Origin of the sequence: Qipengyuania flava, from assembly GCF_011762005.1 — a bacterium.
In the GTDB taxonomy this organism is placed as follows: domain Bacteria; phylum Pseudomonadota; class Alphaproteobacteria; order Sphingomonadales; family Sphingomonadaceae; genus Qipengyuania; species Qipengyuania flava.
Window position 1 is genome coordinate 672987 of record NZ_JAASQU010000002.1, and the last position, 56973, is coordinate 729959.

Genomic DNA, 56973 nt, shown 5'->3' on the forward strand with positions numbered 1-56973 from the left:
TATTACGGGCTGGTGCGCAAGGTCGGGGCGGGGAAGGCGGCATACAGTTCGGTCATCGTGCCGGTCGTGGCGATGGTGCTCTCGACGCTATTCGAAGGCTTCGTCTGGGGACCGCTGCCGATTGCCGGCGCAGCCGTGACGTTGGTCGGGATGGTGGTAGCCATGCGCGGTCGGGCGACCGCGCCGCCACGCCGCGCTACGCCCGAACCCTGAGCGCGGCGAGCCCTTCGCGATAGGTCGGATAACGCGGCTCCCAGCCGAGCATGCGCTTGGCCTTGCCATTCGCGACACGGCGGTTCTCGGCGTAGAAGCCGCGCGCCATGCGCGAGAGACCGGCTTCGTCGATTGATTGCAGCGGCGGCGCGGGACGGCCAAGCAGGCGGCAAGCCTCCTCGATCACGCTGTTCTGGCTGCTGGGCAAATCGTCGGCGAGATTGTAGGCGCCCGGCGCAGCATCGCATTCGATCGCGGCCACCACGCCTACGGCGATATCGGAAACGTGCACGCGGCTGAACACCTGTCCGGAAAGATCGATGCGGTGCGCCTTGCCCTGCTCGATACGCTCGAACGCGCTGCGTCCCGGCCCGTAAATCCCCGGCAGGCGGAATACGCGTCCCCCGGCATCGAGCCAGCGCGAATCGCACGCGGCCCGTGCGCTCCGCCGCCCGCCGCCAGTGGGCGAAGCCTCGTCGACCCAGGCGCCTTGCGTATCTCCATAGACCCCCGTCGAGGAAAGATAACCAAGCCATTTGTCCTGCAGGGTCGCGCCATAGCGGTCGAGCACGGGATCGCTGTCCTCGGCCGGCGGAACACTGCTCAGCACATGCGTCGCGGCTTGCGCGGCCTTTGCAACCGCCGCATCGTCATCGAACGACAGATTGCCGGCGCTGCCTGTCGCATCGATCCGCCAACCTGCGGCACGCAGCGTGTCGGCAATGCGGTTCGCCGTGTAGCCAAGGCCGAAGATCAGCAGTCGGTTCATTCGCTTTCCAAATAACCTTCATCGGGCACGACCATCTGCGGATCGGCGAGATTGTCCGCCTTCCACTGCATCGCCATGCGCACGCGCGTCGCGCCGCTCGGATGGTCGAAGAACAACATCTCTTCAAGCGCGCCGGGTTCGATCTTGCGATACTCGGACAGGCGCATCGCCACCTTAGCGAAACCGTCGGGTTCGCGCGCGGCGTCGAGACCGAAGGCATCGGCTTCGCTTTCGGCCCAGCGGATCAGCGAATTCTGCGCGGGGGTCATTGCCAGCATCCACAGGCCCACACAGATCGCGAGCACCGGCAGCGAGGCCGGATCGCCCACCTCGCGCACCCCCCACCGTTCGCCGAACCGGCGGATAAAGACGGGAGCCACCCGGCTGGTCACGAACAGGCCGAGCGCGAACAGGCCCAACATGATGCCGACGATCCACCAGATGTGGTTGAGCTTGTAGTGCCCCATCTCGTGCCCCATCACCGCGAGGATTTCGTCTTCCCCGGTCCGTTCGAGCAGATTGTCATTGAGCGAGATGCGGATCGTCGGGCCGAGACCGGAGACATTGGCCGAAATGCGCTTGTTCTGCTTCGACTGGTCGAACACGTAAATGTGCTCGGCGGGTATGTCGTGCCTGGCGGCGACTGCCTCGATCCGATCGCGCAGCGGGCCGGCCTCGAGTTCGGTATATTCGTTGAACAGCGGTGCGATGAAGACCGGCCCCAGCACCATGCCGACCAGCATGAACAGGCCGATCACGCCCGTCCCCCACAGCCACCAGCTGCGCGGCGCGCGGCGAATGACAGCGTAGATCGCGGCTACGACGAGAGGCACGAGCACCAGCGCCATGGCGAGGCCGATCGCCTGTTCACCCGCCCAGGCGCCGAAATCCTGATCGAGCAAATCGTAGCGTTTCTCGCGCAGGTAACCGGTGTAGATCGTCCATGGCAGCGTCACGATCGATCCGATCAGCGTATAGGCGAAGGCAGTGATCGCGGTGACGATCCATGCGCGCTTGCCCATCCGCTCTGCGAACCCCCGGATGGCGCTCGCGATGCGGAAGCGCAGCAGCAGCCAGTCGACCAGAACGCCAACCAGCGTACCCCAGAGCAGCAGCCAGTACCCTCCCTCGAAATACGCATCCGACTTGGCGCGCGCAGGGCCCTGGAGCGTATCGAGATAGGCCCGCGTCGCCGTTTCGACATCGAAGGCCCCCGTGGCGGCAACCAGCAGTTCCAGCATATCTGTCCTCCCTGGCGGACTGGCTGCGCTACCGGCGTTGCACTGTCAATCGAGGCGCGGCTGCGGCCCGACGAGTGAACGCAAGCTCTCGACGGGCGTTGCAAGGGATGACACAGCAATCCCGAACCGTATTCGACAGGACCTTCATGGATATCGCGCGCACCCCCGCAACGCCCGACGGCAATCCCGAAATGGCCGATGCGGCCTACGAACCCAAAGCTCCGCCCGAGATCCGGCGCAGCGATTACGCCCCGTTTCCTTGGCTGGTCCCGACCATAAGGCTCGAATTCGAACTCGGTCTCGAACGCACGCGCGTTACTGCCCGGCTCGATGTCGAACGCAATCCCGTGGCGGCCGTTTCGCCCACCATCCGGCTCAATGGCGATGGCCTCGAACTTGTCTCACTGACGTGCGACGGCGGCGAACCGGAAGGCCGGATGATGGATGGCGACGACCTGCTCGTCACGCTCAGTGGGGACCGCCATGTTCTCGAGATCGTGACCGAGATCGACCCATCGGCCAATTCGCAGTTGATGGGCCTCTACGCGTCGGGCGGGATGCTGTGCACGCAATGCGAGGCAGAAGGTTTCCGCCGGATCACCTTCTTCCCCGATAGGCCCGACGTGCTGAGCACCTACAGCGTCCGCATGAGCGGTGCGAAAGCGCAGTTCCCCGTTCTGCTTTGCAATGGCAATCGCGTGGATAGCGGGGAAAGCGCCGATGGCGGGGACCATTGGGCCGAATGGCACGATCCCTGGCCCAAGCCATCCTATCTCTTTGCGCTGGTCGCAGGCGATCTCGTGGCGCGCAGCGACAGCTTCACCACCATGGGGGGGCGCGACGTCGAATTGAACGTCTATGTGCGCGATGGCGATCTCGACCGGACCGAACATGCAATGGAGAGCCTGAAGCGCTCGATGAAGTGGGACGAAGAGGTCTTCGGCCGTGAATACGATCTCGACCTGTTCAACATCGTTGCCGTCTCCGATTTCAACATGGGGGCGATGGAGAACAAGGGCCTCAACATCTTCAACACCAAATACGTGCTGGCCGACACCGAAACCGCGACCGACGGCGACTACGACGGCATCGAGGGGGTGATCGGCCACGAGTATTTCCATAACTGGTCGGGCAATCGGGTAACCTGCCGCGACTGGTTCCAGCTGAGCCTCAAGGAAGGCTTCACGGTGCTGCGCGACCAGCTGTTCAGCGCTGACATGGGTAGCGAGCCGGTCAAGCGGATCGAGGATGTTCGCATCCTGCGCGGCGTGCAGTTTCCCGAGGATTCGGGACCGTTGGCACATCCAATCCGCCCCGATTCCTACCGCGAAATCAGCAATTTCTACACTGCGACGGTCTACAACAAGGGCGCCGAGGTGATCCGCATGATGCGCACCATGACGGGCGAAGAGGCCTTCCGCCGCGGGACCGATCTTTATTTCAAGCGTCACGATGGCGAAGCCGCCACCTGCGAGGACTTTGTCCGCGCAATGGAAGACGGCACGGGGCTCGATCTGGAGCAGTTCCGTTTGTGGTACTCGCAGGCGGGCACCCCAAAGGTTGCGGCCACTCTTTCGCATGATGGAGATGTCGCGACGCTCAAGCTGACCCAGACGGTGCCGCCGACGCCGGGCCAGCCCGACAAGAAACCCATGCCGATACCGTTCCGCGTCGCCCTGTTCGACCGAAAGGCCGGGACGCATTCCGGCGAACAGCTATTGGTCCTCGATCGCGCCAGCGCCGAATTCACCTTCGAAGGTTTTGCGCACAAACCGGTGCTCTCGATCAACCGTGGCTTTTCCGCGCCGGTGTCTATCGATCGTGATGTTTCGCGGGAGGAACTCGTCTTCCTTGCGGCGCGCGACGACGATCCCTTCGCCCGTTACGAGGCCATGCAGGAACTGATGACCGGCTATCTGGTCGGCAGCGTTTCGGGGGATCTTGACGAAAGCGAGAGCGAAGCCGCGCGCGGCGATATTGCCGAAGCGTTGAAGGCGGTGGTCGAGGATGATCAGCTCGACGATCTGATGCGCGGCGAACTGCTGATGATGCCCAGCCAGTCCTACATCGGCGAACAAATGCTGGTTGCCGATCCGGGTGCGATCCATGCGGCGCGCGAAGCGCTGAAAGCCGATCTCGGCACACGCCTCGGCGTAGCGTTGCATCGCCTCTATGAGCGCGCTGCCCAGGTGCCGTTCTCGCTCGATGCGGAAGCGAAGGGTGCGCGCAAGATCAAGACGTTGGCGTTGTCCTACGCTGCCGCCAGCGACCCCGCCAAGGCCGCCGAACTGGCTGCTTCGCAATATGATCGGGCGGACAACATGACCGATCGCCAAGGGGCGTTGATGGTCCTCGCCGGGCTCGACAGCGCGGAGCGCACCGGCCGCTTGCTCGACTTTTACAACCGCTATCGGGGGAATGCGCTCGTCATCGACAAGTGGTTCGCCCTGCAGGCTAGTTCGCTGCATCCGCAGGTCGTGGCGCATGTCGAAGCGCTACGGAGCCATCCGGACTTCAACCTGCGCAACCCCAATCGCGTTCGCTCGCTCTACATGGCCTTCGCCGCCAACCCGGCTGGGTTTCACGCGGCGGACGGCGCGGGCTATCGCATGATCGCCGACCTGATTCTCGAACTCGACCCGATCAATGCGCAGACCGCGGCGCGCTTCGTGCCCTCGCTCGGACGCTGGCGGCGGATCGAAGAGAAGCGCGCGGCGATGATGCGGGATGCGCTTGAACGCATCGCGCGGGCGTCCAAGCTGTCGCGTGACACATTCGAACAAGTTACCCGCTCGCTGGGCTGATCGAGCATGCGCGATATCCTGCGGTCACGAGCGCTGGAAGACATCCCGCACGGTTTCTCGACCCGCGACGGCCTCGAGGCCGAAGATATTCTCGCAAACAGCGTTCTGGTGCGCGTGACTCAGGTCCATTCTGCGCATGCAGTCGTTGCGGAGGCGGCGTGGGACATTCCCCCCGAAGCCGACGCGATCGTCACCGCTACCGGAGGGCTGGCGCTCGCGATCGTAACGGCCGATTGCGCCCCTGTGCTGCTGTCCGATAACGCAGCGGGGGTGGTCGCAGCCGCGCACGCCGGATGGCGCGGGGCCGTCGAGGGCGTACTCGAGAATACCGTCGACGCAATGTGCCGGCTAGGGGCGCAACCGGCATCGATCAGTGCGGCCATCGGGCCGACGATTGCGCAATCCAGCTACGAGGTCGACAGCCAGTTCCGGACCCGACTTGCGGAGGCCGATCACCGGTTTTTCGCGTCCGGTCGTGCGGGGCATTGGCAGTTCGATCTGCCCGGCTATGTCGCCGAGCGCTTGCGCTCAGCCGGCGTCGGCCGGATCGACGACCTGTCCGAAGATACCTACACGCAAACCGACCGCTTCTATTCCTTTCGCCGAGCGACCCATCTTGGCGAGGATACGGGCGGCCGCCAGATCAGCATGATCGCCTTGCCGCGCTGAACCCGGTCCGTTGCGCCGGTGTTGCGAATGCACGCCATCGTGCGAGATTGCATGCGGCTGCACGAAGCTTGCCAAAATCGCGGTTGGCAACCTGTCGCGGACCGGCTAGAGGCGCCACCAAACCGGGCCAGCCGGGGGCATCCGCGCATGTGCAGTCCATATGTGTGCACCGTCTTTCCAGCACCGTCCGGTCCATGGATTCGCATCATGCGTTCTCGCCCTCGGGCAAGGCGCAGTTACAAGGCAGGCAAGGCTAAGCGCTGATGGCAGACACCGCTGCAACCGCAACTCCCGAAACGGCAGGCGAGACCGGAGACGGTATCCGTCGTCGCGACTTCCTCGACATCGCTGCAGTCAGTGCCGCCGGTATCGGTGGTCTCGCAGTGGTCTATCCGCTGGTCAGCCAGATGGCGCCTTCGAAGGATGTCCTTGCTGCAAGCACGACCGAAGTCGATGTTTCCGCGGTCGAACCCGGGCAGGCGATCAAGGCGGTCTTCCGCAAGCAACCGCTGTTCATCCGTCGGTTGACCCCCGCCGAAATCGCCGAAGCCAATGCCGTGAACGCGGGTACGCTCCGCGACCCGCAGACGCTGGCCGAGCGCACCAAGGAGGGCCACGAGGACATGCTCGTGACCATGGGTGTGTGCACCCACCTCGGCTGCGTTCCGCTCGGTGCCGCCGAAGGCGAAGTGAAGGGCGAATTCGGCGGCTATTTCTGCCCCTGCCACGGTTCGCACTACGATACCGCCGGCCGCATCCGCAAGGGTCCGGCGCCGACCAATCTCGAAGTGCCCGAATACGCATTCACTTCGGACACCGTCATTCAGGTCGGCTGAGCTTAGAGAGAAGAGACGATACGATGAGCTTTCCCTGGGCCAAGGAATACACCCCAAGCAATCCGGTGATGCAGTTTCTCGATGAGAAGCTGCCGCTGCCGCGCCTCGTCTACAATGCCGTGGGCGCGGGCTATCCGGTGCCGCGCAATCTGTCCTACTTCTGGAATTTCGGCGTGCTTGCCGGTTTCTTCCTCGTGGTACAGATCGTTACCGGCGTGGTTCTGGCGATGCACTATGCCGCCAACGCGCAGGTTGCCTTCGCCACGACCGAGCACATCATGCGCGACGTCAATTGGGGCTGGCTGATGCGCTATGCACACGCCAACGGCGCCAGCTTCTTCTTCATCGTCGTTTACCTGCATATTTTCCGCGGCCTGTTCTACAGTTCGTACAAGGCCCCGCGTGAGATGATCTGGCTGCTTGGCGTCGTCATCTTCCTGCTGATGATGGCCACGGCCTTCATGGGGTACGTGCTTCCCTGGGGCCAGATGAGCTTCTGGGGTGCCAAGGTGATCACCGGACTGTTCGGCGCGATCCCACTGGTCGGCGAGCCGATCCAGATCTGGCTGCTCGGCGGTTTCGCTCCCGACAATGCCGCGCTGAACCGCTTCTTCTCGCTGCACTTCCTCCTGCCCTTCGTGATCGCGGGGGTCGTCATCCTCCACATCTGGGCTCTGCACATTCCCGGTTCGTCCAACCCGACCGGTGTCGAAGTGAAGCAGGAAAGCGACACGCTTCCGTTCCACCCCTATTACACGGCGAAGGACGGCTTCGGGCTCGGCATCGCGCTGATCCTGTTCTTCTCGATGGTGTTCTTCCTGCCCAACGCACTGGGCCACCCGGACAACTACATCGAGGCCAACCCGCTCTCGACCCCGGCGCACATCGTGCCCGAGTGGTACTTCTGGCCGTTCTACGCGATTCTGCGTGCCTTCACCGTCGACTTCCTGTTCTTCCCGGCGAAGCTGCTCGGCGTGATCGCGATGTTCGGTTCGATCCTGGTGTGGTTCTTCCTGCCCTGGCTCGACAAGTCGCCGGTGCGCAGCGGTCACTACCGCCCGCTGTTCCGCAAGTTCTTCTGGTTCGGGCTGATCCCCGCCATGGTGATCCTGTTCATCTGTGGTGGCGCTCCGGCTGAAGAACCCTACGTGATGCTCAGCCAGCTCGCGACGGCGTACTACTTCCTCCACTTCCTCGTGATCCTCCCGATCGTGAGCCAGATCGAGAAGCCGGCCCCGCTGCCCTATTCGATCACCGAGGCCGTCCTCGGTTCGGACAAGAAGGCAGTGCTCGGCGAAAACGCCACGCCGGCCGTCTAAGCGAGAAACGAGACAAGACATGACCAAGCTTCTCAGCATCCGCCTCGTCGCCATTCTCGTCGGGCTCGGCTTCGCCTTCATCGCGCTCTATTCGTTCGTGCTCGGCGCCTATGCCGCGATGACCGAAGAGCCTGCCGGTCACCTGCCTTACGAAGAGCCGCGCGATATCGCGTTCTCCTTTGACGGCCCGTTCGGCAAGTGGGACATCCAGCAGCTCCAGCGCGGCTTCAAGGTCTACGACGAAGTCTGCGCGGCCTGTCACAGCCTGAAGTACGTGGCCTTCCGCGACCTCGAGCAGATCGGTTACGACGAGGGTCAGGTCAAAGCCTTCGCTGCTTCGAAGCAGGTTCCGGGGATCGACCCGAACACGGGCGAAGCGACCACTCGCCCGGGCCTGCCGACCGACTATTTTCCGTCGCCCTATCCCAACAATGTTGCTGCCGCCGCAGCGAACAACAATGCGATTCCTCCCGACCTTTCGCTGATGACGAAGGCGCGCGGCGACGGCACCAATTATGTTGCATCGCTTCTGGCCGGCTATGCCGAACCGACGGCAGAACTGCTTGAACATCATCCCGAAGCGGCGCCGGGACCGGGGCTCTATCACAACCCCTATTTCCCGAACCTCAACCTCGCGATGGCGCCCCCGCTGACGACTGCCGGTCAGGTGACCTATGACGATGGCACCGAAGCGACGGTCGAACAGATGTCGGAAGACGTTGCAGCTTTCCTTACCTGGACTGCCGAACCGCGGCTGGTGGAACGCAAGCAGACCGGCTGGCCGGTGCTGATCTTCCTGCTCTTCGCAACGGTGCTCGCCTATCTGTCCAAGAAGCAGATCTGGGCGGCAGTTAAGCCCAAGAAGCACTGATCGATCGCGGTTTCGAACCGAATTTTCGCGCCCCTCGCATCCTGCCGATGCGGGGGGCGCTTTGTTTCCCGGGAGAGTGCGCATGAGCCCCGATGACCTCAAGGATCTCGTCCGAACCATTCCCGACTTTCCGAAGGCCGGGATCCAGTTTCGCGATATCACCACGCTGCTGGGACATGGGGACGGTTTCGCGGCCAGTGTCGAATGGCTCGCGCAAGCGGTAGAAGGCGCCGAGGCGATCGCGGGCATGGAGGCCCGCGGGTTCATTTTCGGGGCCGCAGTGGCTGCGCGCTTGCGGTTGCCCTTCCTGCCGATCCGCAAGCCGGGCAAACTGCCCTGCGCCGTGATCGGGGTCGACTACGAACTCGAATATGGGCTCGACCGCCTCGAGATGGATCCGCTTGCGGTTGCAGAGGACCAGAAGGTGGCCATCGTCGACGACCTTCTCGCCACGGGTGGTACCGCGCTTGCGGCAACCGAACTGCTGCGCAAGGCGGGCGCAAGGGTGGAGGATGCAGCCTTCGTCATCGACCTCCCCGACCTTGGCGGCAGCGGCAAGCTCGCTCGTCAAGAGGTTGCGGTGCACACGCTCATGGGCTTCGAAGGCGAATAAGCAAATCACCCAAGGGTGGATAAATTCCCCCTGTCAGGCATTAAGGGTATTCGCGCTTGGCGCGCTGACCCGCGGTGAGCCGCGCAGCCAGAGAGGGGCATGGAACAGTCTTTAGTTATCGCGATGGTCGGGATGCTCGGCGTCGGCGCACAATGGGTGGCCTGGCGAACGGGCTGGCCGGCGATCGTGCTGATGCTGGCCGCGGGCTTTCTCGCAGGTCCGGTACTCGATCTTTTCGATCCCGAGCACGCCTTCGGCGAACTGCTCGACCCGATGATCGCGATCGGCGTTGCGCTGATCCTCTTCGAAGGTGGCCTTAGCCTAGACTTCCGTGAGCTACGCCATGCCGGTGAAGGGGTGTGGCGGCTCGTGCTGCTGGGCGGCCCGATCGCCTGGGTGCTCGGCGCCTTCGCCGCACACTCGATCGGCGGCCTCGAGTGGCCGGTTGCGATCCTGTTCGCCGGTATTCTCGTGGTGACGGGCCCGACCGTCGTAATGCCGCTGCTACGTCAATCATCGGTAAAAGCGCGCCCGGCCGCGATTCTCAAATGGGAAGCCATCGTCAACGATCCGATCGGCGCCCTGTTTGCCGTCGTGTCCTACGAATATTTTCGCGCGGTCGCCGAAGCGCCGGGATCGAGCCTGTTCGAGGTGGTCCCGCCACTGATCTTCGCCGCCATCATTGCCGGGCTGATCGGCTATGTCGCTGCCGCCGCGATCGCCTGGGCATTCCCGCGTGGGGCGATTCCCGAATATCTCAAGGTGCCGGTTCTCCTCACCTCGGTCATCGTCGTATTCGTCCTGTCGAATCAGATCGAGCACGAAGCGGGCCTCGTGGCGGTTACCGTCATGGGCATCGCGCTGGCGAATATGAATATCTCTTCGCTGCGCAGTATCCACCCCTTCAAGCAGAACATTGCGGTGATCCTGATAGCGGGCATCTTCATCCTGCTCTCGGCCAGCCTCGAATTCGAGCAATTGGCCTATCTCAACTGGAACTTCGGCCTGTTCCTCCTTGCGCTGCTCTTCCTCGTTCGGCCGGCGACGATCCTGCTCAGCCTTCTCGGCAGTTCGGTGCCGTGGAACGAGCGTCTGTTCCTAGCCTGGATCGCGCCGCGTGGGATCGTGCTGGTGGCGATCTCGGGCCTGTTCGCGTTGCGGCTCGAGGACATCGGCTACGATGGTACGGCGCTGATCGGGCTGAGCTTCGCCGTGGTGGTTGCTACCATCGTGGCGCATGGCTTCACCATCGACCTCGTCGCGCGCCTGCTCAATCTGAAGGGCAGCAACCGGCCGGGGATATTGATCGTCGGAAGTACGCCGTGGACGATCTCGCTCGCCCTGATGATGCAGGAATTGAAGACGCCGGTGATGGTGGTCGATGCGAGCTGGCAGCGTCTGGCGCTCGCGCGGCAAAAGGGCCTGCCCTTCTATCACGGCGAGATCCTCAACGAGGCGACCGAACACAATCTCGATCTCACGCCCTATGCGATGCTCGTCGCGGCGACCGAGAATGAGGCCTACAATGCGCTCGTCTGCAACGAATTTGCGCATGAAATCGGGCGCGATACCGTGTTCCAGCTTGGCGATGCGGTGGATGATGACGATCGTCACTCGCTGCCCAGCAGTATCCGCGGGCGCGCACTTTTCGAAACCGGCTTCGGGGTCGAGGACGTCAACGAGCGGCTCGCACGGGGCTGGGTCTTCCGCAAGACCAAGCTGTCGGAAGAGTTCGACTTCGAAGCCGCGCAGCAGCGTCTGCCCGATGCTGCGTCCATGCTGCTGCTGGTGCGCGACAACGGCACGATCCGGTTCTTCACCCATGCCGCGCGCCCCGAGCCACGCGCCGGTGATGTGATCGTCAGTTTCGCACCGCCACAAGAGCGCAGCGCGCAAGACGCCGCCGCAAAGCGTGATCGCAAGCGCAACAAGACCGCCGAACAGGGGGCCTGAGATATGAACCTTCGCCCATTCACCCTTGCTGCCGTCGTACCCAGCCTGCTGCTTGCCTCATGCGGCGAAGACGGGGGCTCGGAACCCGAAGCGGAAGCTTCGGGCGAGAAGCGCTCGATCTTTCGGCCCGAGTTTCAGGTTGAGCCGATCGAGAGCCTCGAACCGCAGGGATCGCTCCAAACGCTGGTCCAGTTTCCCGAAGGCGCCGAACTGACCGAAGAGGCCCGCGCCGAGCTCGCGACCATATTGGCCTCGCCGCAAGTGGAGCAGGGTGGCCCGATCATCCTGCGCGGCCATAGCGACAGTGGCGGCAGCGACGAGGGGAACATGCGGGCCTCGCGCGCGCGCGCCGAGGCGGTGCGCGATTGGCTCGTCGACAGCGGCGTGGACGAAGCGCGGATCAGCTTGATCGCATTCGGCGAACAGAATCCCGTCGCCCCGAATGCCCGTCCCGATGGATCGCCGGATCCCGTCGGCCGCGCGGCCAATCGCCGTGTCGAAATCGAGGTGCGCAGCGAAAACGCCGAACCCGAAGAGGAAACACCGACACTGGCGGAAACACTAGCCGGTTCGGTCGAGGAAGAGAGCGGCGAAAGCGCCGAATCACCCGAATAGCCAGTTGACGGCAGCGCGCTTTCGGTGGCAATGGCGGCGTCACCCGGGCGGGTATAGCATAGTGGTAATGCTCCAGCCTTCCAAGCTGGCTAGAGGGGTTCGATTCCCCTTACCCGCTCCACCTTTCAAGCCTCGCAAAAGCCTCCGAATTTCTGGCGAAAGCCGGATGCGACACATTCTGCGCCGCACCCGGCCCGTTGCGATCCGAAGGGCAAATGCCATCGTGGGCATGCGTCTCAACGGACAGCGCAGATAGGCCTGCCATCTGACTCCGCCAGTCCTCCAGACGGGGGACCGTGCTAATCCTCAGCCGACCGGCATATTGTCTATCAACCTCGTCCCCCCGATCCGGGCGGCTACGAAAAGGCGATTGTCGGGCCCGATCTCGCGGGTCGTCTGCAGATCGGCGCCCCGGCGCATATCGGCATAATCGACGCTGTCGAAACCCGCCTCGACCAATTCTTTCTGCAACTGGCGCAACGCATTCTCGACCGGATCACCGCCTGTCAATCGTGCTATCGTTTCGCGCATCAGGCGCGGCAATGCCGCCGCCCGGGCACGTTGCGCAGGCGAAAGATAGGCATTGCGGCTCGACATGGCGAGACCGTCCTCTTCGCGCACGATGGGAACGCCGATAATGCGATCCACATGGGGCAGCGTCAGGTCGAGATCGCGGGCCATGCGGCGAATGACTGCAAGCTGCTGCCAGTCCTTCTCGCCGAACAGTGCGCTGTCGGGACGCACCTGGTTGAACAGTTTGCAGACGACCGTTGCCACACCGTCGAAATGGCCCGGCCGGTCGCTGCCGCACAGGCCTTCGCTGATCCCGGCAACCGAGATATTGGTCGCATAGCCTGCGGGATAGACTTCTTCGGGTGGCGGGGCCCACAGCAGCGCGACACCTTCCTCTTCGAGCAGCGCCGTATCGCGCGCCATCTGTCTCGGGTAAGCATCCAGATCCTCGTTCTCGCCGAACTGGCGTGGGTTGACGAAGATCGACACCGCGACGTGTTCGGCGTGTTCGTGCGCTTCCCGTACCAAGGTGAGGTGCCCTTCGTGGAGGGCCCCCATGGTCGGGACCAGCGCCAGCGTGCCCTTGCCGCGGAGTGCGTCGGTGGCGCGGCGGAGATCATCGAGCCGGGTTACGGTATGCAGTGTTCCTACTCCAGAAACGCCGAGGGGGCGGAACGCGCTGTGCCGTTCCGCCCCCCCGCTGGCAAGACCGTACGTATCAGCGTGCTTCGGGCGCCGCCGCAGCAGCATCGTCGGGCAGGCCGCCGAGCTGGGTCACCAGGTCACTATACGCGTTGAGATAAGCCAGCACGATGATCTGGCCGATGGCGGTGTTCTCGTAGCTGCCGAAACCGCCGGCAGCGCCGCCGCCTCCGCCGAACAGTCCACCGCCGGCCGCCCAGCCGAGGTCTTTCTTGCGGAAATAACCTTCGACAAGTGCTTCCTCGACTGTCGTACGCGCATTGACGAGCGAGAGCACGACATTGGCTTCGCCCTTCTTGACGCGGATACCACCAGCGAGCGCGCCTGCTGTCCGGCCGAACAGCCCCCCGACCACGCCGCCGAGCACGCCGCCGCCGCCACCCGAATTGCTGTTGGCGGTCACGATATCGGGCTGGAGGAAATAATCCGCCGTGCGCACTTGTCCAAGGCCGACATTCTGGCCGTCCTGCAGTTCACCCTGTTCCTGCAGCGCGCGCTCCATCGCCCGGCTCTGCATTGCCCGACCGCGGCTCACCATGGTGAAGCAGCCCGAGCGTTGGACGAAGACGCGAATGATCTGCTCGGGACTGCCGAGATTGAATTCGCGCCACCATTTGTCGTCGGGCTCGACCACTGCGATCGTTCCGAGATTGCGCGTGCAGCGTGGAATTTCCATGCTGCCGCGTTCCTGCGCCTTGCGGCCTGAAGAGCGGCCTTGGGCAAACACGGGTTCGGCCACCATGCCGCTCATCGAAAGCACGGCGAGTGCGGTACAGATCAGTTTCTTCATGTCCTGGGGTTCCCCTCTGATAATCGTCCGCGGCGGCCGGCTGTAGCCGGTTCTCGCCGGTCGAATGCGACCCAGGCACTGCGAAGATTATCGATTCGCTGCCGCAACGCTAGTAAGCATCCGCCATTGTGGGGAATCGCGCACTGCCAACTGTGACCGCGTTGCCGCCGCGCAATCGGTTGGATAGGGACGCAAGCCTATGACACGCCCGATCGCTTCCCGATGACTGCCCAGCCTCACCGTATCGTTTTCGCCAATGAAAAGGGTGGTACCGGCAAATCCACGACTGCCGTGCATGTCGCGGTGGCGCTGGCCTATCGCGGAGCACGTGTTGCCGCCTTCGATCTCGATCATCGTCAGCGCACCATGTGCCGCTATTTCGAGAATCGCGCGGAAACGATGAAGCGGCGACGGATCGATCTCCCGACGGTGGAGTGTCATGTCGTCGAAGGTCTCGACGCCGAAGGCATGGAAGCGCTGATTGCCCGCCAATCGCAGCAGGCCGATTTCATCCTCGTCGACACGCCGGGGCGCGACGATCCACTCGCCCGGCATTCGGCCACGACATCGGACACGCTGGTGACTCCGATGAACGACAGTTTCGTCGACTTCGACCTGATCGGCCAGGTCGAGAGCGAGACGTTCAAGGTGCGCAAGCTGTCGTTCTATGCCGAACTGATCTGGGAAGCGCGGCTCAAGCGCAGCCGCACCACGATCGAACAGAACCGCGCACAGATGGATTGGGTGGTGGTGCGCAACCGCACCGGCTATACCGAAGCGCGCAACATGGCGCGTATCGAGAAAGCACTGACCGAGATGTCCAAGCGGGTCGGCTTCCGGGTCGCCAAGGGCTTGTCCGAACGCGTTATCTATCGCGAACTCTTTCCCTCTGGCCTGACCCTGCTCGACAAGGGGCATCTGGGCGATCTGGGTACCAGCCATCTGGTCGCGCGGCAGGAATTGCGCGGTCTCATCGCCAATTTGCGGCTGCCCGGTCCCGGTTCCGAAGATGCGGTGCCGGCCGCTCGATGATCCGGCTGCTCGCCCTGGCCCTGTTGCTCGCGGTCGTATGCCGCTGGATCTTCGGCAAATGGCCCTGGGAATATCTCGCAACCAAGAGCCCGAGTGAACGTGCGCTCGATCGCGCGCGGCACTTGCTCGACGTGCGTCCGGGAGCCTCGGCCGAGGATATCCGTTTGGCCCACCGTCGCATTGCTACAATAATCCACCCCGACAAAGGCGGTAGCGCCTCAGCGCTGCAGGAAGCCAATGCCGCGCGCGACCTGCTGCTGGACCAGATTTCCCGGACCCGAACGGAGCCCCCACGATGACCCACAATTTTCACCCCACCGTCCTGCGCGAGTACGACATCCGCGGCATCATCGGCGAAACCTTGGGGGCGGACGATGCCCGCGCCATCGGTCGCGGCTTCGGTACGATGCTGGCCGAAGCGGGCGGCAAGAAAGTGGCGGTAGGGTATGACGGGCGGGTCAGCTCGCCCATGCTCGAACATGCGCTGGTTGAGGGGCTCAATGCTTCGGGAATGGATGTCGTGCGTATCGGCATGGGGCCGACGCCCATGCTCTATTATGCCGAAGCTTCAGCCGCAGATGTGGATGGCGGAATCCAGATAACCGGCAGCCATAATCCCGCCAATTACAATGGCTTCAAGATGGTCTTCCAAGGGCGTCCGTTCTTCGGAGCCGATATCCAGGAGCTGGGCCGGCGAGGGGCGGCGGGAGAATGGGCCGACGGTTCGGGCACGAACGAGGATCGCGACGTGCTCGACGCCTATATCGATCGCATGCTTGCAGCACTCGATGGGATCGACACTGCGGCATTGTCCGGGCTCAAGGTCGGCTGGGACGCGGGCAATGGTGCCGCCGGGCCCGCGCTTGAAAAGCTCGCTGCGCGCCTGCCGGGCGAACACCATCTTCTCTATACGGAGGTCGACGGCGAATTTCCTAATCATCACCCTGATCCCACGGTCGAAGAAAATCTCGCCGACCTGCGCGAACTTGTCGCCGGGAAGTCGCTCGACTTCGGTGTGGCTTTCGATGGCGATGGCGACCGGATCGGCGCGATCGACGGGGAAGGCCGTGTGATCTGGGGTGACCAGCTCCTGATGGTCTATGCGGAAGACCTTCTCTCGCGTCGCCAGGGAGCGACGATCATTGCCGATGTGAAGGCCAGCCGTGCGCTGTTCGATCATGTCGCCGCGCATGGCGGTCAACCGCTGATGTGGAAGACCGGGCACTCGCTGATCAAGTCCAAGATGAAGGAAACGGGCTCGCCGCTAGCGGGCGAAATGAGCGGCCACGTGTTCTTCGCCGACGAATATTACGGCTATGACGATGCGCTCTACGCGGGTGTTCGCCTGATCGCCGCCGCTGCGCGACTGGGGAAATCGGTAACCGAGCTACGCTCTTCCATGCCGCCGATGATCAATACCCCCGAGATGCGCTTCCAGGTAGACGAAAGCCGCAAGTTCGCCGCCATTGGCGAGATCGCCGAACGCATCGCCGCCAGCGATGCGGTTGCCGACACGACCGACGGCGTGCGCGTAACAACTGATGACGGCTGGTGGCTGCTACGCGCCTCGAACACGCAGGACGTCCTTGTCGCGCGTGCCGAAAGCGAAAGCGAAGAGGGGCTTGCGCGGCTGGTCGCTCAGATCGACGAACAGCTGGCCGCATCGGGTCTCGAACGCGGCCCTCAGGCAGGTCATTGAACGCAGCGATTGCGGGGAGCAGGACAATGAAAAAGATCGTAAATGCGATGGCGGCGGCGGCACTGATCTGCGCTGTGCCGGCGGCTGCGCAGGAAGACCCGGAGCACAGCGAAAGTGCAATGTCTCCCGGGGATCTCGACGAATTTGCGGGCATTATGGCCGGTCTGTTTCAGACCGAACCACTGACCGAGGAGCAGAACGCCCGTCTGCCTGCTGCGCAGGCGGTGGTCGGTGAGATGATGCCCGACGGCTTCTACGGCGAAATGATGGCCGGCATGATGGACAAGATGCTTCGTCCCATGCTGACGATGTTCTCGCAGCCCGAGTTCGTTCTGGGGGCCCGCCTTACGGTCGACGCCGAGGCCATCGAAGCGCTCGAAGAAGCCGAGCAGGCGGAGCTGACCGCCATGCTCGATCCTGCCTATCAGGCACGTGGTGATGCCATGGTTGCAGTCCTTACTTCACGCATGGGCGGGATGTTCACGGCGATGGAGGGCCCGATGCGCGAAGGACTGTCGAAAGCCTACGCAGTCCGTTTCGACGATAGCCAGCTCACGGATATCGCGGCTTTCTTCGCCACCCCGACGGGCGGTGAATATGCACGCGAATCGATGGCGCTGTTCGCCGATCCGCAGGTGATGCAGGCCAGCATGCAGGCGCTGCCGGCCATGATGAGCGGTTTTGGCGACATCGAAAGCGCCATGCGCGAAGCGATGGAAGCGCTTCCGGCCGAACGCGGCTATGGCGATTTGACCGAGGCGCAGCGCGAGCGCATGGCCGAATTGCTCGATGTCGATCCGGCGCAACTGGCCGATCTCGTCAATCCTCCCAAGCCGATGGATGACGCGGCCGGGCAATAGGCCCGGACGGACGGGCGCGCGTCGTCGACCGCCGCCCGGAACCCGCAGGGCGTCTCCGGCGCTTCTAGGTTGATGCAGCCCGACGTTCCGCCCGAGATCGCCGAATGGTTTGCCGGGCGTGATTGGCGTCTCCGGCAGCACCAGCGCGATATGCTGGCAGCCAGCGACGCCGGGCGTCACGCATTGCTGGTGGCCGATACCGGCGCGGGCAAGACCTTGGCGGGTTTCCTCCCGACGCTTGCCGATTTTACGCCAACCCGCCTTGAGGGGAGGGAACCTCCTGAAGGGCTGCACACACTCTACGTGTCACCGCTGAAGGCGCTGGCGCATGACGTCCAACGCAACTTGATCACACCGATCGAAGAGATTGGCCTCCCGATCCGCGTCGAGACACGCAGCGGTGATACGCCCTCGGACCGCAAGAAACGCCAGCGCACGCGCCCGCCACATGTGTTGCTGACGACGCCCGAGAGCCTTTCGCTGCTCTTGTCCTATCCGGACAGCTTCGAGTTGTTTCGCGGGCTCAAGCGGATCGTGATCGACGAAGTGCATGCTTTCGCTACAGGCAAACGCGGGGATCTCCTGGCGCTGGCTCTGACCCGGTTGCAGGCGATAGCACCGGATATGCAACGCGCGGCGCTGTCGGCCACACTCGCCAATCCGCGGGGGTTTCGCGAATGGCTGGCGCCGTGGGGCGAGATCGACACGATCGAAATGGTCGAGGGCGAGGCGGGCAGCCCAGCCGAAGTCGAGATCCTGCTGCCGCTAGAAGAGCGGGTCCCCTGGGGCGGACATGCAGCGACCTGGGCGATACCGCAGCTCTACGAACAGATCCGTGCCAATCGAACGACGCTGATCTTCACCAACACCCGGTTCCTGGCGGAGTACATCTTTCAGAACCTGTGGGATGTGAACGATGACAATCTGCCGATCGGGGTTCATCACGGCTCGTTGAGCCGCGAGGCCCGCCGCAAGGTCGAGGGTGCGATGGCCCGGGGCGAACTTCGTGCGCTCGTGGCGACCGCCAGTCTCGACCTGGGTGTCGACTGGGGCGACATCGACCTGGTGGTGCAGATGGGAGCGCCCAAGGGCTCTTCGCGGCTACTCCAGCGTATCGGGCGGGCCAACCACCGGCTGGACCAACCCAGCCGCGCGCTGCTCGTCCCGGGCAACCGCTTCGAATTCCTCGAAGCGACTGCGGCCAAGGAGGCAGTCGACCAAGGCCAGCGCGACGGCGAGGAATTCAGGCCCGGGGGGCTGGATGTTCTGGCGCAGCACGTCATGGCCTGCGCCTGCGCCGCACCTTTCCAGGAGCAGGCGCTCTTGGCCGAGATCCGCTCCAGCCTCGCTTATGCGTGGGTTGATCAGCAGATCTGGGAGCGCGTGCTCTCTTTCGTCGAAACGGGCGGTTATGCGCTGCGGGCCTACGACAAGTTCAAGCGCATTGTCCGCGACAAGGATGGCGTCTGGCGACTCTCGCATCCGGAACAGGCACAGCGCCACCGGATGAACGCCGGAATCATCATCGATTCCGAAATGCTCGAGATCCGGATCACCGCAGGGCGTGGTCGCGGCGGCCGAAGCCTGGGCAAGGTCGAGGAACGCTTTGCGGCAACGCTCAGTCCCGGCGATACTTTCGCCTTTGCCGGAATGAGCCTCGAAGTGGTCAAGCTCCAGGACATGGAAGTGCTGGTCAAGGCGGCGAAGTCCAGCGCGATGATCCCGAGCTATGGCGGCGCGCGTATGCCGCTGACCACGCATCTGGCAGACCGGGTGCGGACAATGCTTGTCGACCGTGCGGGCTGGTCGAGGTTTCCCGACGATGTGCGCGAATGGCTCGAGGTTCAGGACTGGCGTTCGCGAATGCCGGGGCCGGGGCAATTGCTCGTCGAGAGCTTCCCGCATGCCAAGCGCCATTACAGTGTCTATTATACGTTCGAGGGCTGGAACGCCAACCAGAGCCTCGGCATGCTGATTACGCGGCGCATGGAAGATAGGGGCCTTATGCCCGGGGGGTTCGTCGCCAACGATTATTCTCTGGCGGTATGGGGTCTGAAGCCCGTGACCGACCCGGCGCCCTTGCTGTCGCCCGATATCCTGCAGGACGAGTTTATCGAGTGGGTGCAGGGTTCGCACCTGCTGCGCCGGGCGTTCCGCGAAGTGGCCGTTATCGGCGGGCTGGTAGAGCGACAGCACCCCGGAAAGCGCAAAACCGGTAAACAGGTAACCTTTTCGACCGATCTCATCTACGACGTGTTGCGCAAATACGAGCCCGATCACGTTTTGCTCGTAGCCGCGTGGGCCGATGCCCGCACACGCATGACCGATGTGGGGCGACTTGGGAGCCTGCTCGACCGGTCGGCCGACCAGCTGGTCCATGTCGAGCTCGATCGCGTCAGTCCGCTGGCAGTGCCGGTCATGGTCGTTATCGGCCGTGAAACGACGCCGCAGGGGTCGGTGGACGATGAACTGCTGCTCGAGGCGGAGAGCCTGGCAGGAGCTGCGATGCGTGTGGACGGTCCACTCGAAGGCGAAGGTTAGCAGGCAAAAAGAAAGGGGCGGATCGCTCCGCCCCTTCCAATGCCCTTGCGGGCGTTTGGGTATCCGGCCTTACTTGCCGAAGGTCCGGTAGCGTTCGTTGCCGACGAAGCCGAACTTGGTGACGCCGGTCGCCTTGATCAGCTGCAGCACCTTGGCCGCGAGATCGTAGCTTGCCTGCGCTTCCGGCTCGAACTGCAGTTCGGGCTCCGGATTGATGTTCTTCGACTGTTCCAGCAGCGTGCGCAGCTGGCCCATATCGATCGCATTGCCATTCCAGAGGATCTGGTTGTCGACCGTGAGCACCAGCTTGTTCTTCTCCGGCTCGACGACGACGTTGTCCGGGGTATTGCTGGGGGCCGGCAGATCGATATCGACCGAATGCGTCGCGACCGGGATTGTGATGATGAACATGATGAGGAGAACGAGCAGGACGTCGATCAACGGCGTCATGTTCATTTCCATCATCGGCGCGCCATCATCCTTGCCGCCTGACATTGCCATAGTGGGTTACTCCCTAATCTGCTTTGCCGAACCGGTCGATCAACCGTTGGGGTCGACCGGGTTCGAGATGAAGCCGACGGTGGGATAGCCCGCCGCCTGGACGTTGTAGATCGCACCGGCCACGCAGGACCACGGAGCGTTGACGTCGCCGCGGATATGCACCTGCGGGATCTTTTCCGGGTCATTCATGATGACCTCGGGGCCGCCCGCACGCTGCACGATGGCATCGAGGCGTTCGAAGGCCTGGTCGTAGAGCTCTTCCGAAGTGACCGGCGAGACGTTGCCGAAGTAGACACGGCATTCGCCGTTGCGCGACGCACCGGCGAAGCCCGGCTCGCCTGCGGCGACGCCATTCTCGTCGGTAGTGCTGACGGTCAGGAGGAGGTTTTCGACCTTGTCCTTCGATTCGACCGATTCGAAGACCGGGATTTCCAGCTTTTCGATGGTCTGGATCGCGACCGGAACCGCGATGAGGAAGATGATCAGAAGCACCAGCATCACGTCCACGAGCGGCGTGGTGTTGATGTCCGACATGGGTGTCTCTGCACCTCCTCCTGTCGAAATCGCCATGGTTCAGTTCCTAACGTTCGAAATTCTTGGGTTCGATGCGGGTGGCGGGGGCGGGCGATGCCGCCCCCGATTCCGATCGCTTACTTCTTGACCGTGGTGGTCGTCGCAGCCGGCTTGGCAGCGGCCTTGGCGGCGGTCTGCGTCGAGGTTGCGGTCATGTAGGTCGGCTTGACGGTGCCGGCCGAGTTGATGTTGGCAAGCAGATCGGTCGAGAACGCGTGGAGCAGTTCGGCGATGCGCTTGTTGCGACCCTGCAGCCAGTTGTAGGCGAACACGGCGGGAACCGCGACCAGCAGGCCGATGGCGGTCATGATCAGTGCTTCACCGACGGGGCCGGCGACCTTGTCGATCGAGGCCGAACCGGCGATGCCGATGTTGATCAGTGCGCGGTAGATACCGATAACCGTACCGAGCAGGCCGACGAAGGGTGCGGTAGCACCGACCGTCGCGAGGAACGGCAGGCCGCCCGCAAGCTTCGAGTTGATGGTGTCTTCCGAACGCTGCAGCGAACCGTGCATCCAGTCATGCGCTTCGAGCTTGTCGGTCATCTTGGCGTGCTGGTCTTCGGCCAGCATGGCGTCGTCGACGAGCTGGCGCCATGCGCTGTTCTTGTCGAGCTTGGTGGCGCCGTCACGCAGCGAACCGGCCTTCCAGAACTGGGTGCGGACGGCCTTGTACTGGGCCAGCACCTTGCGCTGTTCGAACAGCTTGGTGAAGAGGATGTAGAACGAGCCGACCGACATGATCACCATCACGCCGAGGATGAACCAGGCGACGAAGCCGCCCTGTTCCATGGCTTCGAGAAAACCGAAGGAGTTCTGCGGGGCTGCGTCAGCGGCAGCTGCAAGAAGTTCGAAGGTCATAACGAGTGGTCCTTTTGATACGCCATTTCCCGCCGGGTTCCACGACCCTTGGCGGGAAGGAATTTAGTTGAGCTGATAGACGATAGTGGTCGAAACCGTGTCCTGGATCGGGTTGCCCGCGACATCCTGCGCCGGATTGTAGCGTGCATACCGGGTCATCCCGTCGCAGGCCGCGGCATCGAGATCGCTCGATCCGCTGGAAGCGCTCACGCGGCAGGATGCCACGCGGCCATCGGTTCCGACAGTGATCGTGACCCCGACATTACCCTCTATACCTTCGCGCTCGGCGCGACGAGGGTAATTGCTCTGGATCCGACGGGCCCAGCCAGCCTGACCACGCGGCGAAGCGCTGCGGGCCTTGGACGGCGGGGGCGGCGGAGCCGGAGGTGCCGGCGGCGGAATGACCAGCTGCGGCGGTGCCGGCGGCGGGATCGTCGTCTGCGTCCGGATCGGAGGCGGTGCCGGCGCGATATTGATCGGCGGCGGCGGAGCGACCGGCGGCGGCGGCGTGTCGGGCACGTTCTCCGGCGGCGGCGGGGGCTCTTCCTCGGGCGGCGGGGGTTCCTCGATATCAATCGTCGTCACGCGCTCGACCACCTGCTGGACCGCATTATATGCGAGACCGGTGATGAGAGCGTAACCGAGAGCGATATGGATGAGGGCAACAATGATGATCGCGACGATGCGATTGCCGCTCATCTGTTGGTCAGCATAAGCCATTCGGTTGCTTCACTCCATCGGTCACCCCGGAAACGCCGGGGCTTCTGGATACCCAGTTTGCGACCCGCCGTTCTGGCGTGACCTTGGGCATCGTTAACGCGTTCGCGTCGCTCGAGACCCTGAAGACTCTCGCGACGAAGGCAGACCAAATTCTCGATAAGAACCCGGACGCCTCTCCCCAAGCAATAAAGTGTCATCCACTCGGGTCCGGTCCGACCCTTTAGCTACGATGCGAAGCGTCCGCAAACCCTTTATCGGTTAACCGCAGATTCAGTGGCTTGCCGGAAGGAACAGGGGCTATCGCGGGTGCGTTGAGCGATTCGTCCCGTACCGCATTATCGAAAGTAGTCCCCATGCCGACTTTCCGCATTCCCGGTCATCTTCTGCTCGCCTCCGCGATGCTGGTCGCGCCGTTGCACCTCGGGGCGCAGGAGACAGCCCGGACCGCCGAGCTCACCTATGCCGACATCGTCGATCTCGCCGACGAAGCGCCGCTCGTGCTGCGCGCGCAGATCCGCAAGCAGGCCACGGTCGAACCCGAGCGTTCTCCGGGGCTCGAGCCGGGCTTCGTGCGGCTGTATATCGAGGCGCGCACTTCGGCGCTGATCGCGGGCAATGTTCCGGTGGGCGAATCCCTGCGCTATCTGGTCGACGTGCCGCTTGATGCGAAGGGCAAGGCGCCCAAACTCAAGAAGCAGGAGGTCGTGCTGTTCGCGCGGCCGGTGCGGGGCAGTGCCGATCAACTGCAATTGGTCGATCCACGGGCCCAGTTCGCTTACAGCCAAGCGTTCGAGGCGCGCCTGCGCCCGGTGCTCGGCGAATTGCTCGCGCAGGATGCCCCCCCGAAAGTAACCGGGATTCGCGATGCGCTGGCGGTCGAGGGTACGCTGGTGGGCGAATCCGAGACGCAATTGTTCCTCGACACGGCGAATGACGGACCGGTTTCGGTAACCGTTGTGCGTCGGCCCGGCCAGCAACCGCGCTGGGGCGTGTCCTGGTCCGAAATCGTCGATCAGTCGGCCCGCGCGCCGCAGCGCAATACACTCGAATGGCACCGGCTGGCGTGTTCGCTACCCGACGCATTGCCGCAAAATGCGATCCTGACGCGCGATCCGCAGACCCGTGAACTGGCAGCGAAAGACTACGCACTGGTGCGGTCCGATCTGGGTGAATGCCCGCGCACTCGCCAGTAAAGGCCGCACTTTCCCCTGACCAAGACAAACTGGTTCCACCGCGGCTGCCCGCTGCGCTAGTCGGGCCGCATGGCTGAACCTCTACGTATCGCGCTTGCCGGTCTCGGCACTGTCGGCACCGGCGTTATCGCCCTGCTCGAAACCAACCGCTCGATGATCGAACGGCGCGCCGGAAGGGCAATCGAAATCGTCGCGGTCAATGCGCGCGACAGGTCGCGCGACCGCGGCGTCGATCTCAGCCCCTATGCGTGGGTCGATGACATGCAGGCGATGGCCGAGCGATCCGATGTCGATGTGGTGCTCGAACTGGTCGGCGGATCCGACGGGCCGGCGCTGACGCTGGCGCGCGCCGCGCTCGATGCGGGCAAGGGTTTCGTCACCGCCAACAAGGCGATGATTGCGCATCATGGACTGGCGCTGGCGGAGCAAGCCGCCCTGCGCAATGCGCCGCTCAAGTTCGAAGCGGCAGTGGCTGGCGGTATCCCGGTGGTCAAAGGGCTGCGCGAAGGTGCCGCCGCAAACCGGATCGAGCGCATCTACGGTATCCTCAACGGCACCTGCAATTACATCCTGTCCGAGATGGAGCAGACCGGTGCCGATTTCGGCGATATGCTGCGGGCTGCGCAGGAGAAGGGTTTCGCCGAAGCCGACCCGACTTTCGATGTCGAGGGTGTCGATGCGGCGCACAAGCTGGCCATCCTCGCGGCGATCGGTTTCGGTGCGCGCGTCGATTTCGACGCTGTGGCCACGACCGGGATCGGAGAGGTGCAGGCCAGCGATATCACGCAGGCGAATGTGCTGGGCTATGTCATTCGCCTCGTCGGGATCGCATCGCTGGACGAAAGCGACGATGAAGCGCGACTTTTGCAGCGCGTGCGGCCCTGCCTCGTTCCCCGCGGCCATCCCCTGGCTGCCGTCACGGGGCCGACCAACGCCGTCGTCGCCGAAGGCAATTTCTCGGGCCGCTTGCTATTCCAGGGCGCAGGCGCGGGGGCAGGACCAACCGCCAGCGCAGTGGTCGCCGACCTTATCGATATCGCGCGCGGCGATAGCGGCGCGCCGTTCTCGGTCCCGGTCGAAGAACTCGAACCCTTCGCCCCGGCGGACCCGGGCAATCGCGTGGGGCGCGACTACATTCGTTTCACCGTCACGGATCGTCCGGGCGTGCTGGCCGAAATCACCGCTGCCATGCGCGACGCTGAAGTGTCGATAGAAAGCCTGATCCAGCGCGGTCGCGACGACGAGGGAGGGGAAGTGCTGGTGGCGATGGTCACGCATGAAGGGCCCGAGCGGTGCGTGACCAAGGCGCTCGAACTGCTCGAAGGTTCGCCTAGCCTGACGGCTCCTCCGCTGGTGATGCCGATACTGGGGGCGTAGTTTCTCCGTCCCCCTCGCCGCCGCTTGGTGCGAGGCCGCGTGCGATCCGGTCCGCATCCGAACCGGGCGGCGCCTCGGGCAAGGCCTCGATATCGATGATCAGCGCCTTGGGCGGCGGGCAGGGGCCGATGAAGCAGCCGCGTGCGACGACCACGCCGTGGTCGGGAATGCCGAACACGTCGGGCGTGCGCGGATCGCCCTTATTCATCGTTTCCTCGGCATAGCGTCGCTGCGAACCGTCGTCGTCGACCGCGAATTCTCCGTTGTCCCGGCGCCGGCGACACACGACGATCTCTCCTGAGATGCTCGCCGCCTCCTGCTCGGCGCTGCAATCTTCAAGCGGGCCGAGGTAGTCCTTTTGAGACACCAGAATATCGATCTTTTCCGGCGGAGTTTGCGTGTCCTGCGCCGATAATGACGGGGTGATCGCGATGACCCCGATCGCTGCGCCTGCCACCCACCAGCGTCTCGACAATGCAATGCTCCCTGTCTATCCGCGACACCAACCGCATCGTTGGGCGCCGCCGCGCGCAACCTCATGGGAGGGACTGAACCCATTATGAACTCGCCTGCCGAAAATCCGCTCGACCGCATTCTCGTACTCGAAATGGTCCGCGTGACCGAAGCGGCGGCCGTCGCCGCCTCCAAGTTGATCGGCCGTGGCGACGAGAAGGCGGCAGACGCCGCTGCGGTAGAAGCCATGCGCAAGGCGTTCGACACGCTCTACATGGACGGCACGGTGGTGATCGGCGAGGGTGAGCGCGACGAAGCGCCGATGCTTTTCATCGGGGAGAAGGTCGGTGGCGCGCCGGGCAAGGGCCCGAAGATCGATATCGCGCTCGACCCGCTCGAAGGCACCACCATCACCGCAAAAGCGGGCCCCAACTCCCTGGCCGTGCTTGCAGCGGCTGCGGAAGGTTGCCTGCTCAATGCGCCCGACGTTTATATGGACAAGCTGGCGGTTGGACCCGGCTATCCCGACGGGATCATCGATCTTGCCAAGACCCCGACCGAGAACGTGCAGGCAGTGGCCGAAGCCAAAGGCGTTGCACCGTCGGACATCATTGTCTGCGTGCTTGATCGTCCGCGGCATTCCGACCTCATTGCCGAACTCCGCAGCCTGGGTTGCGGCGTGGTGCTGATCGGCGATGGCGACGTGGCGGGTGTGATCGCGACGACCGATGAAAACACCACGATCGACATGTACATGGGTCAGGGGGGCGCCCCCGAGGGCGTGCTCGCCGCAGCAGCGCTGCGTTGCGTCGGCGGGCAGTTCAATGGTCGTCTCGTGTTCCGCAATGAGGACGAGAAGGCACGCGCGCGCAAATGGGGTATCGACGATCTCGACCGCATCTACACTCGCGACGATCTCGTGAAGGGCGACTGCATCTTTGCCGCGACCGGTGTGACCTCGGGTTCGCTGCTCGACGGAGTCAAATATCTGCGCGATGGGCGCATGACGACCGACAGCGTGGTAATGCGGGCCAGCAGTGGCACCGTGCGCTGGATCAAGGGCGAACACCGCACCAAATAGCGGCGGGCAAGGGGAAAGACCCCATCCGCGTGTTGCATATCCGTGACGCTCGGCTAGGCGGGGCGCAAATTCAGCTCTGCCAAGGATTCGCCGCATGAAAATCATGGCCGCCAATTCGAACCTGCCCCTCGCGCGAGCGATTGCAGGTTATCTCGAACTGCCGCTTGTCGATGCGCAGGTGCGCCGCTTCGCCGACGAAGAAATCTTTGTCGAAATTCATGAGAATGTTCGCGGCGAAGACGTCTTTGTCGTCCAGTCGACCAGCTATCCGGCGAACGACAATCTCATGGAGTTGCTGATCTGCATCGACGCGCTCAAACGCGCGTCGGCGCGCCGGATCACTGCGGTTGTGCCCTATTTCGGCTACGCCCGTCAGGACCGCAAGCCTGGACCCCGCACGCCGATTTCGGCCAAGCTGGTCGCCAATCTGATCACCGAAGCAGGCGCCGACCGCGTGCTCGCGGTCGATCTTCACGCCGGACAGATCCAGGGCTTCTTCGATATTCCGACGGACAACCTCTTCGCCGCGCCGGTGATGGCAGCGGATATCCAGGCGCGCTACGGCGATCAGGATCTGATGGTCGTCAGCCCCGATGTCGGCGGTGTGGTTCGCGCACGTGCGCTGGCCAAGCGGCTCGACAATGCGCCGCTCGCGATCGTCGACAAGCGTCGCGATCGCCCTGGCGAAAGCGAAGTGATGAACATCATCGGCGACGTGTCCGGCCGGCACTGCATCCTGATCGACGATATCGTCGATTCGGGCGGCACGCTGTGCAATGCGGCGCAGGCGCTGCTTGACCAGGGGGCGGCTTCGGTCGCAGCCTATATCACGCATGGCGTATTGTCGGGCGGTGCGGTCGCGCGTGTCGATGGTTCGGCGCTCAAGGAACTGGTGATTACCGATTCGATCCGCCCGACCGATGCTGCCAAGGATTCGGAGCGTATCCGTATCCTGACAATCGCGCCGCTGATCGGTGAAGCGGTCCGGCGCATTGCCGATGAAAGCTCGGTCAGCTCGCTGTTCGACTGAGCGTGGCTACCGCATCCGATCTCGCGCTTGCGAACCGTCTTGCCGATGCGGCGGGTGAAGCGATTCGTCCGTTGTTTCGCGGCGAATGGTCGCAGGAGCAGAAGGCCGATCGCAGCTTCGTGACCGAGGCCGATCAGGCCGCCGAAGCCGCCATGCGGGCGATTCTCGAATCCGAACGCAGCGACGACGGTATCATCGGCGAAGAATACGGCACGCGCAATGAAGGTGCGGGCCGGCAGTGGGTGCTCGATCCGATCGACGGCACCACCAGCTTCATCGCCGGCCGACCGATCTTCGGGACGCTTATCGCACTCATGCAGGAGGGCTGGCCGGTGCTGGGTGTAATCGACCAGCCGATCGCGCGCGAACGCTGGGTCGGGCGGATTGGCGACGGCACCACGTTCAACGGCGCACCGATCCGCGCGGCGGCCTGCAAGGATCTTTCCGACGCGGTGCTGGGCACTACCACGCCGCACCAGTTCGCCGGAGATGACGTCGATGCGTTCATGGGCGTCGTCAAATCGGTGGCCGAGCGCAAGATCATCTATGGCGGCGATTGCTACAATTACGGTCTCGTTGCATCCGGTCATGTCGATATCGTGGTCGAGGCAGGGCTGAAATTGCATGATTTCGCTGCGCTCGTGCCGGTGGTCGAAGGCGCGGGCGGGGTGATGAGCGATTGGCAGGGCAATCCGCTCGACGCCGAGAGCGACGGGCGCGTCATCGCGCTGGGCGATGCGGCGCGGCTCGAAGACGTGCTGGACGCGATGGGCGGCGGTTCGCTTCACGATCACGGGCACTGATCGGTCGGCTTTCCGTTTGCCGACCATGCAGACAATACTCGTTACCGGACCGGGAAACGGCATAGGCCGTGCGATCACAACCCATTTCCACCGCCTCGGCTGGCGCGTTGCAGGCCTCGACCGCGACAGTGAGGCACTCGACGAATTGCGCGAGGCGATCGGCAAGGACAGTGGCCTTTTCCCGAGATGCGATGTCGGGTGCGAAAGCGATGTCGAGCGGGCTTTCGGTGAGGTTGTCGAATGGCTCGATGGCGCTCCGCTGGACTGTCTGGTCAACAATGCCGGTATCGCGAATCCTTATGCAGGCAAGCTCGAGGATCTCGCGCTTGGAGACTGGCAGAAATGGATCGATGCGAGCCTGACCGCAGCTTTCCTCGTGACCCGGGCGGCCCTGCCTCTGCTGCGCAAGGCTGAGAATGCGAGCGTGACCAATATCTCGTCGACCCGCGCAGTTATGAGCGAGGCCGACACCTTCGCCTATGCGGCGGCCAAGGGCGGCCTCGACGCTCTGACGCATTCGCTCGCGGTCTCGCTCGGCCCTGCGATTCGCGTCAATGCGATCCGCCCGGGGTGGATCGAGACCGGCCCCTGGCAGAAAAGCTCGGAACGTTCGCACCCCGATCATCGACCGCAGGATCGCAAGCAGCATCCCGCGGGCCGGATCGGACGCCCCGAGGATATTGCCGAGGCCGTCGCCTATCTTCACACTGCCGGCTTCGTGACCGGGCAGCATCTCAACATCGATGGTGGCATGACTGTGAAGATGATTTACGAACACTGAGATGGACGGGCAGGGGCTACTCGAAGGGCGCACGGCGCTGGTGACCGGAGCGGCACGGGGACTCGGGCTCGAGATTGCGCGTCAGCTGGTCGCGCACGGAGCGACGGTCTGGCTCAACGGGCGCGACGAAGCGGCGCTGGCTCGAGCAGCGGCCGAGATCGGCCAAGGGGCCGATGCATTGCCGTTCGATATCACCAATGACCAGGCGACCGCTGCCGCACTCGCGCGACTGGAGGCGGGCGGGCTCGACATTCTCGTCAACAACGCGGGCCAGCGCGACCGGCGCGGCTTCGAGGAAATTAGTCGCACGGATATGGCACGGCTGATGGACGCCAATCTGGTGGCCCCCTTCGATCTGGCCCGCCGCGCGGCCCCGCTCTTGCGAGCATCGCCACATGGCCGGATCATCAACATCACTTCCATCGCCTCGGAAATCGCCCGCGGGGATGCCTCTTATACCGCGAGCAAGGCCGCGCTCGACGGCTTGACGCGCGCCCTTGCAGCAGAACTCGGCCCCGACGGTGTCACCGTCAACGCAGTGGCGCCCGGATTCGTTCTGACCGAAGCCAATGAGGAATGGTTCACCGGCACGCAGGAGATCGCGCAGCATCTGGCCCGTCGGACCTCGCTCGGGCGGTGGGCGGAACCAGCCGAAATCGCCGGTCCCGTCGTGTTCCTCGCTTCGGCCGCAGCGAGCTATATCACGGGGCACACGCTGATCGTCGATGGTGGCTACGTCACCCACTTCTGACTTGCGTTTGCGCGCAGAATCGCTATTTGCGCGCCCTTCACCGACACGTGATTCCTCTGCCGGTCTGGCCGTAAGGGCTGCCAGGGCTGGTTGTACGTGTCTCTGAGAAGGAGATGAAAATGCCCAAGCTGAAGACCAAAAGCGGTGTGAAGAAGCGCTTCAAGATCACCGCCAACGGCAAGGTCAAGCATGGTGTCGCCGGCAAGCGCCACCGCCTGATCAGCCACAATGCGAAGTATATTCGCCAGAACCGCGGCACCACTGTCCTGTCGGAAGCCGACAGCAAGACGGTGAAGAAGTGGGCCCCCTACGGCCTCGACTGAGCGCGAACTAAGGAGAATACGAAATGCCTCGCATCAAACGCGGCGTCACCACGCGCCAGAAGCACAAGCGTCTATTGGATCAGGCGAAGGGCTATCGCGGCCGTCGCAAGAACACGATCCGCGTCGCTCGCCAGGCCGTCGAGAAAGCCGGCCAGTACGCCTATCGCGACCGCAAGGTTAAGAAGCGCAACTTCCGCGCCCTGTGGATCCAGCGTATCAACGCTGCGGTCCGTGCCGAAGGCCTGACCTATTCGCAGTTCATGCACGGCACCAAGCTCGCCGGCATCGAACTCGATCGCAAGGTCATGGCCGATCTCGCCATGAACGAAGGCGCTGCCTTCAAGGCGATCATCGAACAGGCCAAGAAGGCGCTTCCCGCCTAAGTCTGTCGGGTTTCGAAGTTTCGAAAGGGGCGTTCCGCAAGGGGCGCCCCTTTTTTGCTGTCCGGGTGCTTGTCGCGGGCAGGCAAGCCGCTATGCTCGACTGCCGAACGGTCGGAGGAGGCAAGTGACCGGTCATCCAATGATAGACGTGCGGTTTTTCGCACCACCTGCCGATCTGGCGCCTTGCTTCACGACATTCTATCGGCTCGAGGTGACCGTCCCGCAGGGCGATCATCTCGAAGACTGGCTGCAGCCCGAATGGGCGAACCTTCGGTTTTTCTCCGACAATCCGCCGGCTGCCGAATTGCCCGACGGCCCGCGCATCGCGGGCGCGCGTTTCCAGGCTACCGGCCCCAGTTCCTGTCCGATCCACTTCGAGCTCGGTCGCACGCGCATGTGGGGCATCGGGCTGTTTCCGCTGGGCTGGGCGCGTTTCATTGGCGAGGATGCGAGTGACCATGCCAACACGCTGGTCGACGGCGAGGCATCGCCGCTCTTCGAGCGCTTCGCACCCTTGTGCGACATGCTGTGTTCGCGCGATCATTCGGACGAGGAACAATTCGATGCGCTGACCGACTTCTTTCGCCGGCTCGCAGGTCCGCCCGCGGACCAACAGCGAATCCAGAAGGTTCACGAAGTCATGGTCGATCCGCAATTGCTGCAGGTGGAGGACTTCGCCCACCGGGTCGGTTTGTCAAAACGTACGCTCGAGCGCGTATGTGCCCGCAATTTCGGTTTCCCGCCCCGCTTGCTGCTCCGCCGTCAGCGGCTGATGCGCAGCCTGGCGGCATTCATGCTCGAGCCGCGCTCCAATTGGTCCGACGTGATCGACCGGCATTACCACGACCAGTCGCATTTCGTGCACGAGTTCCACGCCTTCATGTGTTGCACGCCGAGCGAATACGCGGCGCAGCCGCATCCCGTGCTCGGTGCCTTCATGGCCGAGCGAAAGCGCATCTGGGGTTCACCTGCACAAACGCTGGACCTACCGAAATAGCAGTCGATACGTGGGTCACAATTTGCTAACCATGTCGCAGGGACGTGATTTCAATGATCTCGCTGGGGCATAACGCGCCGGCCACCTGGGGGGTGGTGCGGCTGTGAGTACGGGGCAAACCTCCGGCGCTGTCGCGCTGCGCTTCTTCCTCCCGCCCAAGCGGCTGCGGCCTTTCGTCACGACCTTGTATCATTTGGAAATCTCCGGCGAAGGCGACGAGCTGGTCGAGGACTGGCTGCATCCGGAATGGGCCAATCTGCGGATCATTCCCCAGCGCACGATCGATGCCGGTATGGCTGGCGGGCCGTTGGAAAATTTGCCCCGCGCAGTCATCGTCGGCCCCACCAGTGTGACCGCACATTTCCGCGCGCGTCCGGGCCGCTCCTGGGGAATAGGGCTGATGCCGCGTGGCTGGGCTCGGCTTAGCCAGGCACCGGCCGACGAATATGCCGATCGCTGGGCGGATGCGGAGGGCGATCCTGCCTTCACCCACCTCGCGGCATTGTGCGGGGCGGTCCCGCTCGAGAGCGGCGGACTCGCGGCGGAGCGCGACGCGCTGCTTCGTGAACTAACATTGCTGCTGGCAGAGCCCGCCGCGCGCGAGGCCGAGATCCTGCGTTTCGAGGAAGCGCTGACCGACCCCCGTTTCCACAGCGTTGCCGAACTGGCTAACGCGCTGGGTATGAGCCCGCGCACCATGGAACGCTTTTGCCGACGTGCTTTCGGCTTCAGCCCGCAATTGCTGCTGCGCCGCCAACGCTTTGTGCGAAGCCTCGCCAAATTCATGCTCGACCCATCGTTGCGATGGATCGACACGCTTGACGGGCACTATCACGACCAGGCGCATTTCGTCAGAGATTTCAAACGCTTCATGACTATGTCGCCCAGCGATTATGCCAAGCTACCCCACCCGGTGCTGGCGGCCGCGGCACATGCCCGCATGGCCGCGGCAGGCCAGGCAATGCAGGTCCTGCACCAACCGATAGACGAGTGATCCCGTCGCGTCGGCGGTCAACCGGCAAACTGGGCTTTAGCAATCGGGCACTTGCCGCTAGGGCGACGGACAGACCTTTCCGCCAGTTCCAAGCCAGACAGAATGACCGATCTCGAACAACTCAAGACCGATGCGCTGACGCGGATCGCAAATGCTCCCGACGCTGCCGCGCTTGAGGCGCTGCGGATCGAATTCCTCGGCAAGCAGGGCTCGATCTCGGGCCTCATGAAGACGCTGGGGAAAATGCCCCCCGAAGAACGGCAGGTGCAGGGGCCCTTGCTCAACGGCCTTCGCACGCAAGCGAATGACGCGATTGCCGCGCGCAAGGAAGTGCTCGAGGACGCAGAGCTCGAGGCCCGGTTGGCCACCGAGGGTCTCGACCTGTCGCTGCCTGCCCCGGAAACGCCGCGCGGTTCGGTGCATCCGGTCAGCCAGGTAATGGACGAACTGGCGGAAATCTTCGCCGATCTGGGTTTCTCTGTCGCCACCGGTCCCGAAATCGAGGACGACTGGCACAATTTCACCGCGCTCAACATGGCGGAGACGCATCCGGCGCGCGCGATGCACGATACGTTCTATTTCCCTGACACCGATGGGGAGGGGCGGCGGATGCTGCTGCGCACGCACACTTCGCCGGTGCAGATCCGCTCGATGATGAAGCAGGGCGCGCCGATCCGCATCATTGCGCCGGGCCGTGTCTACCGCAGCGATAGCGACGCGACGCACACGCCGATGTTCCACCAGGTCGAAGGCCTGGTCATCGACAAGGACATCCACCTCGGTCACCTCAAGTGGACGCTCGAAACGTTCCTCAAGGCTTTCTTCGAGCGCGAAGACATCGTGCTGCGCCTGCGCCCTTCCTATTTCCCCTTCACCGAGCCTTCGGTCGAGGTCGATGTGGGCTGGCAGGATGTCGGTGGGCGGCGCGTGCTCGGTGGTGACGGCGACGCGCCGGGGCATGGCTGGATGGAGCTGCTCGGCAGCGGCATGGTCAACCGCCGCGTAATAGAGTTCGCCGGGCTTGATCCCGAGCAGTGGCAGGGTTTCGCATTCGGCGTGGGCGTCGATCGCCTCGCCATGCTCAAATACGGAATGGATGATTTGCGCGCCTTCTTCGACGGCGACCGCCGTTGGCTCGATCACTACGGCTTCTCCCCCTTCGACCAGCCGACACTTTCCGCGGGCGTAGGAGCGAAGGCATGAAGTTCTCGCTCGAATGGCTGAAGCACTTCCTCGACACCGATGCCTCGGTTGCCGAGATATCCGCAGCACTCAATCGCATCGGACATGAAGTCGAAGGAATCGAAGACCCGGCAGACAAGCTCGCAGGCTTCCGGGTCGCAAAAGTGCTGACCGCGGCCAAGCACCCCGATGCCGACAAGCTGCAGGTGCTGAGCGTTGACACGGGGAAAGGCGATCCGCTTCAGGTGGTGTGCGGTGCGCCGAACGCGCGAGCCGGCATGAAAGGCGTTCTTGGCCTGCCCGGTGCGGTGGTTCCAGCCAACGGCATGGAACTGCGCAAGAGCGCGATCCGCGGCGTCGAATCCAACGGCATGATGTGTTCGGTGCGCGAGCTCGAGCTGGGTGACGAGCACGATGGCATCATCGAGCTGCCCGAAGCGGCGCCGGTCGGCCAAAGTTTTGCCGCTTACAGCGATGCGTCACCGGTGTTCGACGTGGCGATCACGCCCAACCGTCCCGATTGCATGGGGGTGATGGGCATCGCCCGCGACCTTGCCGCCGCCGGGCTGGGTACGTTCAAGCCTGTCGATGTGCCGGTGATCGAGGGCGAGGGCGCCTGCCCCGTCGAGATACGCATCGAGGATGTCGACGGCGTGCCCGCTTATCACGGCCGCGTCATCCGCGGCGTGAAGAACGGCCCTTCGCCCGACTGGCTGCAGCGCCGCCTCAAGGCTGCCGGACAGCGCCCGATCAGCGCGCTCGTCGATTGTACCAATTACCTCATGTTCGCGATCGGGCGCCCGGCGCATGTCTACGATCTGCGCAAGCTTTCCGGGCCCGTCGTCGCGCGGCGGGCGAAGAATGGCGAAACCGTCGAGGCGCTGAACGAGAAGACCTATACGCTCGACGAGACCATGACCGTCATCGCGGACGACAAGGGCGTGCACGACATCGGCGGCATCATGGGCGGCGAACATTCGGGAGCCGACGAAAGCACCACCGATGTCCTGCTTGAGATCGCCTATTTCGATCCGGAGCGGATCGGCGTTACCGGCCGCAAGCTCGGCCTCGCCTCGGATGCTCGCACCCGTTTCGAACGCGGTGTCGATCCGGCATTCCTCGACGATGGCCTCGCCCTGCTGACCGACCTCATCGTACAAACCTGCGGCGGAACGCCGAGCGAGGCAGTACAGGTGGGCCAAGCACCCGTCGAAAAAACGGATATCGCTTTCGATCCCGAATTGACCGCGCGCTTGGGCGGGGTCGAGATTGCGCGTGATCGTCAGCGTGCCATTCTGGAAGCGCTCGACTTCGCGGTAGCGGATGACTGGCAGGTGACCTGCCCATCGCGGCGGCACGATATCGAAGGCGTTGCCGATCTGGTCGAAGAGGTCGTGCGGATTCACGGTCTCGATCACGTTGCAAGCGTGGCTCTGCCGCGGGCGGAGGGCGTCGCGCGGCCTACCGCTACGCCGCTGCAGCAGCTTGAACGCAAACTGCGCCGCGCCGCCGCGGCTCGCGGGCTCAACGAGGCCATCACCTGGTCCTTCCTGCCAACCTCCGATGCAGAATTTTTTGCCGACGGGGCGCAACTTTGGACACTCGACAATCCGATCAGCGAGGACATGAAGGCCATGCGTCCGTCGCTTGTTCCCGGCCTGCTCGCTGCCGCGAAGCGGAATGCCGACCGCGGTGCCGAAGGATCGCGTCTGTTCGAGCTCGGACGGCGTTATTTCCGCGGCAAGGGCGGCGCCAGCGACGAGAAGCCCACTCTTGGCGTCGTGCTTGCGGGCAATCGCACCGCACGCGGCTGGGCGCATGGCAAAGCGACGGGATTCGATGCCTTCGATGCCAAGTCGGAGGCCATGGCGTTGCTCGAAGCGGCGGGCGCACCGGTCGACAATTTGATGGTCATGGATGGCGCGGGTGACCAATTCCATCCTGGGCAGTCGGCGACCTTGCGGCTCGGGCCCAAGAATGTGCTGGCCCGGTTCGGGGCGTTGCATCCGCGTACGCTGAAGGCCTTCGATATCGAAGGGCCGGTGATGGCGGTCGAGATTTTCCTCGATGCGCTTCCCGCCAAGAAGGGCGGTGGCGGCTTCGCGCGCGCAGCCTATGCGCCGCCTGCACTGCAGCCGGTGAGCCGCGATTTCGCATTCCTTGTTCCCGCAGGTCTGGCGGCCAGCGACCTCGTGCGCGCGGTCAAGGGGGCCGACAAGCAGTCCGTTGTCGCAGCGCGTGTCTTCGATGTCTTTGTTGGCCAGGGCGTCCCCGAAGGGAAGAAGTCGGTCGCGGTCGAAGTGGTGCTGCAGCCCGGCGAAAAGACCTTCACCGAAGTCGAGATCAAGGCGATCTCGGACAAAATCGTCGCTAGCGCGGCAAAGCAGGGGGCGGAGTTGCGCGGATGAAGACAGCATTCGTTACGGGGGCGACCGCGGGGATCGGAGAGGCCACTGTTCGCACTCTGGTAAACAGCGGCTGGCGCTGCGTTGCTACCGGTCGGCGCCAGGAACGGCTCGATGCACTCGTCGGCGAACTGGGTGCCGACAAGGTTCACGCCGCCTGCTTCGACGTGCGCGATCGCGAGGCGATGGAGGCGGCAATTGCCGCGCTCCCCGATGCCTTCGCCGGGATCGACCTGCTGGTGAACAATGCCGGGCTCGCTCGCGGACTGTCGCCCGCGCAGGAGGCCAGCCTCGATGACTGGCAGACCATGATCGATACCAATGTGACAGCAATGGTGGTGCTGACGCGCAAGCTGCTGCCCACGCTGATCGAACGCAAGGGAGCCATCATCGCGATCGGTTCGGTCGCCGGGAATTACATCTATCCGGGCGGCAACGTCTATGCCGGCTCGAAAGCCTTCGCGAACCACTTCACGCTCGCATTGCGCGCCGATCTGCATGGCACGGGCGTGCGCGTCACCAGCATCGAGCCGGGCATGGTCGAGACCGAATTCACCCTGGTGCGCACCGGCAGCCAGGAAGCCTCGGACGATCTCTACCGCGGAGCCAAGCCGATGACCGCGCAGGATATCGCCGAGATGATCAAATGGGTCGCCGAACTACCGCCCCACCTCAATATCAACCGACTCGAGCCCATGCCGGTCAATCAGGATTTCGCCGGCTTCCGGGTGGCGAGAGAGCACCACTGACCGTCACCCCCGCGACGGCGGGGGTCCAGCCGACCTTTCCGCCGCTTGATATGTTATCTGGATTCCCGCCTGCGCGGGAATGACGAGGAAAGTTGAAATGTCGAACCGCCGTACCTTCGCGATCATTTCGCACCCCGACGCGGGCAAGACTACGCTGACCGAAAAGCTGCTGCTCACCGGTGGCGCGATCCACCTCGCCGGCGAGGTCAAGGCGCGCGGCCAGGCGCGGCGCGCCCGCTCGGACTGGATGAAAATCGAGCAGCAGCGCGGCATTTCGGTGACTAGCTCGGTCATGACCTTCGAACGCGAAGGCGTGACTTTCAACCTGCTCGACACGCCGGGCCACGAAGATTTCTCGGAAGACACCTATCGTACGCTGACTGCCGTCGACAGCGCGATCATGGTGATCGATGCCGCCAAGGGCATCGAACCACAGACACGCAAGCTGTTCGAGGTCTGTCGCCTGCGTTCGGTCCCGATCATCACCTTCGTCAACAAGGTCGATCGCGAAGGCCGTCCGGTGTTCGAACTGCTCGACGAGATTGCCGACATGCTCGCGCTCGACGTGTCGCCGCAGGCCTATCCGGTGGGCATGGGGGGCGAATTCGAAGGCGTGCTCGATTTCGCCAGCGGCTGCGTCGCGCGTCCTGAGGGACCGTCCAAGGAATTTCTCGGCACACGCGAGTGCGAACCCGCCATTCCCGAGCGCTTCGCCGAGGAAATCGAGCTCGCGCAGATCGGGTATCCCGAATTCGATCTCGAGGCCTATCGCAATGGCGACCTCACGCCGGTCTATTTCGGATCCGCGCTCAAGAATTTCGGAGTGACCGAACTGATCGAGGCGATCGCACAGCACGCCCCGCCGCCGCGGCCGCAACCCGCCGGCGATGAACAGATCCCGCCCTCGCGCGATGAGGTTACCGGCTTCATCTTCAAGGTGCAGGCGAACATGGACCCCAACCACCGTGACCGTATCGCGTTCATGCGACAGGTATCGGGGACCTTCAAACGGGGGATGAAGTTGACGCCTTCGGGGCTGGGCAAGCCTGTGGCGATCCACTCGCCGATCCTGTTCTTCGCGCAGGACCGTGAAGTCGCCGATACGGCCGAGCCGGGCGATATCATCGGCATTCCCAACCACGGAACGCTGCGCGTCGGCGACACGCTCAGCGAGAAGAACCAGATCCGCTTTACCGGCTTGCCGAACTTCGCGCCCGAGATTTTGCGGCGCGTGGCGCTGGTCGATCCGACCAAGACCAAGCAATTGCGCAAAGCGCTCGACGACCTCTCAGAAGAGGGCGTGATCCAGGTGTTCTATCCCGAAATCGGCGGGCAGTGGATCATCGGCGTGGTCGGCCAGCTCCAACTCGACGTGCTCGTCAGTCGGCTTTCCGCCGAATACAAGGTCGAGGCGAGGCTCGAACAATCGCCCTTCGCAACGGCACGGTGGATCCGCGGCGATGCCAAGGCGCTTGACGAGTTCGAGAAATTCAATCTGACCAATCTCGCCAAGGACCGCGACGGCGACCTGGTGTTCATGGCCAAGAGCCCGTGGGACGTGAACTACCAGCAGGAAAAGAACCCCGACCTGACCTTCTCGGCTACCAAGGAGCGGTAGGCTTGCGGGCATTGCGGCAAGGCGGCATGGACTGCGCATGACGTTACACGCCGGACCGACTTCTCAGACCTTCATTTCGCAGCGGCTGCGGCTGCATTATCTCGACTGGGGCAATCGCGGCAAGCCACCGCTTGTGCTGGTCCATGGCGGGCGCGACCACGCGCGGAGCTGGGACTGGGTCGCCGAGCAGTTGCGCGAAGACTACCATGTCGTGGCGATGGACCATCGCGGCCATGGCGACAGCGACTGGGTCAGCGACGGCAATTATTCGTCCAACGACATGGTCTACGATCTGGCGCAACTGGTCCATCAATTGGGGGTGGGTCCCGTGACCATTGTCAGCCATTCGATGGGCGGCAATGTCTCGCTACGCTATGCGGGGACCTTCCCCGACATGGTGACCAAGATCGTCGCGATCGAAGGCCTCGGACCGAGCCCCAAGCGGCAGGCGGAAATGCGCGCCGATCCCTATCCGCAACGGCTCAATGAATGGATCGGAAAGAAGCGCGCCGCATCTGGCCGCACTCCGCGCAAGTACGACAGCATCGAGGCCGCCTTTGCGCGGATGATCGAGGAAAACAGCTACCTGACCGAAGAGCAGGCGCGGCACCTGACGCTGCACGGCGTCAACCGCAACGAGGATGGGACCTACAGCTGGAAGTTCGATCCGCACCTCAACGTCTGGGCCGTGGAGGATATTGCCGACGAGTTCCTGTACCAGACCTGGGCCGCGATCACTGCGCCCACTCTACTGCTCTACGGTGCGGACAGCTGGGCTTCGAATCCCGAGGGCGACGGAAGGCTCGACCATTTCGCCAATGCCGAAGTCATCGAGTTCGAGAACGCCGGTCACTGGCTGCATCACGACCAGTTCGATCGCTTCATGGCGACCTTGCGCGATTTCCTGTGACGTAATTCTCGCGTGGAGCTGACCTTCGCCAGCTACAACATTCACAAGGGCGTCGGTCTCGACCGCCGGCGCGATCCCGAACGCATCCTCTCGGTGTTGCACGAAATCGATGCCGACATCATCGCGCTGCAAGAGGCCGATCGGCGGATCGGCGAGCGCGCGAGTGTCCTTCCGCGCGCCGAAATCGACGATACCCCATGGCGACTGGTCGAAGTGGCCAAACGTCCACGCAGTATCGGCTGGCATGGGAATGCTTTGCTGGTTCGTCGTGACATGGATGTGGTGGCCGGCGATCCGCTCGACCTGCCTACGCTGGAGCCGCGTGGTGCCGCCTGCGGCGAATTGAGAGTCGAGGGGTGGCCCTTGCGCGTGATCGGCACGCACCTCGACCTGTCGGGGCTGCGTCGGCGCGACCAGATCCGATCGTTGCTTGGCTTTGTGGCGGATTGTGCGGGCGACCTGCCGACGGTGATCATGGGCGATTTCAACCAGTGGGGGCTGCGCACCGGGGCCATGCGCGAGTTTTCCGATGGCTGGCAGATCGTCACCCCGGGGCGGAGCTATCCAAGCCGACAACCGGTAGCCTCGCTCGACCGGATCGTGGCGAGCCGGCACTGGCGGTGTGTCAGCGCCGAGGTTCACCATACCGGCCTGTCGTCGGTGGCATCCGACCACTTGCCCGTGACTGCTCGGCTGAAGCTGCTCACAGATTAGGCAGCAGCCTATTTAATGGGCATAATGTATTGAGGCTGACGGGCTGCATGGGCGGAATCTTACCATTTCGTTAGTTGGCACGTAGTTTGCTGTCCCCCTGTTCGCCGGTGCTTGGCCGGTGGATCACACAGGGGGTGAAGGCGTGAAGTTCATCATCGCAGTCATCAAGCCATTCAAGCTCGACGAAGTGCGTGAAGCGCTCGGCGGGCTCGGCGTGGCGGGAATGACGGTAACCGAAGTCAAGGGTTTCGGGCGCCAGAAAGGGCAGACCGAAATCTACCGCGGCGCCGAATACTCGACCAACATGCTGCCCAAGGTGAAGCTCGAGATCGCTGCGAGCGACGATCTCGCCCCGCAGGTGGTCGAAACCATTCAGCAAACCGCCAGCACCGAAGCGATCGGCGACGGAAAGATTTTCGTCTTCGATCTCGCCAGCGCCACGCGCATCCGCACCGGTGAAACCGGCGACACTGCGCTTTGAGGGGGCCTTCGCACATGACACGCAAACATCTCTACACTGCACCCCTGGCGTTTGCCGGGTTGCTCCTGTCCGCCCCTGCGCTCGCGCAGGAAGCGGCTGCTCCGGAAGCCGTCGAGGCGGTTTCGGGCGGCACCGCATATATCTTCAACACGCTGCTGTTCCTGATCGGCGGTTTCCTCGTGATGTGGATGGCCGCCGGCTTCGCCATGCTCGAGGCCGGCCTGGTGCGCTCGAAGAACGTTTCGGTCCAGTGCCTCAAGAACATCGGGCTATACTCGATTGCCGGCCTGATGTTCTGGGTGATCGGCTATTCGATCGCCTATCCCGGCTTCGAGGGCGGCTTCTTCGGTATCGCCGACTTCCCTTATGCCATGCAGGGCGTGGGTGAAGCCGATACGGGCACCGGCTATTCGGTCGCTTCGGACTGGTTCTTCCAGATGGTCTTCTGCGCCACTACCGCGTCGATCGTGTCGGGCACCGTGGCCGAGCGCATCAAGATCGTGCCGTTCTTCATCTTCGTCACGCTGCTGACCGGCTTCATCTACCCGGTTATCGTCAGCTGGGAATGGGGCGCCGGCTGGCTTGACGCCATGGGCTTTTCCGACTTTGCCGGTTCGACGCTGGTTCACTCCACGGGTGGCTGGGCCGCGCTGATGGGTGCGTTGATCATCGGCCCGCGTCTTGGCCGTTACACCGACAAGGGCATGACCGTGTTCCCCGGTTCGAGCATCCCGCTCGCCACGCTGGGTACCTTCATCCTGTGGCTCGGCTGGTTCGGCTTCAACGGTGCCTCGCAGCTTGCCATGGGCACTGTGGGTGACGTGTCCGACGTCTCGAAGATCTTCGTCAACACCAACATGGCTGCCGCAGCCGGTGTGGTCGTCGCCATCATCCTGACGCAACTGCGCTACGGCAAGGCGGACACGACCATGGCACTCAACGGCGCCCTGGCCGGCCTCGTCGCGATCACCGCCGAACCGCTTACTCCGAATGTCGGCATGGCGATCGTGATCGGCGGCATCGGTGGCGCGCTGCCCGTGATCTTCGTCCCGATCCTCGACAAGCTGAAGATCGACGATGTCGTCGGCGCCATTCCGGTCCACCTCATCGCCGGTATCTGGGGCACGCTCGCCGTGCCGCTGACCAACACCGAAGTGCCCTTCGTGGCGCAGATCACCGGTGTGGTCGCAACCGGCGTCTTCGTCTGCATCACTTCGGGCATCGTCTGGTTCGCTCTCAAGGCGACCGTGGGCGTGCGTCCGAGCGCAGAGGAAGAGATGGCAGGTCTCGACGTCGGCGAGACCGGCATCGAAGCCTACCCGGAATTTGCCCGGGCAAACTGATTACCAGTTCGGCGGGGGCGCCGCTCTCTCTCCTCTCCTCGGGTGCCCCCGCCTACCCATGTTCCTCCTGCGAACACCGACTGTATTGGGCCGGAGATAACCTCTCCGGCCCCTTTTTTATGCCATATCGGGACTGTGACGCTTTTGCTGCGGATGGTGCGAAATCGCACCGCGGCTATCGCGAGACAGATTGCCACGCCCGAAAAGCTGACTCATCTTTCGCGCATCAAGGGGCCGACAAGCGCCTCGAGTGGAGGAGAAGAATGTTGTCGCACACACGCAACCGTTCCGTATCGCGTGCCGCCATGCTGCTTGCCAGCTGCGGCCTGACTGCCATCGCCACCCCTGCTTTCGCCCAGGAAGCCGAACAGGTCGAAGGCGATACCAATGTCATCATCGTCACCGCTACCAAGCGCGACTCGACGATCCAGGACGTGCCGTTCTCGATCAATGCGCAAACGCAGGAAGACATCCAGAAGTCGGGGGCGAACAATCTCGAGGATATCTCGCGCAATGTCGCGGGCCTGTCGGTGCAGAACCTCGGTCCGGGCCAGAGCCAGGTTTCGGTGCGCGGCGTGTCCGCCGGCCAGATCGTGCGCGACCAGCCCGGGGTCAAGGAGCAGGTCGGCGTCTATCTCGACGAGAGCGTGATTTCGCTTTCGCTTTTCACGCCCGACCTCGATCTGTTCGATCTCAACCGCGTCGAGACGCTCCGCGGACCGCAGGGGACGCTGTTCGGTTCGGGTAGTGTCGGCGGTACGATCCGCTACATTACCAATCAGCCCGAGATCGGTGTGACCGAAGGACTGGTCGAAGGAAATGTGAACCTCGTCGACGGCGACGACATCGGTTGGCATCTCAAGGGCGCGGTCAATATTCCGCTGGGCCAGAATGCGGCCATGCGTGTCGTTGCCTATCATACGCAATACGGTGGCTTCATCGACGCGATCGGGCCCGCGGGTGGCGAAGACGTCAACGATGGCGAGCGCACGGGTGGACGCGTGGCCTTCACCGTGGATACGGGCGAAGGGTTCAGCATCACCCCGCGCGTTGTCTACCAGAAGATCACGGCGAACGGGTTCAACCGCCAGGAAATCTACAACCTCCACGCCAATCCCTACACCACGACCCGGCCCGCGGTGCAGTTTGACGAACGCGAGCAGTATCTGCGGCTGCGCGAGGCCTTCGAGGACGAGACTCTGATCGCCGATCTGGTGGTGGAAGCCGAATTGGGGCCGGTGACACTCACTTCGGTCAGTTCGTACACCAATCGCGACATCCTCGTCAGCCGGGACGCAAGCGCGCTATCCGGTTCGGTGTCGGTCGATCTCGGCTTCCCCGATTCGGGTGTTCTGCTACCCTCGAACCTGCGCGACACCACCGATGTCGAGGCGATCACGCAGGAATTGCGTCTCGCTTCCAACGGTTCGGGGCCGTTCCAGTGGGTGCTCGGCGGGTTCTACGCCAGCACCGACCGATTCTATCGCCAGCGCTTGCCCACTCCGGGTTATGCTGCAGTCACCGATGCCACGCTGGGCGCGGGAACGTCGGCAGCGGTGGCCAACGGCTTCCCCAATCTTGATTCTCCTTACAATGCCGATCTGCCCTACGAACTCGAGCAGATCGCGATCTTCGGGGAGGGCACCTATGCGATCACCGATGCTCTCGATGTCACGATCGGCGCGCGCTATTACGATTTCGAGGAAAGCCGGCAGTTCATTTCGGGCGGCCTGTTCGCCAATGGCGACAATGTTTCCGATACGACTGCCTCCGATGGCTTCAGCCCGCGGATCCTCGTCAGTTACGATGTCAGCGATGCGCTGACGCTGAACGCGCAGGCCTCGAAGGGCTTCCGTCTCGGCGGCGTCAACGACCCGTTGAACATCACCCTGTGTTCGCCAGCCGATGCGGCGCTCTTCGGCTCGTTCCAGAGCTATGACGACGAAACGCTGTGGAATTACGAGATCGGTGCCAAGGCCAATGGACGCGGCTTTTACGCCAATGTCGCGGGCTTCTACAACGACATCAAGAACCTGCAGACCACGCTCGATGCGGGTTCCTGTTCGTCGCGGATCGTGTTCAACGTCGAAAAGGCCCACTCGATGGGTGTCGAAGCCGAATTCGGCTTCTCACCTACAACCGGACTCGATCTGGTGTTCTCGGGAAGCCTGATCGAAGCGGAGTTCGATTCCACGCTGCCCGGCGCCCTGGCGAGTGCGACCGGAATCCGCGAAGGCAACCGCCTCGCTTCGGTGCCCAAGTTCCAGGTTTCGGCCTCGGGCAGCTATGAGTTCCCGATAGCAGCGAATGCGGATGCCTATATCTCGGCCTCCTACAGCCATGTCGGTAACCGCTACACGCAGCCGGGCGACCAGGAAAACAATCCGCGCACATTCGTGCACGGCCTGCCCTTCGGCGGCGCGCCGGCGGGTGCAGCCACTACGGTCGACCTGCTGCTTCCATCCTACGATCTGGTGAATCTCAGTCTCGGCGTGGATTTCGACAGCGGGTTGTCGCTTGTTCTCTATGCCAACAATCTGTTCGACGAGAATGCGCTGCTCAGCTTCGACCGCGAACGTGGTGGCCGCGCGCGTCTTGGCTATAGCGTCGGTACGCCGCAGACTTTCGGCATGACCGTGCGCCAGGCTTTCTGATTGGGCGGGAGAAGCAAAGAGCCGGGCCGAGGTAACCATCCTCGGCCCGGCTTTTCGTGTGGCGCCAACAGCTAGGCGGCGAGCGCATCCTTGACGAAATCGGCGCAGCGTTCGCCGATCATGATGCTGGGCGCGTTGGTATTGCCCGACACCAGACGCGGCATGACGCTGGCATCGGCAATATAGAGGCCCTCGATGCCGCGTGCCTTGAGCGTCGGGTCGACCACCGATGCCTCGTCCCCACCCATGCGGCAGGTGCCAACGGGGTGATAGACCGTATCGGCGCGGTTGCGGATCAGTTCGTCGAGCGCGGCATCATCGTCGAGATCGATCGGATAACGGTCCTGCGGCTCGTATTTCGCGAGGCTCGGCGATGACGCGATACGGTGCGACAGACGTACGCCTGCGCGCAAGGTGGCGATATCGCGCTCGTCGTCGAGGAAGTTGGGGTCGATGCGCGGGGCTTGGCGGGCATCGCGTCCATCGAGCCGCACGGTGCCGCGACTTTCGGGACGCAGCACGCAAGCATGAAGCGAGAAGCCGTGCCCCTTGACCTTGGTGCGACCGTGGTCCTCGAGCATGGCGGGGACGAAATGCCATTGCACATCGGGGGCGGGTGCGTCGGGCATGACTGTCCAGAACCCCCCGGCTTCGGCATAGGGTGTGGTCATGATGCCCGTGCGCTTGCGCCGGTGTTCGATGATCGCCTTGGCCATGCGGACAGTCCCGGCAAGACTGTCGCCGATGAGATCGGTGCTCTCGGTCTGCCAGCTTGAAACGTAGTCGATATGATCCTGCAGATCGGAGCCGACGGCAGGTTTGTCGACGATCACATCGATACCGTGCTCCTTAAGGTGCTCACCGGGGCCGATGCCCGACAGCATCATGATCTGCGGCGAATTGAATGCGCCCGCAGAAAGCACCACCGCGCCACGTGCACGGATGGTGCGCTGCTTGTCACCGACAGAATAGGTCACGCCGGTAACCCGACCATCCTCGATCTCGAGGCGCTGGACGCTGACCCCGATCCGGACATCGAGATTCTTGCTGCCCCGCTTGGGCTCGACATAGGCGCGCGCGGCCGACCAGCGTTCGCCCTCTTTCTGCGTAACCTGATAGAGGCCGAAACCGGCTTGCTCGGCGCCATTGAAATCGCTGTTGCGGGGGAGCTGCAACTGCGCGGCGGCTTCGACGAATGCGACACTGCCGGGGTTGGGCCACTTCTGGTCGGAGACCCACAGCGGGCCCGAGCCACCGTGGTGCGGGTCCTCGCCGCGTACATTGTGCTCGGCCCGCTTGAAATAGGGCAGGACGTCGTCATGGCTCCAGCCCGTACAACCGAGCGCTGCCCAATTGTCATAGTCCCAGTGATTGCCGCGAATATAGATCATCGCGTTGATCGCCGATGATCCGCCCAGCCCGCGCCCGCGCGGCTGGTAACCGGTGCGGCCGTTGAGGCCCTTCTGCGGAACCGTCTCGTAGCGATAGTTGGATGATTGCCGCAAAAACGGCATGAAGCCCGGCGTCTTGACCAGAATGGTGTTATTTCTGGGTCCCGCTTCGAGCAGGCACACGCTCTTGCCCGCTTCGGCAAGCCGGCCCGCGACCGCGCTGCCCCCGCTACCGCCACCGATTACGATGACATCGAATTCGTCCATGATATCTCCTCTCGATTCGAGAGGTTAGGCAGCCTCTGCCTTGCTCGCAACAAGGTTGTCGGATGAAACGGAATTTTCCCGCTCGCCATTTCGTTCACGCCATGCCGCGCGGATCTGGTCCGACGTCTCACGGCTACCGTCATGCGTCCATCCCGGCTCGCGCAAGAGGTAGGACAGCTTGTGCTTCCACGGTGCGCGCCACATGTCCTGTGCGATACCGATCCATTCGTGAAACACCGACCACAGCAGGTTGAAGCTGCCCAACTGCTTGACGATTCCATAACGGATCTTCTCGCCGCTCACCTCGGGCTCGAACGTGCCGAACAGCTTGTCCCAGACGATGAAAACGCCCGCATAATTGCGATCGAGATAGCCCGGGTTGGTGGCATGGTGCACGCGATGGTGACTGGGCGTGTTCATGACCGCTTCGAACCAGCGCGGCATGCGATCGATCGCCTCGGTGTGGATCCAGAACTGGTAGACCAGATTAAAGCCGGCACAAATCGCGATCATTGCCGGGTGGAAGCCGAGCAGTACCAGCGGCAGCGCGAAAACGAATCCCAGCGTCAGGAAACCGGTCCAGCTTTGCCGTAATGCGGTCGACAGATTGTAGTGCTGGCTGGAATGATGGTTCACGTGGCTGGCCCAGAACCAGCGCACGCGGTGCCCGAAGCGATGCACCCAGTAATATTTGAGATCGTCGAGCACGAAGCAAAGCGCGAAGCCCCACCAACTCCATGGCACGTCGAACAGGCGGAACTGCCATACCCACAGGAACAGTGCCAGGAAGGCGCCGCCGAACAACAGGCCCGACACGGTGCTGCCGAGTCCGAAGGCCAGGCTGGTGAGCGTATCCCTCGCCTCGTAGGCATCGCGCCGATGGCGACGCGCCCAGAACATTTCCAGCAGCACCAGCGCCACGAAGCCTGGCACGGCATATTCGGTGGGATTGAAATCGGGCATGGTGTTACTTTCCTAGCGCCTCGATCGCGTCGACCCAAGTCGAAGCGTCGTCGACCTCCAGCCGCGCCGCGCCGTAGCGCTTTTCCGCGCTGTCGATCACCAGCGCCGCTCCATCGCGATATGCACGGGCGTAGGGCGAGAGGATCCGGCCCGCGAAATGCACGCCATGGGGGCGCAGCAGCAAGATCCGACCCGCGGCGTCGCGCATGAGCGCGCCATGGCCGTCGCGGTCGAGACTGATCGCGGTGGGGGTGAACCCGCTGACGGCCTCGTCGGCGGCGACGCGTGCTTCGGCTTCATCGGCCAGTCTCGGACTGGGGCCCAAGCCGAGCCAGAACGCTATCCCTGCCAGCGCCAGTATGGCTACGAGCGAGCCGAGGAACTGGAGCAGGGCAGGCGGTAAATCCATGGCGCAGTGGATTGGCACGAACCGCGCTTTCCGGCAAGTTGCTGACAACAGGGAGCAGTATATGAAACTCATCGCCATTCTCGCCGCCGGTTCGGCGTTCATCGCCATGCCGGCAATTGCGCAGTCCACCGACCCGATCGCAGCGGTCGAAGCGCAGGAAAAGCGAACCTCGCGCGTCGCGCGGCAGATCTGGGACTTTGCCGAGCTCGGCTATCTCGAGACCCGTTCGAGCGGTCTGTTGGTCGATGAATTGCAGCGCGAAGGTTTTACCATCCGCGCTGGCGTAGCGGATATCCCTACCGCATTCGTTGCCGAATGGGGCGAGGGAGGACCGGTCATCGGCCTGCTTGCCGAATTCGATGCGCTGCCGGGGATCACCCAATCGGCTGCTTCCACGCGTGACCCGGTGGACGGCAAGCACGCCGGCCATGCCTGCGGCCACAACCTTTTCGGCGCGGGTTCGCTCAGCGCAGCGATTGCCATTCGCAACTGGCTCGAAGCTACCGGAACGCCGGGACGCGTCCGCCTATATGGCACTCCCGCGGAAGAGGGGGGGTCGGGCAAGGTCTATATGGCACGTGCGGGCCTGTTCGACGATGCAGATTTCGTAATCGACTGGCATCCTGCGGATCGCAATTCGGCCGCTGCGCGCAAGAGCCTGGCCAATCGCTCGGGCAAGTTTCGCTTTCGCGGCGTTTCGGCGCATGCGGCGGGTGCGCCCGAGCGCGGCCGTTCGGCGCTCGACGGGGTCGAGGCGATGAACATGATGGTCAACATGATGCGCGAGCATACGACGATGGACACGCGCATCCATTACGTCATCACCAGTGGCGGGGCGGCGCCCAATGTCGTGCCCGATTTCGCCGAGGTCTTCTATTACGTGCGCCATTCGGAGGCCGATGAAGTCCGGGCGCTGTGGCCGCGGCTCGAAGCGGCAGCGAAGGGCGCCGCAATGGGCACGGGTACGCAGGTCGATTGGGAAATCATCCACGGCAACAATCCCACGCTCCCGCTCGAATCGCTGCAGATGATGATGGATGAGAAATTGCGGCAGCTTGCGCCGATCGAGTACACCGCCGAAGAGCTCGCCTGGGCTGCAAGCATTCGTGAAAGCTTCGGGGGCGAAGCCCCGCCGCTGGCGCAGTCCAGCGAGGTGGAGGACTATGCCGTATTGACCGGCTATGGCTCTACCGATGTCGGCGACGTCAGCCGCGCGGTGCCGACGGTCAGCGTCCGCACCGCGACCTGGGTTCCCGGTACCGCGGCGCATAGCTGGCAGGCGGTTGCCGCAAGCGGACACAGTTACGGGGCGAAAGGCACGCAGCATGCCGCCAAGGCGATGATCCTTGCAGCGGTCGAACTTTATACCAACCCCCGATTGCGCGAACGGGCCAAGGCGGAATTCACTGCCGCGCGGGGAGAGGATTACGTTTACGAATCGCTATTGGGTGACCGTGATCCGCCGCTCGACTATCGGCGCTGATCAGTCTTTGGCGCGCGCGGCAAACATATCCATTGCGGGGCGCACCGGCGCCACGTCGTAACCGGCTTCTGCGGCGGCTTCGGCGATGCTGTCCGGACTGCCGCCGCCGCGCGCCTGCGCCAGTGACCACAGCAGTGTCGAACGCGTGCCCGAGCGGCAGTAACCCAGCACGGGACCCTGGCTCGCTGCCAATGCTTCCTGCAGCTTCTCCACCTGCGGTTCGCTGAACCCGGCGCTGCCGATCGGAATGGCGAGATAGTCCATCCCGGCAGCGCGGGTGGCGGTTTCGATATCGGCACCGGCAGGCTGATCGGGCGCTTCGCCGTCAGGACGGTTGTTGATCACCAGTGCGATACCCATCGCCGCCGCTTCGGACACCTCTTTCGGGTTGATCTGCGGGCTGGCGTAGAAGTCGTCCGATAGTTTGCGAAATTCGCTCATCACACCGTCTCCCGGTTAAATGCAAGCTTGTCGCTGCGACGCTTGCGCTGGATGATGTTGAGAATTTCCACGCCGACCGAAAAGCCCATCGCGGCATAGATATAGCCTTTGGGCACATGGAAGCCGAAGCCGTCTGCGATCAGCACCAGCCCGATCATGACGAGGAATGCCAGCGCCAGCATTACCAGCGTGGGGTTCTTCTCGATGAACTTCGCCAGCGGATCGGCAGCGACCATCATGATTCCCACGGTGATGACCACCGCGGCCACCATGATCGGAATCTCGTCGGTCATGCCGACTGCGGTGAGGATCGAGTCGACCGAAAAGACGATGTCGATCGCGACGATTTGCGCGATCACCGCGCCGAAGGTTGCCTTGGCCGCATCGGCGACGCCGGGGGTCTTGTCGAGCAAATCGCCCGAATCGTCCTCGGGCTCCATCGAGTGATGGATCTCCTTGGTCGCCTTCCACAGCAGGAAGAGGCCGCCGGTGAGGAGGATCAGGTCGCGTCCCGAGAACGCGGTCTCGAAGCTGGGCTTGCCATATTCGTTGGGTGCCCCGACCAGCCCCAGATCGAACAGCGGCGCCTGCAACGTCACCAGCCAGCCGATCAGCATCAGCAATCCGATCCGCATGATCAACGCCAACGCCAGCCCGATTCGCCGGGCGCGCTGCTGTTGGTGCTCGGGCAGCTTGTTCGAAAGGATGGCGATGAAGATCAGATTGTCGACGCCGAGAACGACCTCGAGTGCGATCAAGGTGAGCAGAGCAAGCCAGGCGGCCGGATCCGAGAATAGCGCGATAAGGTCCATGGATCGCTCTGTGCCCAAGCACTTCGCTGCATTCAAGCTATCATTCGCCCATTCTATACTATGCGAAAATGTCACATTTCTGGGCTTTGCTGACAGTTGCAGCTAAATCATTCGCTCATAGCCATCTTTCGCGCTATGACGGATGAGTGAGGGTGGGTTTCGTGCCTGTCCACGCCGATGCGGAACGCAGTTCTTCGCTCAGGCGGCTATCGATACGGGACTGCACGACAAGGTATTGTTCGAGTTATGGGTTACGACAGAGGGCGCCGCCGCGGACGGGACAAGCGCGACGGTTTCGGTGAAGACGGCATGGACAATTTCGGCGGGCCCCCGTCCGACTTTGCTCCGCACGAGGCATTCCAGAACGATCGGTTCGGCGGCGGCAACGACCGTGGCGGTTTCGGCGGCGGCGGTAATCGCGGTGGCGGTTTCGGCGGCGGTAACCGCGGCGGCGGCGGCGGTGGCGGCGGCTTCAACCGCATGCCCGCCCAGGTCGTTGGCACGGGCAAGGGTGCAGTCAAGTTCTTCAACAGCCAGAAGGGCTTCGGCTTCATCCAGCAGGAAGGCGGCGGTGAAGACGTCTTCGTTCACATCAGCGCAGTCGAGCGTGCCGGCCTTGAAGGCCTCGCCGAAGGGCAGGAACTGGAATTCAACCTCGTCGATCGTGGCGGCAAGGTATCGGCGCAGGATCTGCAGGTTGTCGGCGACGTCATCCCTGTGGAATCGCGCGGTGGTGACCGCGGCGAGGCGGGCGGCGCTCCGCGCCGCGAACTGACGGGCGAAAAGGCCACCGGTACGGTCAAGTTCTTCAACTCGATGAAGGGTTTCGGCTTCTTGACGCGCGACGACGGCCAGCCCGATGCCTTTGTGCACATCAGTGCAGTCGAGCGTTCGGGTCTTGCCGGCATCAACGAGGGCGAACGCTACGAATTCGACCTCGAAGTCGACCGACGCGGCAAATACTCGGCGGTCAACCTCGTACCCGCTCAGGGGTGAGGAACGCGCCTCGCGCAATCCGGTTTGACCCGGGCTGCGAGACGCAATAGATCGCTGACAAACACGCAAATGGCGGTTCCTTGCGGGACCGCCATTTGTCTTTCACCCGAGATAGCACCCGCAACGAGGTGCCGCTGGAGGACCCATGTCGATTACGCCGCTGATGCCCGTCTATCCCCGCTGCGGGGTGCGCCCGGTCAAGGGTGAGCATTGCCATCTGATCGACGAAGACGGCACGCGCTATCTCGACTTCGCCAGCGGTATCGCGGTCAACCTGCTGGGACACAGCCATGCCGGGCTGATCGGGGCGATCCAGCGCCAGGCCGAGACGCTGATGCATGTTTCCAATCTCTACGGCAGCCCGCAGGGTGAAGAGCTTGCCCGGATGCTGGTCGACAAGACTTTCGCGGATACGGTGTTCTTCACCAATTCGGGCGCAGAGGCGGTAGAGGCAGCGATCAAGACCGCGCGTGCCTACCACCAGCACGATGGGGGGGATGCGAAGCGGACCGAACTGATCACCTTCACCAACGCCTTCCACGGTCGCACGATGGCCACGATCAGTGCATCGAACCAGGAAAAGATGCACAAGGGCTTCATGCCGCTGCTCGGTGGCTTCCAATATGCCGAGTTCGACAATCTGGACCACGCCAAATCGCTGATGAGCGAGAAGACCGCAGGCTTCCTTGTCGAGCCCATCCAGGGTGAGGGCGGTATACGTCCCGGCAGCGAGGAATTCATTCGCGGCCTGCGCCAGCTGGCTGACGAAAACGATCTGATGCTCGTGTTCGACGAGGTCCAATGCGGCGTTGCGCGCACGGGTAAGCTCTACGCCTACGAACACTACGGCATCGAGCCCGATATCATGGCCACGGCCAAGGGCATCGGTGGCGGCTTCCCGCTCGGCGCATGCCTCGCCACCGAGAAGGCGGCGCGCGGAATGGGCTTCGGCACGCATGGCTCGACCTATGGCGGCAATCCGCTCGCGATGGCTGCCGGCAAGGCGGTGATGGATGCGGTCGCGAACGACGAATTCCTCGCCGAAGTGACCGAGAAAGGCGATCGTCTGCGCAGCCGCCTCGAACAGTTCATCGGCAACTATCCCGAACTGTTCGAACTGGTTCGCGGCAAAGGCTTGATGCTGGGGATCAAGATGAAGGTCGAGAGCCGGCCCTTCTTCGTTCACCTGCGCGACAACCACCAGTTGCTCACCGTTGCAGCGGGCGACAACACGCTGCGCGTCCTGCCGCCACTCGTGGCCGACGATGCGGAATTCGACGAATTCTTCGACAAGCTTTCGGCTGGCGCCGCGAGCTACGATCCGGCCAGCTGATCAGGAGCGCGATGATGCGGCATTTCCTCGACCTTTCGGACGCCGGCGGGGACGCGGTCGCCGCCATGATCAACGATGCGCAGGATCGGAAGGGCGCGCGCGCCGACTGGCCCAAGGGTCAGCCGGATAGCGATGCGCCGCTCGCCGGCCACGTGCTGGGGATGATCTTCGAAAAGAACTCGACCCGCACCCGGGTCAGTTTCGACATCGCGATGCGTCAACTTGGCGGCAGCGCATTGATCCTCGATTCCGGAACCAGCCAGCTGGGAAGGGGCGAAAGCATCGCCGATACCGCGCGTGTGCTCAGCCGGATGGTCGACGCGATCATGATCCGTACAGATGATCACGAAAAGGCGCTCGAGATGGCACGCCATGCCAGCGTCCCTGTCATCAACGGACTGACCGATCGCTCGCACCCGTGCCAGATCGTCGCCGATCTTCTAACCGTCATCGAGCACGGCAAGGAATTGCCGGGTCTCGAGCTGGCGTGGCTCGGTGACGGGAACAACGTGCTCCACTCGGTTCTCGAGGCAGCGGCGCTGATGAAGTTCAACGTCCGCATCGGGACACCGAAGGGCTACGAACCCGAAGTCGAATTCGTCGAGATGGCGCGCGCGGCGGGTTCAATCGTCACGCTGACCAACGACGCCGAAGAAGCGATCGCTGGAGCTGATGTCGTGGTGACCGATACCTGGGTTTCCATGGGCCAGGACCATGCCCGCGAAAAGCTTGCGGCCATGGCCCCCTTCCAGGTTTCGCAGCGGCTGATGAGCGGCGCCAAGCCGGATGCGAAATTTCTCCACTGCCTCCCCGCCCATGTCGGTGACGAAGTAACGGAAGAGGTCTTCGAAGGTCCGCAATCGGTGGTCTTCGACGAAGCGGAGAATCGCATTCACGCTCAGAAGTCGGTTTTGTTGTGGTGTTTCGACAAAATCTGACAGCGCCTCGCGGACTCTAACATTTTGCGCGTTGACGCCCCATATGGCGCGAATGACTGCTACACCCGAAACCACCGCGGAAACCTATTCCGGCCGCCTGCTTGCGTTCACGATCCCCGCGCGCCATGCGCGGGGCCGTATAGTGCGACTTGACGAGACGCTCGATACCATCCTCGCGGCGCATGATTATCCGGCCCCCATCACCCATCTGCTTGGTGAAGCGCTCGTGCTGGCGGTGCTGATGGGCGGGCTCGTCAAGGATGATGGTTCGCAGGTGACCCTGCAGGCGCAGACCGAAAGCGGAGCGGTCAACCTGCTCGTTTGCGACTACAAGGGCGGCAAGCTGCGCGGATATGTCGACTTCGATGAGGCCAAGCTAGCCGAACTGGGCGCCAATCCTTCGCTCTTCGCATTGTTCGGCAAGGGCTATCTCGCCATCACTTTCGATATTGCCGGCGGCCAAGGACGCTATCAGGGAATTGTTCCGCTCGAAGGCGACAGCCTGACCGAAGCCTGCGAGCGCTATTTCTATCAGTCCGAACAGGTGCCCACGCTTATTCGCTGCGCCGTGCGTTCCGACGGATCTGGTGTACAGGCCGCGGGCCTGCTGGTGCAGCACCTGCCCGAGGGGGAAGAGGGGCGCGAACGGCTGCATGCCAAGCTCGACCATCCCGAGTGGGAGCATGTCGCAATCATTGCAGGCTCGCTGCGGCACGAGGAGTTGCTCGATGCCAAGCTGTCGCTCGAGGCGATTGCGTGGCGCCTGTTCCACGAAGAGGACGAAATCCGCATCGAACACGGCGCGGCGATCTCGCGCGGTTGCCGCTGCTCGGTAGCGCACTATCGCGATGTGCTTTCACGCTTTCCCGAAGAACAACGGGCAGGAATGCGTGATGACGCCGGAATCGTCTTCGTCGATTGCGCATTCTGCTCGAAACAGTTCGGCATCGAAGTCTGATGCGTGTGTCGTTGTTTTACAACGGTTCAGCGTGATTGTGCTGTAATTGACGGCGAATCACGGGCGCGTCTGGTTTCACGGACGAAAGGTCACATCAGCTATGGCTCGTAATCGGGCATTTCTAACTGCGGCGTTTGGCGCCCCGCTTGCAATTCTCGCAGCCCCCGTGGTGGCGCAGGCTTCGCTGGCCATGCTTGACAGCCTCGACAAGGGTGGCTGGGAGCTGCGGTTCCGCGACGGTGCGACCGCGCGCAAACTGTGCGTGCGCAGCGGCCGCGAGCTTATCCAGCTTCGCCACTCCGGCGAGAATTGCAATCGCTTCGTCGTCCAGGACAGCGCAGACGAGATCACCGTTCAGTATACCTGCCGCGGTAATGGCTACGGGCGCACGCATATTCGCAAGGAATCGACTTCGCTGATCCAGATGGACAGCCAAGGGATTGCGGGGGGAAAGCCCTTCCAGTTCACTGCCGAAGCCCGGCGAACCGGCAGCTGCGACTGAGCGATCGGCTTGCAGACCAACGGCATCCTGCCTAGCGGGGCTGCATGAGCAAAGCCGAAATTTTGCGTCCCGCTGTCATCCTGCTCTCGGGCGGGCTAGATTCCATGGTCAGCGCCGCGCTTGCGCGCGAACGCGGACATTCCCTCCACGCGCTGACGATCGATTATGGCCAGAGGCATATTCGTGAACTGCAGTCCGCGCGCGCGATCGCCGAGAAGCTCGGTGTCGAACGGCATGTCGAACTGCCGCTGGACCTGCGCCAGTTCGGTGGATCGGCACTGACGGCAGATATCGACGTCCCGAAGGACGGCGTGGCCGAGACCATCCCGGTCACCTACGTCCCGGCACGCAACCTCGTGTTCCTTGCGCTGACCACCGCCTTCGCGGAAACGTCTGCCTCGCGGGACATCTTCATCGGCGTGAACGCGCTCGATTATTCCGGATATCCCGATTGTCGGCCCGAATTCATTGCCAGTTTTGCCGAGACCGCACGCCTTGGGACGAAGCAGGGCGTCGAGGGCGATCCGTTCACGATCCACGCACCTCTGCAAAACATGACAAAGGCGGATATCGCGCGGGAATGTCATCGACTGGGCCTTGATCCGGCATGGAGTTGGTCTTGCTATGACCCGACACCTGATGGGCTCGCCTGCGGTGTGTGCGATTCCTGCCGGCTGCGGCGAAAAGGCTTTGCCGAAGCGGAGCTTGTCGATACCACCCCCTATGCGAGAGACATAGACGACTAGGGGAGTAGGGAATTTGACCGAAGCGAGCGACGCCGCAAAGCCTGAAGAAGCGACGGCGGGCAGCGGTTCGGACACGGTTCCCGCCTATAGTTGGTACGCCCTCGGCGTTCTCGTTCTCATTTATGTGCTGAATTTTATCGACCGGCAGATCCTGTCGATCCTGGCGAACGACATCAAGGCCGACCTCGGAGTCGAGGACGATTATCTCGGCTTTCTCTACGGCACGGCTTTTGCAGTATTCTACGCGCTGTTCGGGATCCCGCTCGGCAAGCTTGCCGATAGCTGGAAGCGGGTGCGATTGATGAGCCTCGGACTGGCGCTGTGGTCCACCATGACCGCCCTGTCCGGTTTCGCCAAGAATGCCACCACGTTGACCGTGGCGCGCATCGGGGTGGGGGTGGGTGAGGCGACTGCCAGCCCCTCTGCCTATTCGCTGATTTCGGACTGGTTCCCTGCGCGACTGCGCGCCACCGCGCTCGCGATCTATTCCTCCGGGCTTTATATCGGCGGGGGCATATCGCTGCTGATCGGCGGATTGATCGTCGAGAACTGGAACGCCGCCTACCCCGATGGCGGCCCGCTCGGACTGGTCGGTTGGCAGGCAGCCTTCCTTTCGGTGGGGCTACCCGGTTTGGTGCTTGCGCTATGGGTACTGACCCTGCGCGAGCCCGTTCGCGGCGCGATCGATGGCCTGACGACGCCGGAAGATCCCGCGCCGTTCCGCGGCTTCGTGCAGGAACTGTTCCAAGTGATACCGCCCTTCACGGTCTTCGGCGCTGCGTCGCGTGGTACCGGCGCGCTGGTGGTCAATCTGCTTG

56 protein-coding genes and 1 tRNA gene (2 of these 57 running past the window's edge) are annotated in these 56973 nt (G+C 63.2%); 43 read left to right on the forward strand and 14 right to left on the reverse strand.

The features are described from left to right. On the forward strand, window positions 1-213 hold the 3' end of the coding sequence (locus FHS69_RS09980; protein ID WP_166777550.1) for a DMT family transporter. Its footprint begins 732 nt before the window's first position; only the last 213 of its 945 coding nucleotides appear in the window; its start codon lies off the left edge, out of view; it ends in the stop codon at window positions 211-213. On the opposite strand, the gene FHS69_RS09985 is transcribed toward FHS69_RS09980, so the two are convergent. Continuing rightward, window positions 197-982 (reverse strand): Rossmann-fold NAD(P)-binding domain-containing protein, encoded by a 786-nt coding sequence (locus tag FHS69_RS09985; RefSeq protein WP_166777551.1) that lies wholly within the window; start codon window positions 980-982, stop codon window positions 197-199. The two genes, FHS69_RS09980 and FHS69_RS09985, sit on opposite strands and share 17 nt — an antisense overlap. Further along, window positions 979-2223, reverse strand: coding sequence for a M48 family metallopeptidase (locus FHS69_RS09990; RefSeq protein ID WP_166777552.1), 1245 nt, complete (start codon window positions 2221-2223; stop codon window positions 979-981). Before FHS69_RS09990 ends, FHS69_RS09985 begins: the two co-directional genes overlap by 4 nt. Before the next feature lie 146 nt (window positions 2224-2369). Here FHS69_RS09990 and pepN point away from each other — a divergent pair, with 146 nt between their 5' ends. The 9 genes from pepN to FHS69_RS10035 all read left to right on the forward strand — a co-directional run bounded on the left by pepN (window position 2370) and on the right by FHS69_RS10035 (window position 12024). Then, window positions 2370-5027: an aminopeptidase N gene (gene pepN / locus FHS69_RS09995; RefSeq protein ID WP_166777553.1), complete on the forward strand. Its 2658-nt coding sequence runs from the start codon at window positions 2370-2372 to the stop codon at window positions 5025-5027. A 6-nt stretch (window positions 5028-5033) separates the two neighbouring features. Next, a complete protein-coding gene (gene pgeF, locus FHS69_RS10000; RefSeq protein ID WP_166777554.1) occupies window positions 5034-5696 on the forward strand; it encodes a peptidoglycan editing factor PgeF in 663 nt (220 codons plus the stop codon). A 263-nt stretch (window positions 5697-5959) separates the two neighbouring features. Continuing rightward, a complete protein-coding gene (petA, locus tag FHS69_RS10005) occupies window positions 5960-6532 on the forward strand; it encodes a ubiquinol-cytochrome c reductase iron-sulfur subunit (protein WP_166777555.1) in 573 nt (190 codons plus the stop codon). A 23-nt stretch (window positions 6533-6555) separates the two neighbouring features. Then, window positions 6556-7851: a cytochrome b gene (locus tag FHS69_RS10010; RefSeq protein WP_067503214.1), complete on the forward strand. Its 1296-nt coding sequence runs from the start codon at window positions 6556-6558 to the stop codon at window positions 7849-7851. A gap of 19 nt (window positions 7852-7870) precedes the next feature. After that, window positions 7871-8722, forward strand: coding sequence for a cytochrome c1 (locus FHS69_RS10015; protein WP_067465006.1), 852 nt, complete (start codon window positions 7871-7873; stop codon window positions 8720-8722). 82 nt (window positions 8723-8804) lie between these two features. Then, the gene (locus FHS69_RS10020; protein ID WP_166777556.1) at window positions 8805-9335 is read left to right on the forward strand and encodes an adenine phosphoribosyltransferase; all 531 of its coding nucleotides are present in this window, start codon (window positions 8805-8807) and stop codon (window positions 9333-9335) included. Window positions 9336-9434: 99 nt separating this feature from the next. After that, on the forward strand, window positions 9435-11288 hold the full coding sequence (locus tag FHS69_RS10025; RefSeq protein WP_067672004.1) for a cation:proton antiporter: 1854 nt from the start codon (window positions 9435-9437) through the stop codon (window positions 11286-11288). Between the two features lie 3 nt (window positions 11289-11291). Continuing rightward, on the forward strand, window positions 11292-11903 hold the full coding sequence (locus FHS69_RS10030; protein ID WP_166777557.1) for an OmpA family protein: 612 nt from the start codon (window positions 11292-11294) through the stop codon (window positions 11901-11903). A 47-nt stretch (window positions 11904-11950) separates the two neighbouring features. Next, window positions 11951-12024: transfer RNA gene (locus FHS69_RS10035), tRNA-Gly, on the forward strand. A 185-nt stretch (window positions 12025-12209) separates the two neighbouring features. Here the strand turns inward: FHS69_RS10035 and panC are convergent. Continuing rightward, window positions 12210-13058 carry a pantoate--beta-alanine ligase gene (gene panC, locus FHS69_RS10040; RefSeq protein ID WP_166777661.1) on the reverse strand — a complete coding sequence of 283 codons (849 nt, stop codon included), beginning with the start codon at window positions 13056-13058 and terminating at the stop codon, window positions 12210-12212. 76 nt (window positions 13059-13134) lie between these two features. Then, on the reverse strand, window positions 13135-13908 hold the full coding sequence (locus tag FHS69_RS10045; RefSeq protein ID WP_166777558.1) for a CsgG/HfaB family protein: 774 nt from the start codon (window positions 13906-13908) through the stop codon (window positions 13135-13137). Window positions 13909-14130: 222 nt separating this feature from the next. On the opposite strand from FHS69_RS10045, the gene FHS69_RS10050 reads away from it, so the two are divergent. The 5 genes from FHS69_RS10050 to FHS69_RS10070 all read left to right on the forward strand — a co-directional run bounded on the left by FHS69_RS10050 (window position 14131) and on the right by FHS69_RS10070 (window position 20040). After that, window positions 14131-14940 (forward strand): division plane positioning ATPase MipZ, encoded by an 810-nt coding sequence (locus tag FHS69_RS10050; protein WP_166777559.1) that lies wholly within the window; start codon window positions 14131-14133, stop codon window positions 14938-14940. After that, window positions 14937-15239: a J domain-containing protein gene (locus FHS69_RS10055; protein ID WP_067464987.1), complete on the forward strand. Its 303-nt coding sequence runs from the start codon at window positions 14937-14939 to the stop codon at window positions 15237-15239. Before FHS69_RS10050 ends, FHS69_RS10055 begins: the two co-directional genes overlap by 4 nt. Then, complete coding sequence (pgmG, locus tag FHS69_RS10060) at window positions 15236-16639, forward strand: phosphoglucomutase/phosphomannomutase PgmG (RefSeq protein WP_166777560.1); 1404 nt, start codon at window positions 15236-15238, stop codon at window positions 16637-16639. Before FHS69_RS10055 ends, pgmG begins: the two co-directional genes overlap by 4 nt. Before the next feature lie 26 nt (window positions 16640-16665). Further along, a complete protein-coding gene (locus tag FHS69_RS10065) occupies window positions 16666-17499 on the forward strand; it encodes a DUF2059 domain-containing protein (RefSeq protein WP_166777561.1) in 834 nt (277 codons plus the stop codon). Between the two features lie 72 nt (window positions 17500-17571). Continuing rightward, the gene (locus FHS69_RS10070) at window positions 17572-20040 is read left to right on the forward strand and encodes a ligase-associated DNA damage response DEXH box helicase (protein WP_166777562.1); all 2469 of its coding nucleotides are present in this window, start codon (window positions 17572-17574) and stop codon (window positions 20038-20040) included. 69 nt (window positions 20041-20109) lie between these two features. Here the strand turns inward: FHS69_RS10070 and FHS69_RS10075 are convergent, their stop codons facing one another. From FHS69_RS10075 to FHS69_RS10090, 4 genes are all read right to left on the reverse strand, one after another. Continuing rightward, the gene (locus FHS69_RS10075) at window positions 20110-20541 is read right to left on the reverse strand and encodes an ExbD/TolR family protein (protein WP_166777563.1); all 432 of its coding nucleotides are present in this window, start codon (window positions 20539-20541) and stop codon (window positions 20110-20112) included. Between the two features lie 39 nt (window positions 20542-20580). Beyond that, complete coding sequence (locus FHS69_RS10080) at window positions 20581-21111, reverse strand: ExbD/TolR family protein (protein ID WP_197459351.1); 531 nt, start codon at window positions 21109-21111, stop codon at window positions 20581-20583. Between the two features lie 80 nt (window positions 21112-21191). Then, window positions 21192-21974 carry a MotA/TolQ/ExbB proton channel family protein gene (locus FHS69_RS10085; protein WP_130585631.1) on the reverse strand — a complete coding sequence of 261 codons (783 nt, stop codon included), beginning with the start codon at window positions 21972-21974 and terminating at the stop codon, window positions 21192-21194. A 63-nt stretch (window positions 21975-22037) separates the two neighbouring features. Next, on the reverse strand, window positions 22038-22694 hold the full coding sequence (locus FHS69_RS10090; protein ID WP_151884889.1) for an energy transducer TonB: 657 nt from the start codon (window positions 22692-22694) through the stop codon (window positions 22038-22040). A gap of 353 nt (window positions 22695-23047) precedes the next feature. Here FHS69_RS10090 and FHS69_RS10095 point away from each other — a divergent pair, with 353 nt between their 5' ends. Together FHS69_RS10095 and FHS69_RS10100 are read left to right on the forward strand one after the other, a co-directional pair. Next, window positions 23048-23887 (forward strand): hypothetical protein, encoded by an 840-nt coding sequence (locus FHS69_RS10095; RefSeq protein ID WP_243844609.1) that lies wholly within the window; start codon window positions 23048-23050, stop codon window positions 23885-23887. 69 nt (window positions 23888-23956) lie between these two features. Then, on the forward strand, window positions 23957-25264 hold the full coding sequence (locus FHS69_RS10100; RefSeq protein WP_094062348.1) for a homoserine dehydrogenase: 1308 nt from the start codon (window positions 23957-23959) through the stop codon (window positions 25262-25264). Here FHS69_RS10100 and FHS69_RS10105 read toward each other — a convergent pair. Then, window positions 25218-25739, reverse strand: a complete 522-nt coding sequence (locus tag FHS69_RS10105) for a hypothetical protein (protein WP_166777095.1) — start codon at window positions 25737-25739, stop codon at window positions 25218-25220. The two genes, FHS69_RS10100 and FHS69_RS10105, sit on opposite strands and share 47 nt — an antisense overlap. A gap of 84 nt (window positions 25740-25823) precedes the next feature. On the opposite strand from FHS69_RS10105, the gene glpX reads away from it, so the two are divergent. The 18 genes from glpX (at window position 25824) to FHS69_RS10195 (ending at window position 44916) form a co-directional block, all read left to right on the forward strand. Next, on the forward strand, window positions 25824-26798 hold the full coding sequence (gene glpX / locus FHS69_RS10110) for a class II fructose-bisphosphatase (RefSeq protein WP_166777564.1): 975 nt from the start codon (window positions 25824-25826) through the stop codon (window positions 26796-26798). Between the two features lie 94 nt (window positions 26799-26892). Next, window positions 26893-27828 (forward strand): ribose-phosphate pyrophosphokinase, encoded by a 936-nt coding sequence (locus FHS69_RS10115; RefSeq protein ID WP_067464955.1) that lies wholly within the window; start codon window positions 26893-26895, stop codon window positions 27826-27828. 2 nt (window positions 27829-27830) lie between these two features. Next, window positions 27831-28631, forward strand: coding sequence for an inositol monophosphatase family protein (locus FHS69_RS10120; RefSeq protein ID WP_166777565.1), 801 nt, complete (start codon window positions 27831-27833; stop codon window positions 28629-28631). Between the two features lie 25 nt (window positions 28632-28656). Next, the gene (locus FHS69_RS10125; RefSeq protein WP_166777566.1) at window positions 28657-29412 is read left to right on the forward strand and encodes an SDR family NAD(P)-dependent oxidoreductase; all 756 of its coding nucleotides are present in this window, start codon (window positions 28657-28659) and stop codon (window positions 29410-29412) included. A gap of 1 nt (window position 29413) precedes the next feature. Beyond that, entirely contained in the window at window positions 29414-30163 is a 750-nt protein-coding gene (locus tag FHS69_RS10130) for an SDR family oxidoreductase (protein WP_166777567.1), read from the forward strand. Window positions 30164-30282: 119 nt separating this feature from the next. Next, window positions 30283-30486 (forward strand): 50S ribosomal protein L35, encoded by a 204-nt coding sequence (rpmI, locus tag FHS69_RS10135; protein ID WP_067466022.1) that lies wholly within the window; start codon window positions 30283-30285, stop codon window positions 30484-30486. A 23-nt stretch (window positions 30487-30509) separates the two neighbouring features. Further along, window positions 30510-30869, forward strand: a complete 360-nt coding sequence (gene rplT, locus FHS69_RS10140) for a 50S ribosomal protein L20 (protein ID WP_067464943.1) — start codon at window positions 30510-30512, stop codon at window positions 30867-30869. Window positions 30870-30993: 124 nt separating this feature from the next. Beyond that, window positions 30994-31866, forward strand: coding sequence for a helix-turn-helix domain-containing protein (locus FHS69_RS10145; RefSeq protein WP_224800447.1), 873 nt, complete (start codon window positions 30994-30996; stop codon window positions 31864-31866). Window positions 31867-31969: 103 nt separating this feature from the next. After that, window positions 31970-32860, forward strand: a complete 891-nt coding sequence (locus tag FHS69_RS10150; RefSeq protein WP_166777568.1) for a helix-turn-helix domain-containing protein — start codon at window positions 31970-31972, stop codon at window positions 32858-32860. Between the two features lie 102 nt (window positions 32861-32962). Continuing rightward, on the forward strand, window positions 32963-34063 hold the full coding sequence (gene pheS, locus FHS69_RS10155; RefSeq protein ID WP_166777569.1) for a phenylalanine--tRNA ligase subunit alpha: 1101 nt from the start codon (window positions 32963-32965) through the stop codon (window positions 34061-34063). Further along, window positions 34060-36450, forward strand: a complete 2391-nt coding sequence (pheT, locus tag FHS69_RS10160; RefSeq protein WP_166777570.1) for a phenylalanine--tRNA ligase subunit beta — start codon at window positions 34060-34062, stop codon at window positions 36448-36450. Before pheS ends, pheT begins: the two co-directional genes overlap by 4 nt. Continuing rightward, window positions 36447-37196 (forward strand): SDR family NAD(P)-dependent oxidoreductase, encoded by a 750-nt coding sequence (locus FHS69_RS10165; protein ID WP_166777571.1) that lies wholly within the window; start codon window positions 36447-36449, stop codon window positions 37194-37196. The genes pheT and FHS69_RS10165 overlap by 4 nt, the downstream gene beginning before the upstream one ends. A gap of 97 nt (window positions 37197-37293) precedes the next feature. Further along, window positions 37294-38814 carry a peptide chain release factor 3 gene (locus FHS69_RS10170; RefSeq protein ID WP_166777572.1) on the forward strand — a complete coding sequence of 507 codons (1521 nt, stop codon included), beginning with the start codon at window positions 37294-37296 and terminating at the stop codon, window positions 38812-38814. A 37-nt stretch (window positions 38815-38851) separates the two neighbouring features. Further along, window positions 38852-39724 carry an alpha/beta fold hydrolase gene (locus FHS69_RS10175; protein ID WP_067464925.1) on the forward strand — a complete coding sequence of 291 codons (873 nt, stop codon included), beginning with the start codon at window positions 38852-38854 and terminating at the stop codon, window positions 39722-39724. A gap of 12 nt (window positions 39725-39736) precedes the next feature. Continuing rightward, window positions 39737-40438, forward strand: a complete 702-nt coding sequence (locus FHS69_RS10180) for an endonuclease/exonuclease/phosphatase family protein (protein WP_166777573.1) — start codon at window positions 39737-39739, stop codon at window positions 40436-40438. A 142-nt stretch (window positions 40439-40580) separates the two neighbouring features. Further along, on the forward strand, window positions 40581-40919 hold the full coding sequence (locus FHS69_RS10185) for a P-II family nitrogen regulator (protein ID WP_067500994.1): 339 nt from the start codon (window positions 40581-40583) through the stop codon (window positions 40917-40919). 14 nt (window positions 40920-40933) lie between these two features. Next, window positions 40934-42262, forward strand: coding sequence for an ammonium transporter family protein (locus FHS69_RS10190; RefSeq protein ID WP_067672661.1), 1329 nt, complete (start codon window positions 40934-40936; stop codon window positions 42260-42262). Between the two features lie 305 nt (window positions 42263-42567). Beyond that, window positions 42568-44916, forward strand: coding sequence for a TonB-dependent receptor (locus FHS69_RS10195; RefSeq protein WP_425128223.1), 2349 nt, complete (start codon window positions 42568-42570; stop codon window positions 44914-44916). A 71-nt stretch (window positions 44917-44987) separates the two neighbouring features. Here FHS69_RS10195 and FHS69_RS10200 read toward each other — a convergent pair whose 3' ends face one another. Genes FHS69_RS10200 through FHS69_RS10210 form a run of 3 tightly spaced genes read right to left on the reverse strand, consistent with a single transcriptional unit; the run spans window position 44988 to window position 47946 of the window. After that, window positions 44988-46574 (reverse strand): GMC family oxidoreductase, encoded by a 1587-nt coding sequence (locus FHS69_RS10200; protein WP_166777575.1) that lies wholly within the window; start codon window positions 46572-46574, stop codon window positions 44988-44990. Window positions 46575-46598: 24 nt separating this feature from the next. Next, on the reverse strand, window positions 46599-47537 hold the full coding sequence (locus tag FHS69_RS10205; protein ID WP_166777576.1) for a sterol desaturase family protein: 939 nt from the start codon (window positions 47535-47537) through the stop codon (window positions 46599-46601). Window positions 47538-47541: 4 nt separating this feature from the next. Then, window positions 47542-47946 (reverse strand): hypothetical protein, encoded by a 405-nt coding sequence (locus FHS69_RS10210; protein WP_166777577.1) that lies wholly within the window; start codon window positions 47944-47946, stop codon window positions 47542-47544. A gap of 61 nt (window positions 47947-48007) precedes the next feature. Here FHS69_RS10210 and FHS69_RS10215 point away from each other — a divergent pair, with 61 nt between their 5' ends. Further along, window positions 48008-49429, forward strand: a complete 1422-nt coding sequence (locus tag FHS69_RS10215; RefSeq protein WP_166777578.1) for an amidohydrolase — start codon at window positions 48008-48010, stop codon at window positions 49427-49429. Here the strand turns inward: FHS69_RS10215 and FHS69_RS10220 are convergent, their stop codons facing one another. Then, window positions 49430-49870: a protein tyrosine phosphatase family protein gene (locus tag FHS69_RS10220; RefSeq protein ID WP_166777579.1), complete on the reverse strand. Its 441-nt coding sequence runs from the start codon at window positions 49868-49870 to the stop codon at window positions 49430-49432. Then, window positions 49870-50682: a TerC family protein gene (locus FHS69_RS10225; protein WP_166777580.1), complete on the reverse strand. Its 813-nt coding sequence runs from the start codon at window positions 50680-50682 to the stop codon at window positions 49870-49872. The genes FHS69_RS10220 and FHS69_RS10225 overlap by 1 nt, the downstream gene beginning before the upstream one ends. 246 nt (window positions 50683-50928) lie before the next feature. Between FHS69_RS10225 and FHS69_RS13915 the strand changes: the two genes are divergently transcribed. The 7 genes from FHS69_RS13915 to FHS69_RS10260 form a co-directional block, all read left to right on the forward strand. After that, on the forward strand, window positions 50929-51678 hold the full coding sequence (locus tag FHS69_RS13915; RefSeq protein ID WP_166777581.1) for a cold-shock protein: 750 nt from the start codon (window positions 50929-50931) through the stop codon (window positions 51676-51678). 145 nt (window positions 51679-51823) lie between these two features. Further along, entirely contained in the window at window positions 51824-53011 is a 1188-nt protein-coding gene (locus FHS69_RS10235) for an aspartate aminotransferase family protein (protein ID WP_166777582.1), read from the forward strand. An 11-nt stretch (window positions 53012-53022) separates the two neighbouring features. Next, window positions 53023-53949: an ornithine carbamoyltransferase gene (argF, locus tag FHS69_RS10240; protein WP_166777583.1), complete on the forward strand. Its 927-nt coding sequence runs from the start codon at window positions 53023-53025 to the stop codon at window positions 53947-53949. Window positions 53950-54001: 52 nt separating this feature from the next. Continuing rightward, window positions 54002-54907 (forward strand): Hsp33 family molecular chaperone HslO, encoded by a 906-nt coding sequence (gene hslO, locus FHS69_RS10245; protein ID WP_166777584.1) that lies wholly within the window; start codon window positions 54002-54004, stop codon window positions 54905-54907. A gap of 169 nt (window positions 54908-55076) precedes the next feature. Further along, the gene (locus FHS69_RS10250; protein WP_341801759.1) at window positions 55077-55409 is read left to right on the forward strand and encodes a hypothetical protein; all 333 of its coding nucleotides are present in this window, start codon (window positions 55077-55079) and stop codon (window positions 55407-55409) included. A 44-nt stretch (window positions 55410-55453) separates the two neighbouring features. Next, window positions 55454-56155, forward strand: a complete 702-nt coding sequence (gene queC, locus FHS69_RS10255; RefSeq protein WP_166777586.1) for a 7-cyano-7-deazaguanine synthase QueC — start codon at window positions 55454-55456, stop codon at window positions 56153-56155. 13 nt (window positions 56156-56168) lie between these two features. Then, a protein-coding gene (locus FHS69_RS10260; RefSeq protein WP_166777587.1) for an MFS transporter crosses the window boundary here: on the forward strand, window positions 56169-56973 show its 5' portion. 785 nt of this gene lie beyond the right edge of the window; 805 of the gene's 1590 nt are visible here — the first part of the coding sequence; it begins with the start codon at window positions 56169-56171; its stop codon lies beyond the right edge, outside the window.

What these genes read in the sequence shown, in the direction of transcription:
- pheS (WP_166777569.1), top strand. Translation starts at nt 32,963, where the DNA reads ATGACCGATCTCGAACAACTCAAGACCGATGCGCTGACGCGGATCGCA.
- FHS69_RS10045 (WP_166777558.1), bottom strand. Translation starts at nt 13,908, where the DNA reads ATGAAGAAACTGATCTGTACCGCACTCGCCGTGCTTTCGATGAGCGGC.
- FHS69_RS10020 (WP_166777556.1), top strand. Translation starts at nt 8,805, where the DNA reads ATGAGCCCCGATGACCTCAAGGATCTCGTCCGAACCATTCCCGACTTT.
- FHS69_RS10025 (WP_067672004.1), top strand. Translation starts at nt 9,435, where the DNA reads ATGGAACAGTCTTTAGTTATCGCGATGGTCGGGATGCTCGGCGTCGGC.
- FHS69_RS10225 (WP_166777580.1), bottom strand. Translation starts at nt 50,682, where the DNA reads ATGGACCTTATCGCGCTATTCTCGGATCCGGCCGCCTGGCTTGCTCTG.
- FHS69_RS10165 (WP_166777571.1), top strand. Translation starts at nt 36,447, where the DNA reads ATGAAGACAGCATTCGTTACGGGGGCGACCGCGGGGATCGGAGAGGCC.
- FHS69_RS13915 (WP_166777581.1), top strand. Translation starts at nt 50,929, where the DNA reads ATGGGTTACGACAGAGGGCGCCGCCGCGGACGGGACAAGCGCGACGGT.
- FHS69_RS10070 (WP_166777562.1), top strand. Translation starts at nt 17,572, where the DNA reads ATGCAGCCCGACGTTCCGCCCGAGATCGCCGAATGGTTTGCCGGGCGT.
- FHS69_RS10010 (WP_067503214.1), top strand. Translation starts at nt 6,556, where the DNA reads ATGAGCTTTCCCTGGGCCAAGGAATACACCCCAAGCAATCCGGTGATG.
- FHS69_RS10190 (WP_067672661.1), top strand. Translation starts at nt 40,934, where the DNA reads ATGACACGCAAACATCTCTACACTGCACCCCTGGCGTTTGCCGGGTTG.
- glpX (WP_166777564.1), top strand. Translation starts at nt 25,824, where the DNA reads ATGAACTCGCCTGCCGAAAATCCGCTCGACCGCATTCTCGTACTCGAA.
- FHS69_RS10170 (WP_166777572.1), top strand. Translation starts at nt 37,294, where the DNA reads ATGTCGAACCGCCGTACCTTCGCGATCATTTCGCACCCCGACGCGGGC.
- FHS69_RS09990 (WP_166777552.1), bottom strand. Translation starts at nt 2,223, where the DNA reads ATGCTGGAACTGCTGGTTGCCGCCACGGGGGCCTTCGATGTCGAAACG.
- pheT (WP_166777570.1), top strand. Translation starts at nt 34,060, where the DNA reads ATGAAGTTCTCGCTCGAATGGCTGAAGCACTTCCTCGACACCGATGCC.
- FHS69_RS10050 (WP_166777559.1), top strand. Translation starts at nt 14,131, where the DNA reads ATGACTGCCCAGCCTCACCGTATCGTTTTCGCCAATGAAAAGGGTGGT.
- FHS69_RS10075 (WP_166777563.1), bottom strand. Translation starts at nt 20,541, where the DNA reads ATGGCAATGTCAGGCGGCAAGGATGATGGCGCGCCGATGATGGAAATG.
- queC (WP_166777586.1), top strand. Translation starts at nt 55,454, where the DNA reads ATGAGCAAAGCCGAAATTTTGCGTCCCGCTGTCATCCTGCTCTCGGGC.
- FHS69_RS10205 (WP_166777576.1), bottom strand. Translation starts at nt 47,537, where the DNA reads ATGCCCGATTTCAATCCCACCGAATATGCCGTGCCAGGCTTCGTGGCG.
- FHS69_RS10015 (WP_067465006.1), top strand. Translation starts at nt 7,871, where the DNA reads ATGACCAAGCTTCTCAGCATCCGCCTCGTCGCCATTCTCGTCGGGCTC.
- pepN (WP_166777553.1), top strand. Translation starts at nt 2,370, where the DNA reads ATGGATATCGCGCGCACCCCCGCAACGCCCGACGGCAATCCCGAAATG.
- petA (WP_166777555.1), top strand. Translation starts at nt 5,960, where the DNA reads ATGGCAGACACCGCTGCAACCGCAACTCCCGAAACGGCAGGCGAGACC.
- pgeF (WP_166777554.1), top strand. Translation starts at nt 5,034, where the DNA reads ATGCGCGATATCCTGCGGTCACGAGCGCTGGAAGACATCCCGCACGGT.
- argF (WP_166777583.1), top strand. Translation starts at nt 53,023, where the DNA reads ATGATGCGGCATTTCCTCGACCTTTCGGACGCCGGCGGGGACGCGGTC.
- FHS69_RS10200 (WP_166777575.1), bottom strand. Translation starts at nt 46,574, where the DNA reads ATGGACGAATTCGATGTCATCGTAATCGGTGGCGGTAGCGGGGGCAGC.
- FHS69_RS10095 (WP_243844609.1), top strand. Translation starts at nt 23,048, where the DNA reads ATGCCGACTTTCCGCATTCCCGGTCATCTTCTGCTCGCCTCCGCGATG.
- FHS69_RS09985 (WP_166777551.1), bottom strand. Translation starts at nt 982, where the DNA reads ATGAACCGACTGCTGATCTTCGGCCTTGGCTACACGGCGAACCGCATT.
- FHS69_RS10235 (WP_166777582.1), top strand. Translation starts at nt 51,824, where the DNA reads ATGTCGATTACGCCGCTGATGCCCGTCTATCCCCGCTGCGGGGTGCGC.
- FHS69_RS10125 (WP_166777566.1), top strand. Translation starts at nt 28,657, where the DNA reads ATGCAGACAATACTCGTTACCGGACCGGGAAACGGCATAGGCCGTGCG.
- FHS69_RS10215 (WP_166777578.1), top strand. Translation starts at nt 48,008, where the DNA reads ATGAAACTCATCGCCATTCTCGCCGCCGGTTCGGCGTTCATCGCCATG.
- hslO (WP_166777584.1), top strand. Translation starts at nt 54,002, where the DNA reads ATGACTGCTACACCCGAAACCACCGCGGAAACCTATTCCGGCCGCCTG.
- FHS69_RS10080 (WP_197459351.1), bottom strand. Translation starts at nt 21,111, where the DNA reads ATGGCGATTTCGACAGGAGGAGGTGCAGAGACACCCATGTCGGACATC.
- FHS69_RS10195 (WP_425128223.1), top strand. Translation starts at nt 42,568, where the DNA reads ATGCTGCTTGCCAGCTGCGGCCTGACTGCCATCGCCACCCCTGCTTTC.
- FHS69_RS10175 (WP_067464925.1), top strand. Translation starts at nt 38,852, where the DNA reads ATGACGTTACACGCCGGACCGACTTCTCAGACCTTCATTTCGCAGCGG.
- FHS69_RS10130 (WP_166777567.1), top strand. Translation starts at nt 29,414, where the DNA reads ATGGACGGGCAGGGGCTACTCGAAGGGCGCACGGCGCTGGTGACCGGA.
- FHS69_RS10030 (WP_166777557.1), top strand. Translation starts at nt 11,292, where the DNA reads ATGAACCTTCGCCCATTCACCCTTGCTGCCGTCGTACCCAGCCTGCTG.
- FHS69_RS10055 (WP_067464987.1), top strand. Translation starts at nt 14,937, where the DNA reads ATGATCCGGCTGCTCGCCCTGGCCCTGTTGCTCGCGGTCGTATGCCGC.
- FHS69_RS10085 (WP_130585631.1), bottom strand. Translation starts at nt 21,974, where the DNA reads ATGACCTTCGAACTTCTTGCAGCTGCCGCTGACGCAGCCCCGCAGAAC.
- FHS69_RS10065 (WP_166777561.1), top strand. Translation starts at nt 16,666, where the DNA reads ATGAAAAAGATCGTAAATGCGATGGCGGCGGCGGCACTGATCTGCGCT.
- rplT (WP_067464943.1), top strand. Translation starts at nt 30,510, where the DNA reads ATGCCTCGCATCAAACGCGGCGTCACCACGCGCCAGAAGCACAAGCGT.
- FHS69_RS10090 (WP_151884889.1), bottom strand. Translation starts at nt 22,694, where the DNA reads ATGGCTTATGCTGACCAACAGATGAGCGGCAATCGCATCGTCGCGATC.
- pgmG (WP_166777560.1), top strand. Translation starts at nt 15,236, where the DNA reads ATGACCCACAATTTTCACCCCACCGTCCTGCGCGAGTACGACATCCGC.
- FHS69_RS10220 (WP_166777579.1), bottom strand. Translation starts at nt 49,870, where the DNA reads ATGAGCGAATTTCGCAAACTATCGGACGACTTCTACGCCAGCCCGCAG.
- FHS69_RS10210 (WP_166777577.1), bottom strand. Translation starts at nt 47,946, where the DNA reads ATGGATTTACCGCCTGCCCTGCTCCAGTTCCTCGGCTCGCTCGTAGCC.
- FHS69_RS10115 (WP_067464955.1), top strand. Translation starts at nt 26,893, where the DNA reads ATGAAAATCATGGCCGCCAATTCGAACCTGCCCCTCGCGCGAGCGATT.
- FHS69_RS10100 (WP_094062348.1), top strand. Translation starts at nt 23,957, where the DNA reads ATGGCTGAACCTCTACGTATCGCGCTTGCCGGTCTCGGCACTGTCGGC.
- rpmI (WP_067466022.1), top strand. Translation starts at nt 30,283, where the DNA reads ATGCCCAAGCTGAAGACCAAAAGCGGTGTGAAGAAGCGCTTCAAGATC.